At 66.7% G+C, this 56803-nt stretch carries 49 protein-coding genes (2 of these 49 only partly in view); 31 read left to right on the top strand and 18 right to left on the bottom strand.

Features of this window, described 5'->3' with window-relative positions; translation table 11 throughout:
• Positions 1-967: the start of a TonB-dependent siderophore receptor gene (locus U9J39_RS01240; protein ID WP_326346329.1), read on the bottom strand. Its footprint begins 1196 nt before the window's first position; 967 of the gene's 2163 nt are visible here — the first part of the coding sequence; the start codon lies at positions 965-967; its stop codon lies off the left edge, out of view.
• A gap of 369 nt (positions 968-1336) precedes the next feature.
• Between U9J39_RS01240 and U9J39_RS01245 the strand changes: the two genes are divergently transcribed.
• From U9J39_RS01245 to U9J39_RS01260, 4 genes are all read left to right on the top strand, one after another.
• Positions 1337-1891: a cupin gene (locus U9J39_RS01245; RefSeq protein WP_115681974.1), complete on the top strand. Its 555-nt coding sequence runs from the start codon at positions 1337-1339 to the stop codon at positions 1889-1891.
• A 124-nt stretch (positions 1892-2015) separates the two neighbouring features.
• Entirely contained in the window at positions 2016-2936 is a 921-nt protein-coding gene (locus U9J39_RS01250) for a dioxygenase family protein (RefSeq protein WP_116313783.1), read from the top strand.
• Between the two features lie 169 nt (positions 2937-3105).
• Positions 3106-3933 carry an AraC family transcriptional regulator gene (locus U9J39_RS01255; protein WP_115714093.1) on the top strand — a complete coding sequence of 276 codons (828 nt, stop codon included), beginning with the start codon at positions 3106-3108 and terminating at the stop codon, positions 3931-3933.
• 78 nt (positions 3934-4011) lie between these two features.
• Entirely contained in the window at positions 4012-4437 is a 426-nt protein-coding gene (locus tag U9J39_RS01260) for a cupin domain-containing protein (RefSeq protein WP_115714092.1), read from the top strand.
• Positions 4438-4532: 95 nt separating this feature from the next.
• Here U9J39_RS01260 and U9J39_RS01265 read toward each other — a convergent pair whose 3' ends face one another.
• Both U9J39_RS01265 and U9J39_RS01270 read right to left on the bottom strand, forming a co-directional pair.
• On the bottom strand, positions 4533-6209 hold the full coding sequence (locus U9J39_RS01265) for an amidohydrolase (protein WP_116313784.1): 1677 nt from the start codon (positions 6207-6209) through the stop codon (positions 4533-4535).
• Between the two features lie 69 nt (positions 6210-6278).
• The gene (locus U9J39_RS01270) at positions 6279-7811 is read right to left on the bottom strand and encodes an amino acid permease (protein WP_116313785.1); all 1533 of its coding nucleotides are present in this window, start codon (positions 7809-7811) and stop codon (positions 6279-6281) included.
• 471 nt (positions 7812-8282) lie between these two features.
• On the opposite strand from U9J39_RS01270, the gene U9J39_RS01275 reads away from it, so the two are divergent.
• Complete coding sequence (locus U9J39_RS01275) at positions 8283-9959, top strand: phospholipase D family protein (RefSeq protein WP_116313786.1); 1677 nt, start codon at positions 8283-8285, stop codon at positions 9957-9959.
• Between the two features lie 89 nt (positions 9960-10048).
• Positions 10049-11134 (top strand): Zn-dependent alcohol dehydrogenase, encoded by a 1086-nt coding sequence (locus U9J39_RS01280; RefSeq protein WP_326346330.1) that lies wholly within the window; start codon positions 10049-10051, stop codon positions 11132-11134.
• 47 nt (positions 11135-11181) lie between these two features.
• On the opposite strand, the gene U9J39_RS01285 is transcribed toward U9J39_RS01280, so the two are convergent.
• The 5 genes from U9J39_RS01285 to U9J39_RS01305 all read right to left on the bottom strand — a co-directional run bounded on the left by U9J39_RS01285 (position 11182) and on the right by U9J39_RS01305 (position 15566).
• Positions 11182-11688: a DUF6630 family protein gene (locus tag U9J39_RS01285; protein WP_115699220.1), complete on the bottom strand. Its 507-nt coding sequence runs from the start codon at positions 11686-11688 to the stop codon at positions 11182-11184.
• 26 nt (positions 11689-11714) lie between these two features.
• On the bottom strand, positions 11715-12404 hold the full coding sequence (locus U9J39_RS01290; protein WP_326346331.1) for an ArsR/SmtB family transcription factor: 690 nt from the start codon (positions 12402-12404) through the stop codon (positions 11715-11717).
• Between the two features lie 177 nt (positions 12405-12581).
• Positions 12582-13349, bottom strand: a complete 768-nt coding sequence (locus tag U9J39_RS01295) for an enoyl-CoA hydratase/isomerase family protein (RefSeq protein ID WP_326346332.1) — start codon at positions 13347-13349, stop codon at positions 12582-12584.
• A gap of 23 nt (positions 13350-13372) precedes the next feature.
• On the bottom strand, positions 13373-14575 hold the full coding sequence (locus tag U9J39_RS01300) for a CaiB/BaiF CoA transferase family protein (protein ID WP_326346333.1): 1203 nt from the start codon (positions 14573-14575) through the stop codon (positions 13373-13375).
• Positions 14576-14591: 16 nt separating this feature from the next.
• Entirely contained in the window at positions 14592-15566 is a 975-nt protein-coding gene (locus U9J39_RS01305; RefSeq protein ID WP_326346334.1) for a Bug family tripartite tricarboxylate transporter substrate binding protein, read from the bottom strand.
• 113 nt (positions 15567-15679) lie between these two features.
• Here U9J39_RS01305 and U9J39_RS01310 point away from each other — a divergent pair, with 113 nt between their 5' ends.
• Positions 15680-16657: a LysR family transcriptional regulator gene (locus U9J39_RS01310; RefSeq protein WP_326346335.1), complete on the top strand. Its 978-nt coding sequence runs from the start codon at positions 15680-15682 to the stop codon at positions 16655-16657.
• Between the two features lie 88 nt (positions 16658-16745).
• Here the strand turns inward: U9J39_RS01310 and U9J39_RS01315 are convergent, their stop codons facing one another.
• Positions 16746-17213, bottom strand: coding sequence for a hypothetical protein (locus U9J39_RS01315; protein ID WP_326346336.1), 468 nt, complete (start codon positions 17211-17213; stop codon positions 16746-16748).
• Positions 17214-17527: 314 nt separating this feature from the next.
• Here U9J39_RS01315 and U9J39_RS01320 point away from each other — a divergent pair, with 314 nt between their 5' ends.
• Positions 17528-18127 (top strand): 2-hydroxychromene-2-carboxylate isomerase, encoded by a 600-nt coding sequence (locus U9J39_RS01320; protein ID WP_326346337.1) that lies wholly within the window; start codon positions 17528-17530, stop codon positions 18125-18127.
• 306 nt (positions 18128-18433) lie between these two features.
• Here U9J39_RS01320 and U9J39_RS01325 read toward each other — a convergent pair whose 3' ends face one another.
• Positions 18434-19669, bottom strand: coding sequence for a CaiB/BaiF CoA transferase family protein (locus U9J39_RS01325; RefSeq protein ID WP_326346338.1), 1236 nt, complete (start codon positions 19667-19669; stop codon positions 18434-18436).
• A gap of 100 nt (positions 19670-19769) precedes the next feature.
• Complete coding sequence (locus U9J39_RS01330) at positions 19770-20771, bottom strand: LysR substrate-binding domain-containing protein (RefSeq protein ID WP_326346339.1); 1002 nt, start codon at positions 20769-20771, stop codon at positions 19770-19772.
• A gap of 81 nt (positions 20772-20852) precedes the next feature.
• Between U9J39_RS01330 and U9J39_RS01335 the strand changes: the two genes are divergently transcribed.
• The 4 genes from U9J39_RS01335 (at position 20853) to U9J39_RS01350 (ending at position 25238) form a co-directional block, all read left to right on the top strand.
• Positions 20853-21554 carry a glutathione S-transferase N-terminal domain-containing protein gene (locus U9J39_RS01335; RefSeq protein ID WP_326346340.1) on the top strand — a complete coding sequence of 234 codons (702 nt, stop codon included), beginning with the start codon at positions 20853-20855 and terminating at the stop codon, positions 21552-21554.
• Positions 21555-21564: 10 nt separating this feature from the next.
• Positions 21565-22851: a CaiB/BaiF CoA transferase family protein gene (locus U9J39_RS01340; protein ID WP_326346341.1), complete on the top strand. Its 1287-nt coding sequence runs from the start codon at positions 21565-21567 to the stop codon at positions 22849-22851.
• A gap of 16 nt (positions 22852-22867) precedes the next feature.
• Positions 22868-24208, top strand: a complete 1341-nt coding sequence (gene gorA / locus U9J39_RS01345; RefSeq protein ID WP_326346342.1) for a glutathione-disulfide reductase — start codon at positions 22868-22870, stop codon at positions 24206-24208.
• A gap of 64 nt (positions 24209-24272) precedes the next feature.
• Positions 24273-25238, top strand: a complete 966-nt coding sequence (locus U9J39_RS01350; protein WP_326346343.1) for a tripartite tricarboxylate transporter substrate-binding protein — start codon at positions 24273-24275, stop codon at positions 25236-25238.
• 457 nt (positions 25239-25695) lie between these two features.
• On the opposite strand, the gene U9J39_RS01355 is transcribed toward U9J39_RS01350, so the two are convergent.
• Positions 25696-30915 carry a trifunctional serine/threonine-protein kinase/ATP-binding protein/sensor histidine kinase gene (locus U9J39_RS01355; RefSeq protein WP_326346344.1) on the bottom strand — a complete coding sequence of 1740 codons (5220 nt, stop codon included), beginning with the start codon at positions 30913-30915 and terminating at the stop codon, positions 25696-25698.
• A 382-nt stretch (positions 30916-31297) separates the two neighbouring features.
• On the opposite strand from U9J39_RS01355, the gene U9J39_RS01360 reads away from it, so the two are divergent.
• The 5 genes from U9J39_RS01360 to U9J39_RS01380 all read left to right on the top strand — a co-directional run bounded on the left by U9J39_RS01360 (position 31298) and on the right by U9J39_RS01380 (position 35561).
• Complete coding sequence (locus U9J39_RS01360) at positions 31298-32167, top strand: tripartite tricarboxylate transporter substrate binding protein (protein ID WP_326346345.1); 870 nt, start codon at positions 31298-31300, stop codon at positions 32165-32167.
• Positions 32168-32286: 119 nt separating this feature from the next.
• Complete coding sequence (locus U9J39_RS01365) at positions 32287-32961, top strand: alpha/beta hydrolase (protein WP_326346346.1); 675 nt, start codon at positions 32287-32289, stop codon at positions 32959-32961.
• Between the two features lie 52 nt (positions 32962-33013).
• Positions 33014-34636 carry an ATP-binding protein gene (locus U9J39_RS01370; protein WP_326346347.1) on the top strand — a complete coding sequence of 541 codons (1623 nt, stop codon included), beginning with the start codon at positions 33014-33016 and terminating at the stop codon, positions 34634-34636.
• 75 nt (positions 34637-34711) lie between these two features.
• Positions 34712-35305 (top strand): sigma-70 family RNA polymerase sigma factor, encoded by a 594-nt coding sequence (locus U9J39_RS01375; RefSeq protein WP_115681961.1) that lies wholly within the window; start codon positions 34712-34714, stop codon positions 35303-35305.
• A gap of 40 nt (positions 35306-35345) precedes the next feature.
• The gene (locus U9J39_RS01380) at positions 35346-35561 is read left to right on the top strand and encodes a zf-HC2 domain-containing protein (RefSeq protein ID WP_112775749.1); all 216 of its coding nucleotides are present in this window, start codon (positions 35346-35348) and stop codon (positions 35559-35561) included.
• Between the two features lie 64 nt (positions 35562-35625).
• On the opposite strand, the gene U9J39_RS01385 is transcribed toward U9J39_RS01380, so the two are convergent.
• Positions 35626-36006 carry a hypothetical protein gene (locus U9J39_RS01385; protein WP_115714076.1) on the bottom strand — a complete coding sequence of 127 codons (381 nt, stop codon included), beginning with the start codon at positions 36004-36006 and terminating at the stop codon, positions 35626-35628.
• A 275-nt stretch (positions 36007-36281) separates the two neighbouring features.
• Between U9J39_RS01385 and czcI the strand changes: the two genes are divergently transcribed.
• From czcI to U9J39_RS01405, 4 genes are all read left to right on the top strand, one after another.
• Positions 36282-36656 carry a cation efflux protein, CzcI family gene (gene czcI, locus U9J39_RS01390; protein WP_115714075.1) on the top strand — a complete coding sequence of 125 codons (375 nt, stop codon included), beginning with the start codon at positions 36282-36284 and terminating at the stop codon, positions 36654-36656.
• 116 nt (positions 36657-36772) lie between these two features.
• Positions 36773-38038, top strand: a complete 1266-nt coding sequence (locus tag U9J39_RS01395) for a TolC family protein (RefSeq protein ID WP_116313892.1) — start codon at positions 36773-36775, stop codon at positions 38036-38038.
• Positions 38039-38054: 16 nt separating this feature from the next.
• Positions 38055-39362: an efflux RND transporter periplasmic adaptor subunit gene (locus U9J39_RS01400; RefSeq protein ID WP_326346348.1), complete on the top strand. Its 1308-nt coding sequence runs from the start codon at positions 38055-38057 to the stop codon at positions 39360-39362.
• A gap of 13 nt (positions 39363-39375) precedes the next feature.
• Positions 39376-42546: a CusA/CzcA family heavy metal efflux RND transporter gene (locus U9J39_RS01405; RefSeq protein WP_326346349.1), complete on the top strand. Its 3171-nt coding sequence runs from the start codon at positions 39376-39378 to the stop codon at positions 42544-42546.
• Between the two features lie 17 nt (positions 42547-42563).
• Here U9J39_RS01405 and U9J39_RS01410 read toward each other — a convergent pair whose 3' ends face one another.
• Positions 42564-42971, bottom strand: coding sequence for a hypothetical protein (locus tag U9J39_RS01410; RefSeq protein ID WP_115714071.1), 408 nt, complete (start codon positions 42969-42971; stop codon positions 42564-42566).
• Between the two features lie 207 nt (positions 42972-43178).
• Here U9J39_RS01410 and U9J39_RS01415 point away from each other — a divergent pair, with 207 nt between their 5' ends.
• From U9J39_RS01415 to U9J39_RS01425, 3 genes are read left to right on the top strand one after another with little or no spacing between them, the layout of a single operon-like run.
• On the top strand, positions 43179-44333 hold the full coding sequence (locus U9J39_RS01415) for a cytochrome P450 (protein ID WP_326346350.1): 1155 nt from the start codon (positions 43179-43181) through the stop codon (positions 44331-44333).
• Between the two features lie 16 nt (positions 44334-44349).
• Complete coding sequence (locus tag U9J39_RS01420; protein WP_115681952.1) at positions 44350-44706, top strand: antibiotic biosynthesis monooxygenase family protein; 357 nt, start codon at positions 44350-44352, stop codon at positions 44704-44706.
• Positions 44707-44716: 10 nt separating this feature from the next.
• A complete protein-coding gene (locus U9J39_RS01425) occupies positions 44717-45472 on the top strand; it encodes a sulfite exporter TauE/SafE family protein (RefSeq protein ID WP_116313896.1) in 756 nt (251 codons plus the stop codon).
• Between the two features lie 103 nt (positions 45473-45575).
• Here the strand turns inward: U9J39_RS01425 and U9J39_RS01430 are convergent, their stop codons facing one another.
• Positions 45576-46325 (bottom strand): carbonic anhydrase, encoded by a 750-nt coding sequence (locus U9J39_RS01430; RefSeq protein ID WP_326346351.1) that lies wholly within the window; start codon positions 46323-46325, stop codon positions 45576-45578.
• A gap of 288 nt (positions 46326-46613) precedes the next feature.
• Here U9J39_RS01430 and U9J39_RS01435 point away from each other — a divergent pair, with 288 nt between their 5' ends.
• Positions 46614-49127 (top strand): esterase-like activity of phytase family protein, encoded by a 2514-nt coding sequence (locus U9J39_RS01435; RefSeq protein ID WP_326346352.1) that lies wholly within the window; start codon positions 46614-46616, stop codon positions 49125-49127.
• A 53-nt stretch (positions 49128-49180) separates the two neighbouring features.
• On the opposite strand, the gene U9J39_RS01440 is transcribed toward U9J39_RS01435, so the two are convergent.
• Positions 49181-49378, bottom strand: a complete 198-nt coding sequence (locus tag U9J39_RS01440; protein WP_115702313.1) for a DUF3606 domain-containing protein — start codon at positions 49376-49378, stop codon at positions 49181-49183.
• A 132-nt stretch (positions 49379-49510) separates the two neighbouring features.
• Here U9J39_RS01440 and U9J39_RS01445 point away from each other — a divergent pair, with 132 nt between their 5' ends.
• The 3 genes from U9J39_RS01445 (at position 49511) to U9J39_RS01455 (ending at position 51304) form a co-directional block, all read left to right on the top strand.
• Entirely contained in the window at positions 49511-50608 is a 1098-nt protein-coding gene (locus U9J39_RS01445) for an extracellular catalytic domain type 1 short-chain-length polyhydroxyalkanoate depolymerase (protein ID WP_116313899.1), read from the top strand.
• 67 nt (positions 50609-50675) lie between these two features.
• The gene (locus U9J39_RS01450; RefSeq protein ID WP_012356952.1) at positions 50676-50921 is read left to right on the top strand and encodes a type II toxin-antitoxin system Phd/YefM family antitoxin; all 246 of its coding nucleotides are present in this window, start codon (positions 50676-50678) and stop codon (positions 50919-50921) included.
• Positions 50918-51304 carry a type II toxin-antitoxin system VapC family toxin gene (locus U9J39_RS01455; RefSeq protein ID WP_326346353.1) on the top strand — a complete coding sequence of 129 codons (387 nt, stop codon included), beginning with the start codon at positions 50918-50920 and terminating at the stop codon, positions 51302-51304. Before U9J39_RS01450 ends, U9J39_RS01455 begins: the two co-directional genes overlap by 4 nt.
• Positions 51305-51310: 6 nt before the next feature.
• On the opposite strand, the gene U9J39_RS01460 is transcribed toward U9J39_RS01455, so the two are convergent.
• Together U9J39_RS01460 and U9J39_RS01465 are read right to left on the bottom strand one after the other, a co-directional pair.
• Positions 51311-51619, bottom strand: a complete 309-nt coding sequence (locus U9J39_RS01460; RefSeq protein ID WP_326346354.1) for a 2Fe-2S iron-sulfur cluster-binding protein — start codon at positions 51617-51619, stop codon at positions 51311-51313.
• Positions 51612-52229, bottom strand: a complete 618-nt coding sequence (locus U9J39_RS01465) for an IMPACT family protein (RefSeq protein ID WP_115714321.1) — start codon at positions 52227-52229, stop codon at positions 51612-51614. The genes U9J39_RS01460 and U9J39_RS01465 overlap by 8 nt, the downstream gene beginning before the upstream one ends.
• Positions 52230-52491: 262 nt before the next feature.
• Between U9J39_RS01465 and U9J39_RS01470 the strand changes: the two genes are divergently transcribed.
• The 3 genes from U9J39_RS01470 to U9J39_RS01480 form a co-directional block, all read left to right on the top strand.
• On the top strand, positions 52492-54486 hold the full coding sequence (locus U9J39_RS01470) for a PhoX family protein (RefSeq protein WP_116313902.1): 1995 nt from the start codon (positions 52492-52494) through the stop codon (positions 54484-54486).
• A gap of 283 nt (positions 54487-54769) precedes the next feature.
• A complete protein-coding gene (locus U9J39_RS01475) occupies positions 54770-56230 on the top strand; it encodes an alpha/beta hydrolase family protein (protein WP_326346355.1) in 1461 nt (486 codons plus the stop codon).
• Positions 56231-56329: 99 nt separating this feature from the next.
• Positions 56330-56803: the 5' portion of a DUF938 domain-containing protein gene (locus U9J39_RS01480; RefSeq protein WP_115681941.1), read on the top strand. The gene runs 144 nt beyond the window's last position; the window shows 474 of its 618 coding nt (coding positions 1-474); its start codon is at positions 56330-56332; its stop codon lies off the right edge, out of view.

Genomic DNA, 56803 nt, shown 5'->3' on the forward strand with positions numbered 1-56803 from the left:
TCTGGTAGCGCAGGCCGGTGCTGTACAGCTGCAGGTTGGTGTTCAGGTGCTGGTCGGCGCCGGCGAAGTTGCGGATGCGCCCGGACACCGCGCCCGGCAGCGCCGTATCGCCATAGCTCCACAGGCTGAACGACGGCATCTGGCCAGTGGCGCGGCGGTCCTGGTAGATCGAGTCGAAGGTCCAGGTCAGGTCCCTGGTCAGGCGCGCGTCCAGCCCCAGCGACACGCTGTCGCGCCGGATATTGCGCGCGTTGTACGGGGTGCCTTCTTCGTGCGTCGCGTTCAGGCGGTAGCCGAACATATTGTCCGGGCCGGCGCGGCCGCCCAGGTCGATGTGCTCGCTCCAGACATTGGCGGCACGGTAGCCAAGCTCGAACGATGCCGTGAAGGTGTCGGTCGGCTTCTTGGTGACATAGTTGACGATGCCGCCCGGCGTGGCGAAGCCATACATGAAGCCCGGCAGGCCCTTGAGCAACTCCACCTGTTCCATGTGCTCGTACGGCAGCGTGATGCCGTAGGCCACGAACGGCAGGCCGTTGATCTTGAAGCCGTTCTGCCAGTCGATCTGCAGGCCGCGCACGCTCAGGTAGCTGGACCAGCTGTTGTAGCCGTTGCCGTTGTCGCTGACCGATGCGTCCATGGTGAATACATCGCCCAGCTTGGCCACCTGGCGCTCGGCCAGGTCCTCGCCGGTGACGATGGTGGTGGAGTAGGGCGTGTCCAGTTGCGTGCGCGAGCCCAGCGCGCCGGCGCTGGCCTTTTTCTCGAGCTGCAGGCCGGAATCGTCCGCCGCCGAGGCGCTCACGGTCACCGCCGGCAGCGACGCCGCATCGGCCGGCGCCGCGGCCTGCTGCGCCAGCGCGGCCGTCGCCGGAAACCCGGCGAGCACGGCAAGTTGCGCCAGCACGGCGAGATGGCGGGGTTGGGGTGCGCGCGCTCGCGCGGCGCGAAAGACTTGGCGGCTCATGATGGAACAGCAGGAAGACAGGCAGGCCTGTATGTGAATGTCAATACAAATGCGAATAATTCGCATTTCGGAAAAGACCGAATGATGCCCACGCGTGGGCCATGGCGTCAAGGCGGCAGGACCGGGTTTGTGGTGAAAGCAACGACGGACGGCGCGGGTCCGTGGGGCGGTCACTGCGTGCGTAATGCAGCTTGGGTGGGCTGGGTCGCGGCCCGCGCGGACGGTCGCTCGGCGCAAAACCCGATACCGGATTGTTATCGCGGCCTGCGAAAAATGGTGTTGGACGGCCCTGTTGGCGCTTCTTAAAGTTGCATGAACAGAGGCGATCGCCCTCTCGTTCTCTCAACTTCATGACATCGAGGAAGCTACATGGATCCGACCCCGCAGGAAATGGAAGCCACCCGCATCGCGCGCTGGGGCAAGGTCAAGCCTTACGGCGAGACCTTCATCGAAAGCCGCCTGCCCGGGATGAAGAAGAATATCTACAAGATCATGAACCGCGGCGTGCTCGAGAATAAAGGCGTCGAGCCCGCGATCCCCGGCAACCACCGCTTCGGCGTGACCTTCATCGAAATCCCGGTCGGACAAGGCGCCAGCCTGCACGCGCACAAGACCGAGGAAGTGTTCTGCCCGCTCAACGGCCAGATGGAAGTGATCTGGGGCGAAAAGGGCCAGTATTCGCTGATGCTGAACCAGTGGGACGTGATCTCCTGCCCGATCGGCGTGATGCGCGGCTTCCGCAACCCCAACGACCACGCGCTGGTGGTCTACTCCGTGGTGGGCGGCACCGACGAAGAATGCGGCCGCATCGCCTGGCACCCGGACGTGGTCAAGGCGGCCGAGTCCACCGGCCTGGTCTACGGCGACGACGGCTACATCAAGGAAGGCGGAGCGGACCCGGCGCAGCCGCGCACCGAAGGCTGACCACGTTCGCGGCGCGCGGACGCGTGGCCGGCGAGCAGGCGCCTGCGGCATCGAGCGGGGCGTCACAGCGACGCCCCGCTCCGCGCCATATCCATTCCCACTTTCCACAGGAGCTGACCACACCATGACTTCTGCTTCCGCAGGCGGCGCCAGCGCCGTTTCCACGGCGGCCCCGCAATCGATTCCCGCCACCCCCGAGGCGCTGCTGGAAGCCGTGCTCAAGGCCAATGCCGGCACCGCCGACGCGCGTACCCGCACCATACTCGATGCCCTGATCCGGCATGCGCACGCGTTCGCGTCAGAGGTGCAGCTGACTTATGAAGAACTCCACGCCGGCCTGGACTTCATGGTCCGCATCGGCCAGGCCACCGGCCCGAAGAAGCACGAGGGCATCCTGCTCGCGGATATCCTCGGGCTTGCCACGCTGGTGCTGCTGATGGACGCCAAGGCCGTGCTGGCCGCCGGCGGCACCGAGCCCGCGCTGATCGGCCCGTTCTGGCGCGCCAACCAGCCGGTGCGCCCCAACGGCGCGCATATCGCCACGCCTGACACCACTGGCGACCCGCTGACGGTGCGGGGCCGCGTGGTGTCGATCGACGGCACGCCCATCGCCGGCGCGCGTATCGAGACCTGGCAGGCGGCGCCGAGCGGCCTCTACGAAAACCAGGACGAACACCAGGAAGACATGAACCTGCGTGCCGTGTTCGAGACCGATGCCGAAGGGCGTTTCTGGTTCGACAGCGTGCGGCCGTCGGGCTATGGCGTGCCGATCGACGGCCCCTGCGGCGAACTGCTGAAGCTGCAGAACCGTGACCACATGCGTCCCGCGCACCTGCACTTCATTGCCATCGCGCCGGGGCACAAGGTGCTGACCACGCAGATCTTCGATGCGCTGGACCCCTATGCCTTCAGCGACGCCGCCTTTGGCGCGGTCGGTTCGCTGCTGCGCGATTTCGAACCGGATGGAAATGGTGGCTTCCGCCTCGATGTCGAGCTGAAGCTGGAGCCGGGCGAGACGCGCCTGCCCAAGCCGCCGTTGCCGTGAGGGCGGTACTTTCGGACGGGGCAGGACCGCTGACAAGGCGGTGATGGGGAGGGTCATCGAAGTCGCCGGCTTGCCGCATGTGCCGTGCGACAATGCCGCAGGCGCCCCTGCACCGCACCCGATGATCCGTGCCGCAGCTCGGACCCGCAAGCGACCCTCGCCCTACACCATGAACCGACCAGCCTCCCTCTCATGCCCCGACTGGGTGCGGCACGCCAGGCCGACAGAGGGCGTCGAGCGTATCGAAGCGTGGTTCCACGGCAAGGCGTATGCGATGCACCGCCACGACACCTACGCGATTGGCCGCACGCTTGCCGGCGTGCAGCGTTTCAGCTATCGGCGCAGCCAGCGAGACAGCCTGCCCGGCAACACCATGGTGCTGCATCCCGACGAGCCGCACGATGGCCAGGCAGGTACCGACGAAGGATTCCGCTACCGGATGATCTACGTAGAGCCGGTGCTGTTCCAGAACATCCTGGGCGGGCGCGCGCTGCCGTTCCTCGAAGGCGGCGTCACGACGGATCCGCGCCTCGCGGCGGCCACCGAGGCGCTGCTGCAGCATGTCGGCTGCACGCTCGAGCCGCTCGAGCAGAGCGATGCACTGGCCGACCTGGCGCATGCGCTGGCCGCCGTCGCCGGTACGCCCGCGCGGCGGTCCCGGGGCGACTATCTGGCCGCGTGCCGTGCACGCGAGTATCTGCATGCCAACTGCACGCGCGTGGTCACGCTGGACGAGCTCGAGGCGGCGACGGGGCGCGACCGCTGGAGCCTGTCGCATGACTTCCGCACGTTCTACGGCACCAGCCCGTATCGCTATCTGACCATGCGTCGCCTCGATGCGGTGCGCCACCTGCTGCTCGCTGGCAGGTCGCTGGCTGACGCAGCCGCGGCGGCGGGTTTCGCCGACCAGAGCCACATGACGCGGCACTTCGCCAGGACCTTCGGGCTGACGCCGGGGCGCTGGCTGCAAGTTGCGGGGAGTATCCGGGGCGGCTGAGAATCTCCCACGATCGTTCAATACGCCCGCACGGCGCATGCGTATCCTCAACCCGTCAACTTGTGAACGGAGAGAACCATGTCCCCATCCGCTAGCCATCCCCGCGCACCAGCCGGCCGCGGCCAGTGCCAGAGCATTGACCTGGTCGGCAAGATCGCGCAAATCGACGGACACTGGCAACCGCGCGTCGTCGCGGAAATGAACGACTACCAGTTCAAGGTGGTGAAGGTCGAAGGCGAATTCGAGTGGCACCGGCATGCCGACACCGACGAGACCTTCATCGTCCTCGAAGGCGAGTTGCGCATCGATTTCCGGCAGGGGCCCGCGGGCGACGGTTCGATCGTGCTGCGGCCCGGCCAGATGGCGGTGGTGCCGAAGGGCGTCGAGCACAAGCCCAGTGCCAATGCGGAAGTGAAGCTGCTGCTGATCGAGCCGCGCGGCGTGGTGAACACGGGCGACGGTCCGGCGGGAGAGCGTACGGTCGACAACGACCAGTGGATCTGAGACGCGCTTCCAAAAAAAAGCGGCACCCTTGCGGCGCCGCGCTTGTCACCCCCGGCCTGCCCGTACGGGCAGGCCACTGGTGCACTACCGCGTGCTTACCGCTTGCCGTCCTTCGCGTACACGCGCTCGCCGGCGACCCACGTCTGCAGCACCTGCGTCTTCCAGATATCGGCAGGCTTGACCTTGAACAGGTCCTGGTCGACCAGGATAAAGTCCGCCCACTTGCCCGGCTCGAGCGAGCCCAGCGTCTTCTCCTGGTGCTGGGCGTAGGCCGCGTCCAGCGTGAAGGCGCGGAAGGCCTGCGGCAGGGTCATGGCTTCTTCGGCATGCCAGCCCTTGATCGGGCGGCCTTCATGGTCGGTGCGGGTCACCGCCGCGTGCAGGCCGTAGAACGGGTTGGCCGATTCCACCGGGAAGTCCGAGCCGCCCGCGATCACGGTGCCTTGCCTGAGCAGCGTCTGCCAGGCGTAGGCGCCCTTGATGCGGTCCTTGCCGACGCGGTCTTCGGCCATGTTCATGTCGCTGGTGGCGTGGGTGGGCTGCATCGACGCGATCAGGTCCAGCGACTTGAAGCGCGGGATGTCCGGCAGCGCGATCACCTGTGCGTGCTCGACGCGGTTGCGCAGTTCGCGCCCGCCCACGTCCTTGTACGCCGCTTCCATGGCGTCCAGCACCTGGTGGTTGGTGGCGTCGCCGATAGCGTGGATGTTGACCTGGTAGCCGGCCTTGATCGCGGTCTTGACCGCGGCCTGCATCGCGGCATCGCTCATGAACAGCAGGCCGCTGTGCACGTGGTCGTCCGAGTACGGTGCCATCAGCGCGGCGCCGCGGCTGCCGAGCGCGCCGTCGCCGTACAGCTTGACCGCGCGCAGGTAGTAGCGGTCGTTGCCGTAGCCCGACAGCGGCCCCTTGGCCGACAGCGCCTTGAAGTCGTCGCCGGTGTCGCGGATCATGCCGTAGATGCGGGTGGTCAGCTTGCCCTGGTCGGCGAACTCGCGGTAGATGCGGTCTTCGGCGACGGTCACGCCGGCGTCGCCCGCGGCGGTCAGGCCGAGCGCGTTCATGTGCGCCAGCGCGGCGGCCAGCGCGGTGCGGCGGTCGTCGTCGCTGTACGGCGGGATCACGTTGTTGACCAGCGCCATGGCCTTGTCGACCAGCACGCCGGTGGGGTTGCCGCTGGCATCGCGCTCGATGCGCCCGCCGGCAGGGTCCTTGGTATCGCGCGTGATGCCGGCGGCCTGCAGCGCCTTGGTGTTCAGCCACGCGGCGTGGCCGTCGACGCGCACCAGCCGCACCGGGCGGTCCGACACCGCGGCGTCAAGCTCGGCTGCCGTCGGGAAGCGGCCCAGCTTCCAGTTCACCTGGTTCCAGCCATAGCCCAGCAGCCATTTGCGCTGCGGGTTCTTGTCGCCATAGGCGCGGATCATGCCCTGCGCCTCGGCCAGCGTGCGCGTGCCCGACAGCGAGATCTCGGTGGTCTTGAAGCCCAGGCGGAACACGTGGCCGTGGGCATCGATCAGGCCCGGCAGCAGGGTCTTGCCCTGGCCGTCGATGCGCTGCGCGCCCGGATACTGGGCGCGCAGGGCGGCGGCGTCGCCGGTGGCCAGCACCTTGCCCTGGTCGAACACCAGCCCGGTGAAGCGGGTGACCTTGTCCTGCTGCAGGGTATAGCCCTGCACCGATTCCACCAGCGTGGGCGCGCCGTGCGCGGGCAGGCCCAGGGCCATGCCGGCGCCAAGCGCCAGCAGGCTGATACGGATTGCTTTCTTCAAAGCGATGCTCCTTGTTGTTGTGCTTTTTTTGCTTGATGCTGCGGATTGCCAGGCGCCCGGGAACGGCGCCTATTCACCGGCCGCGGGCACGACGGTGCGCGTTACGGCGGCATCGCGGGCCGGCAGCGCGGGGAATTCCATTTCGGCATAGGGCACGAAGCGCGTCTTGCGCGCGATGCGGTAGCCCAGCCAGATCAGCAGGAAGATCGGAATGCCGATATAGGTCGCGGCCACGCTGACCCAGTCGATCTTGCCGCTGGTAAAGGCCTGGTAGTTCTGGCCCAGCGTCACGACCAGGCACAGCCCGAAGGCAAAGATCGGCCCGTAGGGAAAGAACGGCGAGCGATAGGGCAACCGGTCCAGGTCATGCCCCTGGGCGACAAAGCCCTTGCGGAAGCGGTAATGGCTGATGGCGATGCCGAGCCAGGCAATGAACCCGGTCATGCCCGACAGGTTCAGCAGCCACAGGTACACCGACTTGCTTTCGAACAGCGAGGTCAAAAAGCACAGCGCGCCGACCGCGGTGGTGGCCAGCAGCGCCACCAGCGGCACGCCGTTGCGCGTCAGCCGGGCAAACACGCGCGGCGCGCGGCCCTCGGTGGCCAGGTTGTAGAGCATGCGGGTCGAGGCATACATGCCGGAGTTGCCCGCCGACAGCACCGCGGTCAGGATCACCGCGTTCATCACGCCGGCGGCAAAGGCCAGGCCCGCATGGCGGAACACCAGCGTGAACGGGCTTACGCCCACGGTCTGCACGTCGCTCTTGAGCAGGCTGGGGTCGGTGTAGGGAATCAGGATGCCGATGATCAGGATCGCCAGCACATAGAACAGCAGGATGCGCCAGAACACCTGGCGCACGGCGCGCGGGATGTTCCTGGCCGGATCGGCCGATTCGCCGGCGGCAACGCCGATCAGCTCGGTGCCCTGGAACGAGAAGCCGGCGATCATGGCCACGCCGATCAGCGCGGGCAGCCCGCCGACGAAGGGGGCATCGCCGGTGGTCAGGTTGGCCAGGCCGTGGCTGGCCGCCATGTCGCCGCGCAGGATGCCGAAGATCATCAGCGTGCCGATGCCGATAAAGGCCACCACCGTCACCACCTTGACCAGCGCGCACCAGTATTCGGCCTCGCCGAAGCCGCGCACCGAGATCGCATTGAGCGCGAACATCAGGCCCAGGAACAGCGCGCTCCACAGTACGCCGGGCGTGTCCGGGAACCAGTACTGCATCACCAGCTGCGCCGCGGCCAGTTCCACCGCGATGGTCACGGCCCAGTTGTACCAGTAGTTCCAGCCCAGCGCGAAGCCGAAGCCCTCGTCGACATAGCGCGCGCCATAGGTGGCGAACGAGCCCGACACCGGCATGTACGCCGCCAGCTCGCCCAGGCTGGTCATCAGGAAATAGACCATCGCGCCGATCAGGATATAGGCGGCCAGCGCGCCGCCGGGCCCGGCCTGCGCGATGGTGGCGCCCGAGGCCACGAATAGTCCGGTGCCGATCGAGCCGCCGATGGCGATCATGGTGAGATGGCGGGCGCGCAGGGTGCGGCGCAGCGTGGGCGCGGGGGCGCCGGCGGAGGAAGGCTGGGAGGGTTGTGTCGACATCGGAATCCGGTCTGGGCGCGCCGTGCGGTACAAGCCACGAAGGGACGCAAAGGGGCGCGAAGGCGCGCAACTATGCCGGCATCGCCGGGCGGCCGCAAGCTGCGCCAGGCCGCCAGCCGCGCGGGCGGCGACACATGCCGCAGGGCCTCCTCCCGGTGCTACCGGCCGGTATATTGGGCGGCATCATAAGAGAAATCGCTGTGCAGGGAAAGCCGCAGCCGCCTGCCCGGCAAGGGTGCCCGTGGTCAAGTGCCGCACTCGCCGCCGGATGCCGGCCTGCCTGCCGGTCCGCCCTTCGGCCATGTTGCGCTGTAGGACAAACTCCCGGCGCGGACAGGAATGGCACCGCTGCCGGGGCTGGCGCGCGGGGTATATCTTGCGAGGTAGCAGGCGCTGCACGCCGGCCGGTGCTAGGACCCGGCCACCGGCCCATCCCCGTTCCTTCATTCACCGGCGCAGGGAGACTGACGGATGTTCCAGACGCACAGCCATGTTCCGCTCGACGCCCGGCGGCCGATCGCCGCGGCACGTGCCGGCGCCGGCTGGTGCCGGCGCGCGACCCGCCTGGCCGCCTTCGCGCTGGCCGGCCTGATCGGCACCGCGGTGCTGGGCGGCTGCGCCAGCCTGCCGGCACAGGCGGAGCGCACCCCGTCGACCGCCCCGGCCAATACCAGCGACACGCCACTGGGCAAGGTGCTGGCGCCGCGCCTGGCCAAGCGCCCGGGCGAGTCGCTGTTCTACCCGCTGCAGTCCGGACCCGACGCCCTGGCCGCGCGGCTGGCGATGGCGCGCGCGGCGCAGCGCAGCCTGGACCTGCAGACCTATATCTTCGAGCCCACCGGCACCGGCGCGGCCGTGCTGGGCGACATCCTGGACGCGGCCGACCGCGGTGTGCGTGTGCGCATGCTGCTCGACGACCTGCATACCGGCGGGCTGGACAAGGTCCTGTCGGCGATCGATTCGCATCCCAATGTGGAAGTGCGGCTGTTCAACCCGTTTGCCAACCGCAGCGTGCGCTGGCTGGAAATGCTCGTGGGCTTCAACCGCCTCGACCGGCGCATGCACAACAAGTCGATGACGGTGGACAACCAGATCACGCTGCTGGGCGGGCGCAATGTCGGCGATGCGTATTTCTCGGCGCGCACCGACATGGATTTCAGCGACCTCGACGTGCTGGTGGCCGGGCCGGCGGTGCCGCAGGTGTCCGCGGTGTTCGACGAATACTGGAACGACGCGTCTTCCTATCCCGTGGTGGCGCTGATCCCCGCCGGCAAGGAAGCGCCGGTGGAAATGCGCAGCCTGCGCAAGCGCCTTGAGGCGCGCGGCGACCAGGCCGTGGCCAGCCCCTACGTGCAGGAGTTGCTGGATTCGGGCCTGGCCAAGGGGATCGAGAGCGGCCACATGCCCGGCTACTACGGCAAGGCCGTGGTGGTGTCCGACAAGGCCGCCAAGATTACCCACCAGACCCACGACGACCCCGGCCACGCCACCGCCCGGCTGGAGAAGATGATCAGCGGGGCGCAGAAGGAGGTGCTGCTGATCTCGCCTTATTTCGTGCCCGACGATGACGGCGAAGCCTGGCTGATCGCGCTGGCGCGGCGCGGCATCCGCGTGCGCATCCTGACCAACTCGTTCGAAGCCACCGATGTCAGCCCGGTGCACGCCGGCTACGCACCGCACCGCCAGGCGCTGGTTGCCGCCGGCATCGAGCTGTACGAGCTCAAGCCCAGCGCCTATGCCGAACTGGCCAATCGCGGCAAGGCCGCGCGCGGTTCGCGCTCGCGCGCCTGGCTGTCGTCAAGCCGCGCCAGCCTGCACGCCAAGAACTACATCGTCGACCGGCGCCAGGTCTTTATCGGCTCGCTCAACATGGACCCGCGCTCGGCCAAGCTGAATACCGAGATGGGCGTGGTGCTGGACAGTCCGGCGCTTGCCGAGCGCATGATCCGCTCGACCGAAGACGGCCTGCTCGACATGGCTTACCGCATCGGGCTGCAGACCGATGGCGACGGCGGCAATCCGCGCCTGACCTGGACCACGCGCGAGAAGGGCCAGCTGGTGGTCTACGACAGCGAGCCCGGCATGGGCCCGCTGCAACATCTGGGAATCGGCGTGCTGCGCGTGCTCCCGATCAAGGAAGAGCTTTAAAGCGGCTCCGGCGGGCGACCCGCGGCTTTCCTGAACCCAGGTTTGGGGGTATTTTTTCCGGCACCGTAGCTCCCCTCCGGAGGAATTCCATGAAAGCTGCAGTGCTGCATCAACCCAGGACGCCGCTGGCGATCGAAGACGTGGCCATCGGCAAGCCCGGACCGCGCGAAGTGCTGGTGCGTACCGCCGCCGTCGGCGTGTGCCACTCCGACCTGCATTTCGTGGACGGCGCCTACCCGCACCCTGTTCCCACCATCCCTGGCCACGAGGCCGCGGGCGTGGTCGAGCAGGTCGGCGCGCAAGTCCGCACGGTCAAGCCCGGCGACCACGTCATCACCTGCCTGTCGGCCTACTGCGGCCATTGCGAGCATTGCCTGACCGGCCATCTGTCGCTATGCACCGAGCCTGATACCCGACGCCGCGAAGAGGAGGAACCGCGGCTGCGGGCCGCCCATGGCAACGCCATGCACCAGTTCCTGAACCTGTCGGCCTTCGCCGAGCAGATGCTGATCCATGAGCACGCGCTGGTGGCGATCCGGCGCGACATGCCGCTGGACCGCGCCGCGCTGATCGGCTGCGCGGTGACCACCGGCATGGGCGCCGTGATCCATACCGCGAAGGTGCAGCCGGGCGAGACCGTCGCCGTGATCGGCTGCGGCGGCATCGGGCTGGCCACGGTCAACAGCGCCGCCATCGCCGGCGCCGGCCGCATCATCGCCATCGACCGGATGCCCGGCAAGCTGGAACTGGCCCGCAAGTTCGGCGCCACCGACGTGATCGACGCCAGCGAGGGCAATGTGCCGGACGCGGTGCGCACGCTTACCGGCGGCGGCGTGCACCATGCCTTCGAGGCCATCGGCCTGAAGGAGACCACCGAGCAGGCCTTTGCCATGCTGCGCCGCGGCGGCACCGCCACGGTCATCGGCATGATCGCGCCGGGCGTCAAGATCGAGCTGAAGGGCAGCGATTTCCTGGGCGAGAAGCGCATCCAGGGCTCGCTGATGGGCTCCAACCGCTTCCCGGTGGACATGCCGCGCATGGTCGATTTCTACATGGCGGGCCGCCTGCACCTGGACGAGCTGATCGCGCAGCGGCTGCCGCTGGACCGCATCAACGACGCCTTCGACGAACTGCGCCGCGGCGAACTGGCGCGCTCTGTGATCCTGTTCGACTAGGCGCGCAGCGCGGCCGGTGCGGGGCCGGCAAGCGCGCCGGCCGGTGTTCAATAAGGCTGGTCCGCCGGCCGCACCTCGAAGCGCAGGATCTCGGCCAGGTCCAGCATCTCTTCGTCATCCTCGCTGCGCGTGATCCAGCCGGCGTAGGCATCGCCGCCGGTATCCCAGTTCCACAGCGTATAGCCGGCCACGCGCAGCTGGTTGTGCGCCAGCTCCATCAGTTCCGGCACGCTGGTGCTCTCCAGGAAGGCCTCGTCCTCGGGGTCGTCGGTGCCCCAGTCGAGCTCCAGGTCCATGCGCTCGCACAGCTGGGTCAGGCAGCCGATAAAGGACTGCGCGTCCTTCCAGTCGACAAAGAAGCCGGACTGCCAGTCGATGACCTCGCGGATTACCCACAGCAGTTCTGGCCCGTCGGTGTCGTCGTCCTCGGCATCGAGCAGGGCATCCTCGAATATCGCCATCTGGGCCGAGGTCTGGGCGCTGTCGCCAAGGTTGATCAGGGCGAAGAAACGCGCGATCGCGTCCTGCGTGTCGTCGTCCAGCGGTGTGGCCATCTTTTTTCTCCTGTTGCCGCGGCGCGCTAGGCCGCGATGCGGATGATCTCGCGTTGGCCCGCCGGTGTCACGCGCAGCGCGCGCGAGGTGCGCGTGGGCTCGACCCAGCCGCGCGCCAGCAGGCTGCCCAGCAGCGCCGCGCCCAGCGCGCCGCCCAGGTGCGGCTTGCGCTCGCTCCAGTCCGGACAGGTGCAGGCAAACTGCCGCCGCTTGCGGCGCGCCGCATCCACATCCACGCCCAGCCGTGCCAGCGCCTGCGCGCCATCGCCGCTGAGCTCGACGCGCGCCCCCTCCAGCATCAGCCAGCGCGACTGCGTCATGCGCTCGAACAGCCCCACCGCCAGCTCGCCCGCCAGGTGGTCATAGCAGGTGCGCGCCTGGCGCAGCGCCGGCGGCGCCGTGCGCGACACCGGCACCGCGCGCAGCCGCGGCGGCTGGCTCGCCAGCGACGCCGACGCCAGCGCCTCGATCGCCACGCCGATCTCCGGCGCCGCCAGCCGGTAATAGCGATTGCGCCCGCGCGTCTCCGCCACCAGCAGGCCGCCTTCGGACAAGCGCGCCAGGTGCCCGCTGGTGGAAGACGCCGACAGGCCGGCGATCAACGCCAGCTCGCCGGCGGGCCGGGCGCTGCCGTCCATCAGCGCCCATAGCATGGCGGCACGGCCCGGGTCGGCGAGCAGGCTGGCGAGGTGGCTGATGCCGGGGCTGTAATCCATGGTTTGGGTTTGGGTGAAGGGTGTGATGCGGAGTATAGGACGAAGGCGGGGGATGAATGCCCGGTGCAAATTTAGTCCTTACTAGCAAACCATGTTCTTACCAGTAAATTTAAGTTCTGACGTGTTTCTATGCCGCCAGCGTCAAAGGGCCCCCGAAGGCCCTCAGCCGAACCTTCGTTAGCGCCAGTTTGCAGTACGCTTTTCCACGAACGCGGCGATACCTTCGCGCGCATCGTCGGTGCCGGCGACGCGACAGAACGTATCGACCGCGTAGGAAACACCACGACGGTAGTCGCTGTCGATGGCCCGGTGGAATGCGGCTCTGCCCATGCTCATCGCGGATGCTGACTTGGCGGCCAGGCTGGCGGCGAGTGACCGTGCCTCCCCGAGCACCTTGTCCGCCGGGACGACGCGATTCACCAGGTGCAACGCCTGCGCCTCGATCGCGCCGAAGGAGCGCCCGGTGAAGAGCAAATCGAAAGCGACATGACGGCCGACGATGCGCGGCAAGTGAGTAAAGTGGATAGCCGGTAGCATGCCGACGTCAATTTCGGGGTATCCGAAGCTGGCATCCTCGGAAGCCACAATCAGATCACAGGAGATCGCCAGGGTCATGCCGCCCCCCCGCGCCGCACCGCCTACCGCGGCGATCGATGGCTTGCCGAGACGATACTGCGCTTCTGATAGCTGGACGTAGAGTTTGTCCAGGAGCGTGTAAACGGTAGCCGCCGATGCGCCCTGCAAGGCTGCAATATCAAGTCCGGCGCAATATCGCTTGGGTACGGCGCTGGCAACGATGACGGCCCGAACCGCGTCATCAGCGGCCGCGCGCTCCAAGGCGCGAATCAGTGCGTCGACCATCGGAACCGTGAGGGCATTGACAGGAGCGTTATCCAGGCGGATTTCGGCGATGTGCTCGCGGACGGTGTAGGTAACCAGGGACATAGTCTGCTCAGTATGGGGTTGGTCTAGCCGGCCGCCGTCGCAGTAGCCACGGTGCCGGCGCGGTGCATACCTTCAATCTGTTCTCGTGTGAACCCGGCCTCCAGCAAGATTTCGTCGGTGTGTTCACCGAGCAGCGGGGCGGGACGACTTGCCTGGCGTGCTTCTCGGCCGAAGCGCACCGGTAAGCCGACGTTGGAGACAGTGCCCAGCACGGGATGTTCAGTCTCGACGATCAATTGTCGGGCCTGCACCTGTGGGTGTGCCAGCGCTTGGTCCAGCGTCTGAATAGGCGAGCAGGGCACACCGATCTTTTGTAGGGTTTCGAGCCAGTAAGCGAGCGGCTGGATCGAGAGGCGGGATTGCACCAATTCAACCGTTCGGGAGAAGTTCCGTACCCGAGCGGCGTTGGTGGCAAAGTCTGGATGATCGACCCAGTCTTCGAGGCCGGCGACTGAGCAGAAGCGCTTCCATTGGGCGTCATTGCCGACGCCGAGCATCAGCGGCCCATCGGCGGCGTCGAACGCCTGATAGGGCGACATTGACGGATGGGCTGTGCCCATTCGCTGTGGTGCCTTTCCGCTGCGCCAATAGTTCTGCGCCATGTACCCCATGAAGCCAAGGGCAGTCTCCATGAGCGCCACTTCCAGATACGTTCCTTTGCCAGTCGTATGGCGTTCGAGCAGGGCAGCCAGGATGCCACTGAGCGCATGCATGCCGGTGCCGATGTCGACGGGTGAAAAGCTTGCCCGCGCAAACTTCCCGCCGGGGTCTCCCATAGTGCTGATCATGCCGCTGAACGCTTGCAGCATTACGTCATAGCCGGGCTCATTGCCCAAGGGGCCATCGCGCCCGTAGCCGGAGATCTCGCAGTAGATCAAGCGGGGATTCCCGGCGCTCAACGTGGCGTAGTCCACGCCGAGCTTCTTGGCGGTACCGCCACCGAAGCCCTGCAGTACAACGTCAGCGCTGGCTGCCAGTTGCTGCGCGACACGTTGGCCGGCTTGGGTCTTGAGATCCAGCGCGATGCTGCGCTTGTTGTGATTGACGGCCAGGAATACGGCGGACTGGCCCTCATCCTGAGGGAGCCACCCTCGTGTGTCGTCGCCAGAACCCGGGGGTTCGACCTTGATGACATCGGCGCCCAGTTCGCCCAAATATTGGCCGCATAAGGGACCAGCCAAGACCTTGCTCAGGTCCAGAACCCGAATGCCTTTCAATGGTTGCATTTCTAGAACTCCCTATTCATTCGGGCTGAATGCCAAGCCCACGCGCAATGCTCGTCCAGCGCTCGGAGTCCATTCTGACGAAGCTGACGAGCTGGTCGGGACGTGTCGGCATCGGCTCGGCGCCACGATTGCGTAGCGCTGCTACGTATTCCGGGTCGTTGACTGCCTTTGCCGAAGCCGCCCGCAAACGCTCGACAATCGCCTTGGGCGTCTGTGCGGAGGCTTGCAGGGAGAACCAGAATTTCAGGTCCGCTCCTGGATATCCGGCTTCCTTGAGTGTCGGGACGTCCGGCAGCATCGGAGAGCGCTGCGAGGAGGTAATGGCAAGCGGCTTCAGTTTGCCGCCCTGAATCTGGCCAATGCACGTCGTGAACGAGTCGAATACAAAATCGACTTGGCCTGCCATCACGTCCGTGAGAGCCGGAGAGCTACCTTTGTACGGCACCGCTACCGCCTTGAAGTTGGCCTTCTTCTGCAGTAGAGAGCCATAAATGTGCGGCGAGGAGCCAGCGCCAAAGGTCGCGTAGGTCAGGGCGTCAGGCTTTGCCTTTCCTAATTGAACCAGCTCAGCAAGCGTCTTAATCTTGAGTTTGTCGGGATGGACGACCAGGACGTTCGGCATCGAGCCGGTGGTCGCGATGGGCACGAAGTCTCGTTCCGGCAGGAAGCGAGCGTGGGGGTACATCAGCGGGTTCACAGCCTGCATGGCTACGGTGTTGTGCAAGAGTGTGTAGCCATCGTTGCCGCTATCGAGCACATGCTGGGCGCCAATATTGCCGCTCGCGCCGGGCCGGTTATCGATCACCACTGGCTGTCCCAGTTCTTTCGACAGGGCCGTCGCCAGCAGGCGGGCAATGAAGTCGGTGGGCCCGCCGGCAGCAAACGGCACAACAATTCGGACGGGCTTGGTCGGCCAGTCAGCGGCAAGGAGAGGGCCTGCCAATAGGGAGGCGGCAGCCCCCAGCAGCAGTGTTCGTCGTGTCGGATTCATCATCGTCTCCAATGGTTCTGGCCGTAGCATGGCGACCTCCGACATATAAGTCCAAGACAGGTTTGAGATATCCGATATAGGATTCCGCTATAGCCACTTCTGCGGGGCGATTCATGGCGCTCGAACTTCGTACCCTGCGGGGATTTGTCACGGTATGCGCGGCAGGTTCGATTTCTCGCGCTGCGGAGCGCTTGCACATCGCGCAACCGGCGCTAAGCCTGCAGATGAAAAACCTGGAGGAGGAGTTCGGCGCAGCCTTGCTTGAGCGAACACCACGCGGGGTTGTAGCCACAGCCGCAGGCGAGATGTTGCTCGCGCATGCGACCGATATTCTTCGGCGCGTGGAGGTGGCATACGAGGACATTCGGACAGCCATCAAGCAACCGCAAGGCAGGGTGGCCGTCGGGTTGCCGCAGTCCTTGGCAAAGCTATTGACCGTGCCGCTCGTGAAAGAAGTCTGCGCAGAGTGGCCAGGGATTGACCTGCAAATCATCGAACAGAGCACGGGATACATCCCCCAAGGGCTGCTGACCGGGCATCTGGATATCGGCATGACCTTTGGCGGCACGCCAGAGCCGGGATTGCGCGCCGATCGCGTGCTCGAAGAACGGCTATTGCTTGTCGGCCCGCCGGGTAAGTTGTCGGCGCACGGCCGAGACGGTATCGACGCTGCCGTCAGCGTACCGTTCTCCCGCTTGGATAGCTATCCATTGATTCTCCCGGCAGGACTGCATGGCCTGCGCAGCCTCATAGACCGGTTCAGCGCGTCCCAAGAAACTCAGCTTCAGGTCATCGCGGAGGTCAACGCGATCCCGGAACTGATTGCGCTCGCCGCTGCAGGTGCCGGATTCACGATCCTGTCTCACGCGTCAGTGCAGGAAGAATGGCGAGGCGGCATTGTGTCCTGTGCCCGTATTGCCGAAGAAGGATTCACGCGGCAGGTCTACCTTTGCCGTGCCGCGACCCTACCCGCTTCGTTGGCCGTGACGTCGGTATGGCAACGTCTTCTCTCGATTACCGGACGACTGGTAGAGGGCGGTCAGTGGCCGGTTCACCGCTTCAATGCCGGAGGCGAGGGCGCCGGGCCCTAGCGATAGCGGCCGCGCTAGTGCATGCCACTAAAGGCGTTTAAAGTTCGCCACCTCGGTTTTGCGGCAGCAAACGGCTGGGAAGCGTGCCTCAACGAGGAGCCGGGCCGCGAAGGGCCTTCAACCAGGGATCGATGGTAAAGCGCCGGACTCCGTGTCCTGCTTTGCAGCAGCGATGGCGGACCACCCACACGACGCTGCGCAAGGCGCGCTGCTCGGCAGCGTCGACGACTGCGGCGCATTGGTCAAACGTTGGCGCATCCGGAAACATCATCAGTTCGGCGCCGCTCCCCAGAACGATCGCTATATCGAACGGCGATCGAGTCACCATGGCCCGTGCAAGCAGCCAGCCCAGCCGACGCTCGATCTCAAGTGTGGTGTCATGGTGGGAGTTTCCAGTCTCGCGCTGTATTTGCCGAACAGACGCCCGAATGCAATGCAGCAGGTCCGTCGCAGTTGGATAGCGGGATAACCCGATCCGAAGCCGAGCCGGCGGCTTGTCCTGTGAAGGAAGTCGTCGCGACTTCGCGGGCGGGTTGGTGTGCATGATGCCGCTCATAGGGCTTCTGGTGATTCATTGCATGCAAGTTTTGCCGATAGCCGTAGGTGGCGTCTGTTTCTGTGGCCCACGCGATGGTCGCCACATGGCTGCGCGCTCGGTCGTAGCCTCCTGACATCATTCGGCAGGGAAGCTCTCGGTCACGTCCCGATATGGCCGATCCAGTTGGGGGCGACGGTCGGCAATGCGCATGATGCCGAGTTCAGGCAGCGAGTCGCCAATAGTTTTCCGGTATACCCGAATCGCCAAACCGTATTAGCCGGACACTGGCGTCTTCCATAGACTGAACCTGTTTCAAATCAACAGGAGTCGAAATGGACAAGAAGCGAGTTGACCTGTACTGGGATGTCGGCAGCACGAACACCTATTTCGCCATCAAGCTGATCAAGCCGATCCTTGAGCGCCACAATGCAGAACTCGTGCTGCATCCCTACAACCTGGGCTACGTCTTCCGGAACAACGAGTACGAACTGATGAAGGAGCCCAAGTCGAAGCTCCGCTACCGCAAGCGAGACCTGATGCGTTGGGCCGAGAAATACAATCTACCGTTCCAAATTCCCAGGCAGTTTCCGATCAAATCGAGCAGGGTGCTGCGCGGATCGCTGGCGATGCGACGCAAGGGACTGGAGCTGGAATTCGTAGAGCGGGTCATGGAAGCATACTGGGAGCGGGGCGATGCCGGCATCGTCGAGTATGCAGGCGTGCGATCCATCGTGGAGTCCCTCGGGGTGGACTTCGCCTGGTTTGAGGAGATCGCTTCCAGCGACGAAATCGGCGCCGAGCTTGCGCAAAGCACCGACGCGGCCGTCGAGCGCGGCGTGTTTGGCGTGCCCATGATGTATGTGGGAGACGAGATGTTCTGGGGCAAAGATCGTCTCGACTTCATGGAAGAAGAACTGGCGCGCGCCGCGTAGTACAGGCTGCGCGGGGGACTGCCCGGCGCTACGGCTCCGATAGTTGGGCAGCCCGCAATTGAAGTCGACGACTCGCGCGAACGCTGCCGCCGCGCAGCACCCAACGAGCGCCACAGGTCGTCTTCGTGTTGTGCCGACCCCCACTACGGCGCGCGCCTGGCGCGAGCGCCGCCTGTTTCCTGGTTGCGGTTCTCGCATTGCGTTAGCGGGCGGCAACTGCGGCCGATCTTCTTTCCTGCCCAATACTCGGATGGCTCCACCGTTTGGCCAGGCAATCGGCAGGGGCGCTCGCCGCCCCTCTGAAGCTCAAATGATCCGGTGTTCCCGCAGACGTCGGAACTCGACGGCGTCTACGCCGGCCATCTCGCGCAGCACCTCTTCAGTATGTGCGCCGGGCACGGGTGCGGGCGTGTCATAACCAACGTCGGCATGGCCGAAGCGCAATGGGAAAGCGGCGCCTTTGACGTTCATCGCGGCCTTCGCCAAGGGGTTCCAGAGCGAGACCGCCATGTTTCTCGCGACGGTTTGTTCCCACGCGAGAACGTCATCGATGGTGCGTACCGGACTGCAGGGGATCTTCGCGGACCGCATCTGTTGTTCGATTTCCGCGGTGGGAAGCGTTGCCGTCCACGTCGAGACGATCTCGTCGACCACCGCATTGTTCGACAGTCGCCAGGCAACGGACATGACGTCCGGATCGTCCTTGAGGTCCGAGCGTCCCATCAAATCCAGGAGCGTCCCCCAGTCGTCGTTATTGGCGGTTCCGAGGGTAACCCAGCCATCCGCACTTTTGTAGGCATTAAATGGGGAAAAGCGCATGATGCGATTTCCCTGCTGGAAGGAGAGTCCGAGTTCGCGATAGCAGTCCAGCGGCTCGTCGAGGATCAAGGACAGCAGGCAATCCGCCATGGAAACGTCGACCGATTGCCCGTGGCCGGTCCGCTGTCGGTAGTTCAACGCCGCCACGATCCCGAAGGCCGCAAACAGCCCGGCGATGGCATCCGACAGCGGGGTACCCGCCTTAGTCGGCCCCGCGTCAGGGTGGCCGGTGATGCTCATCAAGCCGACGGCCGCCTGCACCATCAGATCATAGGCCTTCAGGTTCCGCGCCGGCCCTGTGGAGCCGTAGCCGGTCAGGGAGCAATAGACGAGGGCCGGATTGATCTCGCGCAACACGTCGTAGCCCACGCCGAGACGATCGGCTACGCCGGCGCTGAAGTTTTCCACGACGACGTCGGCATTTTTCACCATGCGCATGAAGAGTTCCTTGCCCTCGGCGCTCTTCAGGTTCAGGGTGGCGGACTTCTTGGAACGGGCGCGCTTCAGATAGGCGATACCCATGTCATGGGGGGAGCGCTTTTCAAAGGAGACGCCTTGGGGGCCGGCAAAAGGCGGCGAGAACGCAGTGGGGTCACCGACCCACGGGTCATCGACCTTGATGACCTCTGCTCCAAGTCCTGCCAGGAACAAGGTGCATTGAGGGCCGGAAAAGAACCGGGTGAGGTCGAGAACCTTGATGCCTTCGAGAATCCGTTTTGTCATGGGGTGCCGTTTGCCTGTTTAGACGCATGAGCAGTCTAGACAGGCAAACGGCGTACCGGCCAATAGGACTTTGCGGTGGCGGTATTGCGATTCCGTATGGCTACTCAATCCGCGAGGCGCCTGGCCAAGCGCCTTCTGCGATCAACGCCAGCGCAGTTTCGCGGATCAACTCCATGATCCGCCTCGCCGCGGAACTTAGCGGCATGATGTCGAATGTGCACAGCGACAGCCGTCGTTGCAGTGCTGCACCCGCGATGCGCTGGACGGTGAGGCCGGTCGTTCCTCCCGGGATGGAGGGCGAGAGGATGGTCGAGCCGACGCCGCTGGCAACGACTGCTCGGATGGTTGCGAGAGAGTCGAGTTCCGCCCGCACGAGCGGTCGCTCGCCCGCGGCTTCGAATGCTTCGTCGATAATCTGCCGCGTGATGTTGGACTTGCCGGGAAGGATCAGCGGGCGCTTCGCCGCCTCCGCGATGCTGACTTCTTCAGGCAAGGCATCGCCTGGCTGTTCGCATGACAGCAGAATCAAGCTCTCGGTCAGTAGCGGCATCACCTCGAGATGCGTGCCGAGCCTCGTCTCGCGGACCACGCCGGACCCGTCCACGCGCTCAAACAGCAGGCTCATCTCGATGCGGCCGTTTACGACCAGTTCCTGAAGGTGACCGCTGAGGCTCTCGGTAATCTGGAGTTGAATATCCGGATACTGCCTGGCTGCCTCTGCGAACAGCCGCGGTGCAAGAATCGTGGCAGCACTGGTCGGCAGGCCAACGGAAACGACTCCCTGGGGATGCTCTCCGGCATCCTGGACCTCGCTTTTCATGAGCTCTGCTTGCCGCAGCATGGCACGCGCATGTCGATAGAAGACCTCGCCCGCCTCCGTCGCCACGACGCCCCGGGCGCTTCTGGCCAGCAACTTCACCTTCAGTTCGTCTTCCAGCTTGGCGATTTGCTGGCTGAGCGCTGGCTGCGCGGTGTAGAGATCGGCGGCCGCCCGCGAGACGCTCCCTAGCTCAACGATGCGTACGAAGTACTTCAGTTGTCGGAATTCCATGGCGAGTTGTAGCGAGCGAACGATGGCGAGATAGCCATAAGTTTTTGACATGCCCCAAGCGGGACACAGTATTGGCGCAACGATCTTGACATTTCTAAGATGGCTTCACCAGTAACCAGCCACCTTATCGAGATGATCGATCTCTATTTCTGGAGCACCCCGAACGGCTACAAGGTCTCCATCCTCCTTGAAGAACTGGCGATCCCCTACAACGTCATCCCTGTGCATATCGGCAAGGGCCAGCAGTTTGCCCCGGAATTCCTGGCTGTCAGTCCGAACAACAAGATCCCCGCGATTATCGACCACGACGGGCCTGACGGGCAGGCGATCTCGATGTTCGAGTCGGGCGCCATCATGATGTACCTGGCCGAGAAGAGCGGCTACCGATTCATGCCTCAGGATACGCGCCGACGCTATGAGGTCGTGCAGTGGCTGATGTTCCAGATGGGCGGCGTTGGCCCGATGCTCGGGCAGGCCCACCATTTCCGCAAGTACGCGCCAGAGCAGATCGCCTACGCGATTGATCGCTATACGAACGAAGCGCGTCGCCTCTACACCGTGATCGACCGTCGTCTCGCGGACGCGGAATATCTGGCCGGGGAATACTCGATCGCCGATATGGCTACCTATCCCTGGCTGCGTGCCCACAAATGGCAGGGCCAGAACCTTGCGGACTATCCCAACCTTCAGCGCTGGTACTCCGCCGTGCGCGAACGCCCCGCGGTGCAACGTGGCATTGCTGTGCTGGAGGAGAAGGTCGACAAGACCGGCGCGAAGCCCAGCGGTGAACGGTGGGACAACCTGTTTGGCAAGAGCCAGTTCGCCCCGCGATAGGAGAGACAACATGCCGCAAACAAAATCCCCGATGCTGACCGGCTATCGCGTGCTGGACATTACCCAGATCGTGGCCGGACCGACCTGCACCCGCATCCTTGCCGAAATGGGGGCCGATGTCATCAAGCTCGAGCTGGCGCCGTTCGGCGACCGCACCCGAATCGGCGGGCTGCGCAGTCAGAAGCCGGAGTACAAACGCTGCTCCCAGAGCACCTACTTCGTTCAGCACAACCATTCGAAGAAGAGTCTTGCACTCAATCTCAAGCACGACAAGGCCCGCGCGCTGATTCTCAAGATGATTCCGCAGTTCGACGTGCTGGTCGAGAACTTCTCGCCGGGAGTCATGGACCGCTTCGGCCTTGGCTACGACGTGCTGAAGAAGCTCAATCCGCGGCTTGTGATGTGTTCCATTTCCCTGGCTGGACAAAAGGGGGCGCTGGCCAACAAGCCTGGCTACGACTACGTGGCGCAGGCTTACGCCGGGGTGACAGATCTCATCGGCGAGCCGGACGGCAACCCGGCGCTGATCACGATGGCGATTGGCGATGCGTCAACCGGTGTGGCAGCCGCTATGGCTGTAGGCTTCGCGCTGCTGCATCGCGAGCGAACAGGAGAGGGGCAGTACATCGAGACATCGCTGCTGGATACCTACTTCAACATGCATGAGGTGTCTATTCCACGCGTCGGTCTGCGCAAAGGCTATGAGCCTAAGCGCACCGGTTCGCAGCATCCTGATGGTGGGCCTACCGGCATCTTTCGCTGCGGTGACGGGACGTATCTCACGCTGGCCACGCTGCCGCACCAATGGGAGCAATTCGCCACGGCTCTGGGGCGAGCGGACCTGTTGACCGATCCGCGCTTTGCCACCGCCGCGCTGCGCCGCGACAACAACGAGCAGCTCAAGGAAATCCTGGAGGCGTGGCTCTCCGGCTTTCCATCCCGCGACGCCGCGATTGCAGCCCTGGAGCAACAGCGAATTCCATGTGCGCCGGTGCTCAGTCTGCGTGAAGCGATAAACCATCCGCACCTGCAGGAGCGCGGCGTCGTCCGCACTGTCTCCGATCCTTACGTGGGCGAGTTCCAGATCCCTGGGCCGCCGGCCAGGTTTTCGGCCTGGCAGTACGGGTCCGCTCTGAAGGCGGACCTGCTGGGTGAACACAACGAGCAGGTTCTGAAAGACATCGCCGGGCTGAGCGAAGCGGAGATCGACGCCTTGTACGCCGAAGGCGTACTGGTGCGCGACCGGTTGCTGGAACCGGCTGGCGAGGCGGCTGAAGAGGCAGCGATTGCACGGTGATCGGGTGGGAAGACAGATGAAGAACTTCGACTTGTTTGTCGTAGGCGCCGGATCCGGGGGCGTACGCGCCGCCCGCGCCGCCGCCATCCTCGGTGCACGCGTAGCGATTGCAGAGCAGTCGCGGGTTGGTGGTACCTGCGTGATTCGAGGCTGTGTGCCGAAGAAGCTTCTCGTCACGGCAAGCCGCTTTCGTTCGGAAGCAACCGATGCCATTGGCTTTGGATGGGGCGTCGGAAGCATCGACCACAACTGGAGTGCGCTGCGCGACCGGATCAGTGAGGAAGTCGGTCGACTGGAAAGTCTGTACCGCAAGGGTCTGGACGGAAACCGGGTCACCATTTTTGACGAACGGGCCGCCGTGGAAGGCGCAGGGCGCGTTCGTCTTGCCTCCGGCCAGGCGATATCGGCCGCGCACATCATCGTGGCAACTGGCGCGATGCCCACACCGCTGGATATTCCCGGCGCCGGGCATTGCATCACGTCGGACGATGTCTTTGCGTTACCGCATCTGCCGGCCCGCGTCGTGATCATTGGTGGTGGGTATATCGCGCTCGAGTTTGCCGGGATATTCAAGGGGCTTGGCGCGGACGTGACCGTACTGCACCGGGGCGCCTCCGTTCTCAGGGGATTCGATCCGGATATCCAGAGCGGCATTACCGGTGCCTACCTCGCTCAGGGCATTGATATGCGTCTGAACACCAACGTCCACCGCATTGAAGCGTTGCCTGTTGGCTATCGGGTAACAGATCAAGCCGGTACCGCTTATGAAGGAGACGTCGTCCTGAACGCGACCGGCCGTCGGCCCAACACGCAGGCCGCAGCGGGCGCGCTGGCACTCACGCCAAGTGGAGCCATCGACGTGGATGAGCGCTATGCAACGTCCCTGGAAGGGGTCTATGCCATCGGCGACGCGATCGGCCAGTTGAACCTCACCCCCGTTGCAATACGCCAGGGGCAGTGGCTTGCCGAGTCGCTGTTCGGGAGGGCCGAGTGTCGGGCACCGGACTTCGGGTTCACGCCGACGGCCGTGTTTTCCACGCCCGAGATTGCCAGTGTCGGGATGACAGAGCGGGAGGCACGGACGGCGCTTCCCGATATTGCGGTCTATCGGACCAACTTCCGTCCGCTGCGAGCAGCAGTCGCTGACAGCGCGGAGCGCGTCATGATGAAACTCGTCGTCGATAAGCGCAGTGATCGCGTCCTGGGTATGCACATGGTGGGTCGCGATGCTGCTGAAATCATTCAGATGGGTGCCATTTCATTGCAGCGAGGCATCACCAAGCGAGAGTTCGACCGAACCGTTGCGCTGCACCCCAGTGTCGCGGAGGAGTTCGTCACCATGCGAAGCCACGCTTGAGGGTCGTGGGACAAGGAGCATCGGTTACTCATTCGCGCAAAACGACGATGTAAGGAGACAGGCTATGAAGTACGTTGCGGCACTTGCTATCGGCTGGCTGGCATGCAGCCCCTCGTTTGGGCAGTCATTCCCCACGCGCCCGTTGACGCTGGTGGTCCCGTTTTCCCCGGGCGGTCCCACCGACGTTGTCGCGCGCCATCTGGGTGCGGCGATGGGACGTGCCCTGGCACAGACTGTCGTCGTGGAGAATCGCGCGAGCACGGGCGGTATCGTGGGGTCGGAGGCGGTGGTGCGTGCCGAACCGAATGGCTACACCCTCCTGATCCATAACATTGGCATGGCCACTCTGCCGGCATTGAGCAAAACGCTGCGCTTCGATCCAACCAAGGATTTCGAGTATATCGGGCTCGTAGCAGACGTTCCCATGACGCTTGTCGCGCGCCCGAACCTCGCGCCCAATGGCTTTAACGAGTTGCGCGCCTACATCTCGGCAAACCAGAAGAAGATCAACCTCGCGAACGCAGGAATCGGTACGGCGTCGCATCTCTGCGGGCTGATGCTGATGAGTCAGCTTCAATCCGCGATGACAAGCGTTCCTTACAAGGGCGCCGCGCCGGCGATGGTAGATGTTCAGGGTGGTCAGGTCGATCTGCTCTGTGACCAGGTGACGACGACGCTCCAGCCGATCAACACGGGCCGGGTCAAAGCGTATGGGAGCACGACGCCTTCACGGCTCGCGGCATTGCCCAGGCTGCCGACGCTGCGCGAGCAAGGACTGGGAGAGTTCGAGGTAACCGTATGGCATGGCATCTACGCGCCGAAGGGGACACCGCAACCGGTGGTCGCCAGGTTGGTCAAGGCGTTGCAGGACGCAGTGACCGATTCCGCGTTCAGGGAAGGGATGCAGAAGTTGGGGGCCATTCCGGTTTCGAAAGACCGAGCGACGCCGGAAGCGTTGTCCGCCCATCTGCGTAGCGAGATGGCGCGGTGGAGCCCCGTCATCAAGCAAGCAGACGCGTTTATCGACTAGGCCGCCAGAGGAGGGAGATGATGGACACCAGGCCGGCACATGCGGATACGGATGTGCAGTCCGAAGACGCCAGGTGCGTCGCGAAGGAAGCCGCTGCGCTGATGTTGTTCAGAGGTGAGCCGGCCTGCAGGGCCATTGCAGCCGCGGTGGCACGGCATGTTACCGACGCTTGCGCGGGACGTGAGTGCAGAGGCACCTTCGTCGAAGTCGAATCGACGTGGATACCGCCGGGCAGGGAACGCGAGGTTAGCGCTGCTGCCGAGGGGCTTCTTGCGGAGGTGACAGAGCGCCTCCGTGAGTCGATGCGGGACGCTGATTGAATTGGGTTCCGGTTCCTGGCCGATCGCAACAGTGAAGCTGCCGCTGTCCAGGGCAGACAGGAACCCTGGCTTACGGCTGCAAGTCAGTATGTGATCTGGCTCGCTAATACCTCATCTGAAGGCCCGCGCAAAAACAATTACGACGGAGCGTCACAGTTTCCTTCGGGCGCAGTTTCGGCCGCCTGTAATGTGAACTCGAATACGGCGCCCCGTGGCCGGTTCGGCCACGCGTGCAGGCGCCCGCCATGCGCTTCGAGAATGGCGCGACAGATCGACAGGCCCATGCCCAGGCCTTCGGCCTTGGTCGTGTAGAAAGGCTGGAACACCTGCTCCGTATCGGCAGGCAGGCCGACACCGACGTCGTGCACCGTGACCACAACTTCACGCGCTGGGCTGACTGCGGTGCGTACAGTGAGTTCGCGTGAATGCTCGAGGATCTCGCGCATTGCCTCGACGGCATTGATCACCAGATTCAGCAACACTTGCTGGAGCTGGATCTTGTCAGCCCACACCAGGGGTAGCGCGGGCAGCAGTTCCGTTTTCAGGATGACCTGGGTGCGATCCAGTTCGCCGGCAAAGAGCGGCAGCGTGTCGGCGATCATCTGGTTGAGATTGATGCGCTGCGCCTGCGGCCCGGCCTTGCGCAGCATCGCGCGCATGCCCGCGATAACGCTGCCAGCGCGTTCTCCTTGCTCGACAATGGCGTCCAGGGCTGCGACCGCCTGCTCGACGTCCGGTTGCTGGCGCTTGAGCCACCGTAGCGCGGCGCGTGCCTCGATGGTCAATGCCGCGATTGGCTGGCTCACTTCATGGGCGATTGACGCTGTCAGCGCGTTGAGTGTGGTGACGCGGCTTGCGTGCGCCAACTCTGCATGGGCCTGGCGCAGGGATTCATCTGCGCGCCGGCGGTGCTCGGAAAGCCGGCTGTTCTCAATGGCACTGGCCGCCTGGAATGCCAGCAGCTTGATCACCTCGATCCGTGCGGGAACGAACACACCTGGCGCAAGTGCGTTTTCAAGATAAAGCACTCCGGTCAGCCTGCCTTGATTCAGCAGCGGCAGGCACAGCATCGAACGTGCCCGGCGTTGGCGAACAAAGGGGTCGGCGGAAAAGGCCCCGCTGGCGGATCCATCGTTCATGACCACGTGCTCGCGAGAATCCAGCACGTGCTCGACCATCGCCAACGGCATATCGGCTGCATCGAGCGGTCGCACGGACAATGTCACCACGACCGATTCTTCGCGCACGGCAGCTTCGGCTGCAACGTGATGTTCGGCGCCTTCGGGCAAGATGAGCAGCCCCCGCGTCGCGCCGGCCTGCTCGATGGCGGTCCGGATCAGCGTCGCCAGCAGCCGTTCCAGCCCGGTCTCGCCCGAAATCGCCTCTGAGATCGCAATAACCGTGGCCAGGTCCAGATGCTGGAGCGGCGCGCCAATCGTGCCCATCGACGGCGTTGAGGCAAGGGCGGCTCCTGCATCGACCGCCAGCGCGGGATATTGCATATCGAGCTGCCAGACCTTGGCGTCTGCACCCCAGCGCATGTAACCGTGACGCGCCTGGCGCAAGTACACCAGCGCGACGTTATCGAGCCGGCGATCCAGATAAAAGCGCGCCGCCAGTTCGTTTGCCAGCGCCTGAATGTGGATCAGGTCGCTTTCGCGTGCCGAGGCGATAGCCGACTCGTACCCGCGCATCGCGTCGATGTCGCGTCCTTCGAGCCGGGCAATCTCTGCCTGGACCAGCGTGGCCCGGTGCGCAAACGTCGCCGGACAGCGCCGTGCCCATTGCGCCAACTGCCAATGGTGCCCGGCCAGGTCGGGAAGATGCGCTGCGAGTTCGCCCTCGACGGCCGGATTGCAGCACGCCGCGCGTGCCAGCGCCGCGTAAAAATGGTACTCGGCCTGCTCGAAGTAGGCCGGCGAGGTCCACAGAAGCGGGCGTGCCTGCTCGGCCGCATCCAGTGCCTCGGCCGCGGCGCCAGCCAGATAGCGAGCCTGAAGCTTGCGGATCCAGTACCAGCATGACACAAGCAGCAGGCCCACGTCACCGCGCAAGCGGGCTTCGAACGAGGCTTCGCTGAAATCCTTGGCGTCGAAGCGCCCGAACACCGGCGTGACCCCGCGCAGCGTACGTACGAGCTGGCGCTGAGGCGCAAGGCGGTCCGCCACCAACGTGAAGCGCGGCCCCCAGGCAAACACGCTGCCCGAGTCGGCATCGCGTTGCACGCTGGCGAGCGGATCACCGATCGCCAGCGCATGCGTCATCAGGTTGCTGCGGATGTAGGCGGCATAGGTGAGGTCGCCGATCTGCTGCGTCAATGTCAGCGCCTGGCGCAGCAGGCCGCGCGCGACGCGCAGCGGCTTGGACCAGTGCAGCAGATTCCCGCCGACGACTTGATATGCGCGTGCGCGTATCCGATCGATGCCCCGCCGTTCCGCAACCTCTATCGACAGCCGCTCGAATGCGACGCCGGCCGGTTCATCGGTGGAGGCGGCCACGTGCAGCATGGCCATCCATGCATAGGCCAGGGCCGATTCGTCGCTGTTGCCATGCGACAGGCTCAGGTTGACCATGCGTAGCAGCACAAGCCTGCGCAGCTGATCGTCGGTGTACCAGGCCGGCTGCACCAGCGCAATCAGCACGCGCATCGTCGCGAGCGCACCGGGGTCCGTCATCGGGGGCAGCGCAGCCAGTTCGGCGATCTCGCGCTCGCCGAGGTGGCGGGCGAACAGCGCCTCTTCGTGCGCCAATGCCGTTGCAGTCGGATGCGAGGCCCATTCGACTCCGGCACGCTGCAGGTAGGCAAGCCCAACCGTGACCGCTTCGGCCCGGCGCCCGCCGGTCATCAGCAGGCCCAGCTGGAGTTGCGTGAGGACTGCCAGCGCGGTGAGCGACGAGGTGCGCGCGGCCAGTGACTCCAGCCGATGCTCGGCGCGCGCCGAATCTCCCGTGAGAAACTCGCATTCGGCCATGTGCAGCGTCAAGTCGAAGGCGAGGGCCTGGTGCCGCGCGAAGCCGTGATCGCCCAGCAGCGCGAGCCCGATCGACAGATAGTGCAGCGCCGCGGTGTTGGCGCATGCGGACTTGGCGCGCAGCGCGGCAGCCAGGTTGAGTTCCGCGAGCCTGTCGCGCTCTTCCTGTACCTCGATGTTCTCGGTCGCGCGGTTCAGCTGTCCGACGATGGTAAAGACGCTCGCCTCGATCTCGTCGGACGGCGTGCGCTCGAGCAGCAGCCGGCCGACTCGCAAATGGAACGCCTGCCGCGTTGGCTCGGCGATGCGCGAATAGGCCGCTTCGAGGACTCGGTCGTGGGAGAAGCGCAGCACGTTCTCCCTGCACGAGACCAGCCCCGCGTGCACGGCTTCCCGGATCGCGGGCTCCAGTTCGCGGGCGTCGCCGGTCCAGCCGCGCGCCAGCGTGTCGACCGTGGTGTCGTTGCCAAGGCAGGCAAGCAGGGCCAGTGCCGATCGCGTACTGGCCGCCAGCCGGTCGATCCGTCCCACCATCAGCGCTACCACGTTGTCAGTCAGCGCCTTGGCTGCGAGCTGGTCGAGGTCCCAGGTCCAGCGTGCCGCACCGTGATCGAAGTGCAGCAGCCCCTCGTGGAACAGCTCGCTGATGAACTGCGTGGCGAAGAACGCATTGCCTGCCGTCTTCTCCATCACCAGTCGCGCAAGCGGCGCACTCGTGTCGGTATTGCAATGGAGCGCGTCGGCGACGAGCTGCCGCAGGTCGGATTCGCCGAGACAACCCAGCTCGACATGGACCACGGCGGCGCCGTCCGCGCGTAACGCATCGACACCGTGGATCGCGCTCTGGTCGTCTGTGACTTCGTGGCTGCGACAGGTGCAGACCACCAGCAGGTCTGCCGTGCCCGGATCAGTCAGCATCTGGTGCAGCAGCGTGACACTTTCGTCGTCGAGCCACTGGAAGTCGTCGAGGCACAGCGTCAGCGGCCGCGCGCTTCGCGCGAGAGCGGCCACGAGGTTGCGCAGCGCAAGCCGCACTTGCGGCCCGGTTTCGCGCGACGGCGTTTCCCGCATCCACGGTACCGGACCGAGCAGCGTCTTCAGTTCGGGCAGCAAGGGCACAAGCGCACCGGCGTTCGGCCCCAGCGCCTGCGCGATGACGGTGCGCCACGGAGCCATGTCGGCCGCGTGATCTGCCAGTCCATTGCGCAACAGGCCGCTGAGCGCTCGCGCGAGCGTTGCATAGGGCAGCCGTACGCCCGTATCGATGGGCGCCTCGGCCGCCAAGTCAGCCGGCGCGTCGGCCTTGCCGGCGGCATGGATCCCGCCGCGCCCGGCAACCGCGCGCGCAAACGACCGCATGAGCGACGTCTTGCCTACGCCAGAATGGCCGGAAACCATCACGATTTCGCTGCGCCCGGTGGAGGCCACGCGCTCGTACGCTTCCACCAGCGTCGCCATGGCCTGGTCGCGACCATAGAGGTGGTCGGGGATGGCCCAGGCCTCCGAAAGGTCGCGCTGCCCCAGTTCGAACGCTGCAATCTGCCCCTGCGCCGACAACGCCCGCCGGCAGTGCTGCAGGTCGCGCACCAGGCCTGCGGCCGTCTGGTAGCGCTCCTCGGGAGCCTTCGCCAGGAGCTTCATGACAAGCGCCGAAAGCATTGCAGGCACGGCTGGGTTGCGCTCGGCCGGCGGCCACGGCGAGCGCGCCAGGTGTGCATGGACCCAGTCCAGGGGTTCACTGGCGACGAAGGGCAGCACACCGGTGAGCATCTGGTAGAAGGTAACACCTAAGGCATACAGGTCGCTGCGTGCGTCGATCGCGCGATTCATCCGGCCCGTCTGTTCTGGCGACATATAGGGCAACGTACCGGAGATGTCACTGATGTCCGCACGTGCCTGGGCGCCGCGCGGTCCTCGCGACGCGATGCCGAAGCCCGTCAACCAGACCTGGCGCCGGTCCGGCGCCACCAAAACATGGGCGGGCTTCAAATCCTTGTGGATCAGGCCGCGCTGATGGAGATGGCTGACAGCCATGGTTACCGCCACGGCAATGTCGAGAAACATCGCCGGGTCCATCGGCCCACCCACCAGGTGGGCGAGTGGCTCGCCGCCCGGATCGTCGAGCAGCAGCATTGCCGTATCGCGCTCGCGCAGCAGCCTTAGCGGGCGGGCGGCCCAGGTCGCATCGATGGCGTCACGAAGCGCATATTCGTGACCGAGCCGGTCAAGCGCGGCCGGGGCGGAGGGATCATTGGCAGGCCAGACACCGAGCACGGACACCTTGCAACCATCGTCCTGCATCAGCCAGCCGCGGCCGAACAGCCGGTCGCCTGCCTCCCATGTGGAATCAAAGCGTAAGCGTACTCCCGCCTGCGGGAAAAACATGGAAAGCACCGTTATCGGGACCAATGTGCAAAAAAAACGGCTAGCTTGCAGGCGCAGCCGGGAGGCCGCATCTTACCAAATCGCCCATGTCGACACATAATCAACAGCCGCTGATGCGCCTGCGGTGTTGGACTGATCGCGTGTCAGCGTGCCGTGATCAGCTCAGTAAATCCTTAAATACTTGCCGGCCCCGCTAGCCTTGCGACAATGGCTTGATTTTTCACCTTTTTCGATTGTGCAAAGACTCGCAGCAATAATGCGATCCGGCGGATGGTTGGTGGTGGGAGGAGCGATCGCCTCGGTTCAGCCGGCGTGGGCCGGCTACCCGGATCAACCCATCACCATGGTCGTGCCTTATCCTCCGGGAGGGCCCGCGGATCTTATGGCGCGCCCGCTCGGCGAGGGACTGCAGACCGCGCTGGGAGTGCCTGTGGTGCTTCAATACAAGCCAGGCGCGGGCGGACAGATCGCCTTGCGCCACGTTCAACGCGCCAGCAACGATGGCTATACCCTCGTGCTCGCCCTGGCGGCCTACGCGATCGGGCCACTCGTGAGTCGGTCGGCCGGCTACGACCCAGTCAGTGATTTCCAGCCGGTCTCTCTGCTGGCAAAGCAACCATTGGTGCTCTATGTGGGCGCCACTTCGAAAATCACTTCTGTATCCGAACTGATCGTGCGCGCAAGGTCCCATCCGGTGACCGTGGCATCGTCCGGATACGGCAATACCAGCCATCTCGCCATCGAGTTGCTCTCGCAATCCGCCTCGATTCGAGTGACCCATGTGCCGTACCACGGCGGCGTCCAGGCGGTCACGGCCGCGATCAGTGGTGACGTGGACGCGGTGTTCGCGGGGGCCGATAGTCTCAGGTACGTCAAATCCGGGAAGTTGCGTGCTCTGGCGATTGCGAACGACACTCGCCTGCCGATCGCGCCTGAGACGCCCACCTTTGCGGAGGCCGGCTTGCAGAACATGTATGTCACCGGGTGGTATGGCGTTCTGGCCCCCAAGGGGACTGCGCGGGAACGAATCGAGAAACTCGATCGGGCGGTGAAGCATGTCCTGTCTGATTTGTCGAAGAACGAGGTGCTTTCAGGTTACGGTTTCAAGGTCGTGCACGCGGGCCCTGCGGACTTCCAGGCATTTATTCGACAGGAGCTGGCACGTTGGAGCAGGCTGGTCGCTGACCGCAACGTGGTTGCGGATGAGACCGAGAGTGGAAAAGCGGGAGTCGCCGGCAAGGATCGACGGTAAAAATCGGATTGCCGCCGACTTAGGCGCCATGGGGATCGGCTAGCGTCGAGTGGCGTTTGTATGTAATATACAAAATATCACCATATCGGTGCGGCCACGAGCCGCCCGCCGGAGACGCCATGCTCGACCCGTCCTTGTTCGGCCGCATGTCCTTTGCCGCCGCGGCCCCGGATGCAAGTCCGCTGCCCGCGGGTCGGCACCGGCTCGGCGTAGCCGAGGAACGCGATGCCGTGCTGTTCGTCCCGGAAGGGCTTGCACCCCATGAGCCGGTGCCGCTGATGGTCATGTTCCACGGCGCCGGCGGCTTCCCCGAAAAAGTCCTGCCGCATCTCGAAGCCCAGGCGCAGCGGCATCGCTTCCTGGTGCTGGCGCCGCATTCGCTCTATCCCACCTGGGACATCGTCATCGGCGGCAACGGGCCGGACCTGCAGCGGCTGCACCAGGCGCTGGCCGCGGTGACGTCGCGCTACCGGATCGATCCGCAGCGGCTGGCCTTTGCCGGGTTCTCTGACGGCGCCAGCTATGCGCTGTCGCTGGGCATTACCAACGGCGATATCGCCAGCCATGTGATCGCGTTCTCCGGCGGCTTCATGTCGGTGTTCATGCAGACCGGCATTCCCAAGGTGTTCGTCGCACACGGGCTGGCCGATGAGCAATTGCCGATTGCCAGCGCGCGCGCGCATGCGGCCAGGCTGCGCGCCGCGGGCTATGACGTGGAATACGTCGAGTTCGACGGGCCCCATGTCATCCATGCGCCGGTGGTCGAGCGCGCAATCGACTTCTTCCTGCAGTAAAACCCTGGCCGCTGGCCGGGCGCGGCCACACCATTGAACGGGAGCGCGGTACATGGATTTCGAGATTCCGGAGGCGCTGATCCATCCCCTGCTGGCGATGATCGAAACCGGTTCGCCGCTGGCCCGGCAGTTGCAGCAGCATGGTGTGTGCCACGGCAATATGCTGGTGTCGAGCAAGCTGTTCGACGCGCATGCGCTCAGTTCGCTCTATACGCTCAGCAAGACCCAGAACGAGCGCGCGCTGATGTTCCAGATGCTGGCGCTGGACAACATCTACAACGCGCCGCAGGCGCGCGTGATTCCGGGGCTGGACCAGCTGGTGGCGGGGCTGGCCGCGTACCTGTCGCGCGATGCCATCGACGGCTGGCTGTACCAGCGCAACCGCGACGGCGTGCTGCTGCCCTGGCTGGTACGCCGAATGCGTTATGTCTTGCCCGAGCAAGGCATGGCGTACGTAGTGGTGGACCTGCTCGCCAATACCATGCAGTCGGCCAACTCCGCGCTGACCGACCACCACCTGCGGCGCTCGGGCATGACTACGTCGATGGTGATCACGCGCGACGATATTGCCAACCGCACCATCCCGGAGTTGCTGGCCGAATTCGGCTTCTACAAGGAGTGCGCGGAATTCCGCCAGGAGTATGAACAGCACGCGCAGCGCTTCGTGCGCTGCCAGCGCGGCTTCGGCGCGCAGTTCGTGGCGACGCGCGCGGCGTTCGCGGTCGATGGCAAGGGCGCGGCCGAGCTGATCCCGATCGCCGATGCCGCGGGCGCGCGCTGCGTGAACGACGAGGAGCGGCTGGAGCGCCGATTCGAGATGACCTGCGACCCGTCGTTCTGGCGCGAGGCGGGCATCATGGAAGGCTTCGAGCGGGTGCCGCTGCATGGCTACGTGCACCTGTTCCACCTGGAGTGGCACCGCAATATCTGGGTCCACGTGCAGCACCTGGCCGACTACCGCTACCAGCCCGCGCTGCGCGACAAGCTGGTGCTCCCCGCGCACCACCGCGACCTGATCGACATCCTGACCTCGCACATGGACATGCTGGCGCCGGACTTCGTGCCCGGCAAGTCCGGCGGCACCACCATCCTGTGCCAGGGTGCGCCCGGCCTGGGCAAGACGCTGACCGCAGAGGTCTATGCCGAGGTGGTGGGCAAGCCGCTGTACCGCGTGCACTCCGGGCAGCTGGGCACCACCGCGGCGTCGGTGGGGGCCACGCTGATGACCATCCTGCGCCGCGCCATGCGCTGGAACGCAATCCTGCTGCTGGACGAGGCCGACGTCTATATCCGCCGCCGCGACAACGACCTCGAACACAATGCCATCGTCGCCGAGTTCCTGCGCACGCTGGAGTACTTCAGCGGCCTGCTGTTCATGACCACCAACCGCATCGGCGACGTCGACGATGCCATCCTGTCGCGCTGCATCGCCACCATCCACTACACCACGCCGTGCCGCGAGGATGCCGTGCGGCTGTGGCGGTTGCAGGCGGCGCAGTTCGGCGCGGAACTGGACGATGCGCTGATCGATGCGCTGGCCGACGCCTACCCCGCGGCGAGCGGGCGCGACATCAAGGAACTGCTGAAGCTGGCAACGCGCTACGGCAAGGCCAAGGAGATTCCGCTGTCGATGGACGTGTTCCGCCTGTGCGGGCAGTTCCGCGGGATCGGCTGACCACTGCGGCATACCGGCAAGGTCGAGGGCGCGGGTATGATGGCGCATCTGTCCAGGCAACCGCCCCAACCCCCGATGAGCCTCGACCCCGCCGAACTCCAGGCGCTACGCCCCTACCTGTTGCGCTTCGCGCGCCTGCAGCTGCGCGACGAGGCGGTGGCCGAGGATGCCGTCTCGGAAACGCTGCTGGCCGCGCTCGAGCATCCGGAGCGCTTTGCCGGCCAGTCGGCGCTGCGCACCTACCTGGTCGGCATCCTCAAACACAAGATCATCGACGCGCTGCGCAGCGGCAGGCGCGAGGTCAGGCTGGCGCTGGCTACCGACGGCGATGGACAGCCGCAGTCCGACGATGACGCCTTCGACGCCCTGTTCACGCGCAACGGCCACTACCAGGATCCACCCTCCGACTGGGGCGATCCGGAGCGCGCGTTCGAGCGCCGCGAGTTTTTCGAGATCCTGCAGCTATGTGTGGACCGCCTGCCGGCGCGCACCGGCCGTATCTTCATGATGCGGGAATGGCTGGAGCTGGACACCGAAGAAATCTGTCAGCATTTGCAGATCAGCGCGACCAATGCCTGGGCGATGCTCTACCGCGCCCGCATGCGCCTGCGCGAATGCCTCGAACTGCACTGGTTCGGGCAGCGTGGCCGGCCCGGCAAGGCCGGCTGAGCCTGCCTCCGCCCACGCCAGCGAACCGTCACGGACAAAGATGCCGGAAACCCCACCCTCCCGCCCGCCGCGCCGGCTGCTGCCGGATTGCGAAGAGGTCCACCACCTGACCATGAAGAGCCTGGACCTGCCGCTGTCGTGGGCGGAGCGGCTGCGCGTGCGCTCGCACCTGGCCATCTGCGATGCCTGCACCCGCTTCAGCGCGCAGATGCGCACGCTGCGCGAAGCCATGCACCGGCTGGGGCGCGACGAATGACAAAAGGCCAGCGCTGGCGCTGGCCTCTCTGCAGGATTTGTCGCCGGCGTGCGGCGTGGCCCGCTCAGGCGCGGGCGCCTTCGCCGTAGGGGTCGAACTTGCCGGTGCGGCTGCCTTCGGTAAAGGTGTCGAAGCCGCGGGCAGGCGATGCCGACACGCCGCTGCGGTCCAGGCCGGCCACGGTGCGGGCCCCGTCGGTGAAGGGGTCGGCCTTGCCGGTGCGGGCTCCGTCGGTAAAGGGGTCGGCCTTGCCGGCGCGGGCGCCGTCGGTGAAGGCGTCATGGCTGCGGAATTCATAACCATACTTGTCACCCGGCACGGTGCTGCGGAAGCTGTAGCCGTACTTGTCGCCGGGCAGCACGTCGGCGGCGGTGGCGGCTTGGGCGGCGCCCAGCGCGGCCAGGGTCAGGAGCAGGGCGGAAGCGAGGCGGGTGGTCTTGGTCATGATGGTTTCTCCATTAGCTTGTTGAATTTGTCAGAAGGCGTTGCTTTGTGTGCGTGCCGTTCATGTACGGAACTATAGGAGTCCAAGAGCAGCGTAAGCGGGCGCTTTGCCGGATGAGTTATTCAAAAATATTGAATTGTTGCGAACGGCCGCTCGCGCCGCCGCCATGACGCAAATGTAATGACCCCGTTGCCTGAATGACCGCGGTGCCTCGGTTAAACTTGCCGCTCGCTGGCCGGCCACCATCGGTGTCCGCAGCGCCGCCCTCACCATTCATGCAACGCCTGATCCTCGTTCTCCTCGCGCTCGTCCTGCCGCTCCAGTTCGCCTGGGCGGGAGCCGCCGCGTATTGCGGGCACGAGGTCGCCGCGGCCGCCAAGGCCCATTTCGGGCACCATGAGCACCGGCACCAGGCCGGCAGCGGCATGCCGGAGCAGCCCGCCGATCCCGCGCAGGACAAGGCCAAGCTGAACCTGGCTGATCCGGACTGCGGCGTCTGCCATATCGCCTCGCTGCCCTTCGCGCCGGCCGATGCGCAGGACGTACCCGCGCTGCGCCGGGTGGAGCTGGCGCCGCCAGTGCCCCAACCCCGCTTCTCCTCGCACAGCGCGCGGGCGCCCGACCGCCCGCAGTGGCTGCGTCTCGCTTAGCCGGCGAGACGACGCTTCCCCGCTATCCCGATCCATTCCGATCGCCTCCTGGCGTCATGACCGCATGACGCCGGGCGTCTCGCCGAATTCCCCCGGTTTTCTTCTGGTGCAATTCGATGCGAAGACTTTTGCTGCCGCTCGGGCTGGCGGCCGTGTTATCCAGCCCATTCCCCGGCGTCGCGCAGACGCCGCCCGCCGCCGTGGCGCTGCCACCGGCTGCCGCGCCGGCCGGCGCACTGGCCCCTATCCTGACCCTCGATGCCGCACTGGCGCTGGCTGAAGCCGGCAGCTTCACGCTGTCCGCCGCCGGCAAGGAGCTCGACGCCACCGAAGGCGACCTGATCCAGTCGCGCGTAATCCCCAATCCGGAACTGGCGGTGTCGATGGAAGACACGCGCAAGGCCTCGCGCTCGACCACCGGGCAGGTCAACCTGCCGATCGAACTTGGCGGCAAGCGCGCCGCGCGCATCGGCCTGGCCGAGCGCGGGCGCGAGCTGGCGCAGGCCGAGCTGGGCAGCACCCGCGCCGGGCTGCGCGCCACGGTGATCGCGGGCTTCTTCGGCGTGCTGGTGGCGCAGGAGCGCGTCCGCCTGGCCGAAGGTTCGGTCGGCATCGCCAGCCAGGCCGCCGACGCCGCGGGCCGGCGCGTGGCCGCGGGCAAGGTGGCACCGCTGGAAGCCACGCGCGCCCGGGTGGAGCAGGCCAATGCCGAGCTGGAGCTGGCCGAGGCCACCGGCGCGCTGCAGTCAGCGCGGCAGTCGCTGGCGGCGCTGTGGGGTGACAGCGTGCCGCGCTTCGACAAGGCACAGGGCGATCTCGATGCGCTGCCGTCGCGGCCAGCGCCGGCCGCGTTGCAGGCGGCGCTGGAAGATTCGCCGCTGCTCGAAGCCAGCCGCCTGGCGGCGGAGCGCAGCCGTGCCGAAGTGGCGGTGCAGCGCAGCCGCCAGTATCCCGACGTGACCGTGAGCCTGGGCGCCAAGCGCGACAACGAGGCCAACCGCAACATGGCGGTGCTGGGCGTGGCGATTCCGCTGCCGCTGTTCGACCGCAACCAGGGCAACCTGTACGCGGCGCTGCGCCGTGCCGACGGCGCGCAGGATGCGCACGCCGCCACGCGCGTGCGCCTGCAGGGCGAACTGCAGCAGGCCTCGACGCAGCTGTCGGTGTCGCGCGCCGCGGCGCAGACGCTGCAGGCCTCGGTGCTGCCGGCGGCCGAACAGGCCTACGCTGCCGCCTCGCGCGGGTTCGAGGCCGGCAAGTTCAATTTCCTCGACGTGCTGGATGCCCAGCGCACGCTGTTCCAGGCGCGCATCCGCTACCTGGACGTGCTGGCCCGCACCTATGACGCGGCCGCCAGCATCGATCGCATCCTCGGACACTGATACGGAAGCTGCAGACATGGCAATGAGCAAGCAACAACGGGCCGCGGTGGTGGCCATCCTGGTCGCGGGGCTTTTGGGCGGCGCGGCGATCCTGTTCACCGGCAAGGGCGGCCACACCAGCGGCGAGGCCGCGCACGGGCATGCCGAGCATGGCGACGAGCACGGGCACGAGCACGGCAAGGAGGGCGACAAGGCGGGCGACAAGGCGGAGGCCAAGGCAGGGGACAAGTCCGATTCACATGCCGGCGCGAGCGCGGCCCCGGCGCAGCCGCAGGCGGAAGGCAAGCCGCACGAGATCGCGCTGACGCCCGCGCAGATCGAGCGGGCCGGCATCGGCATGGCTACCGCCGCGGCCGCGGCGCTGCGCAGCAGCGTCGATTTCCCCGGCGAGATCCGCTTCAACGATGACCGCACCGCGCACGTGGTGCCGCGCGTCGCGGGCGTGGCGCAGGCGGTGCCGGCCAACCTGGGCCAGGCGGTGCGCAAGGGCGAGGTGCTGGCGCTGATCGCCAGCACCACGGTGGCGGAGCAGCGCAGCGAACTGCTGGCCGCGCAGAAGCGCGAGGCGCTGGCGCGGGCCACTTATGCGCGCGAGAAGACGCTGTGGCAGGAAAAGATCTCCGCCGAGCAGGACTACCAGCAGGCGCGCACGGCGCTGGAAGAGGCGCAGATCGCGGTGCAGAACGCGCGCCAGAAGCTCACCGCGATCGGCGCCGCCGAGCGCGGCGGGGCCGGCGGCGCGCTGAACCAGTTCGCGCTGCGCGCGCCGTTCGACGGCATCGTGGTCGAGAAGCACCTGTCGCTGGGTGAAGCGGTCAAGGAAGACGCCAGCGTCTTCACGATCTCGGACCTGAGTTCGGTCTGGGCCGAGTTCGTGGTGTCCGCGCGCGACCTGGACCGGGTGCGCGTGGGCGAGGCGGTCACGGTGCGCTCCAGCGCCTCCGCCACGCAGGCCGAAGGCAAGGTGTCCTACGTCGGCGCCTTGCTGGGCGAGCAGACCCGCACCGCCAAGGCGCGCGTGACCCTGGCCAATCCGGGCACGGCATGGCGCCCGGGGCTGTTCGTCACGGTCAGCGTGCTGGGCGCGCCGGTGCAGGTGCCGGTGACGGTCGCGGCGGATGCAGTGCAGCAGGTTGATGGCCAGAGCGTGGTGTTCGTCGCGGTGCCGGACGGGTTTGCGGTGCAGCCGGTCAGGACCGGGCGCACCGACGGCAAGCTGGTCGAGGTGACCCAGGGCCTGCAGGCCGGCGCGCGCTACGCCGCGGCCAACAGCTTCATCCTCAAGTCCGAGCTGGGCAAAGCCAGCGCCGGGCATGAGCACTGAGCGGGAGGCGCGCATGTTCGAACGCCTGATCCGCTTTGCCATTGCGCAACGCTGGCTGGTGCTGCTGGCGGTGCTGGGCATGGCCGCGCTGGGCCTGTACAGCTACACCCGGCTGCCGATCGACGCGGTGCCTGACATCACCAACGTGCAGGTGCAGATCAACACCGCCGCGCCGGGCTATTCGCCGCTGGAGACCGAGCAGCGCATCACCTACCCCGTCGAGACCGTGATGGCGGGGCTGCCCGGCCTGGAGCAGACCCGCTCGCTGTCGCGCTACGGGCTGTCGCAGGTAACGGTGATCTTCCGCGACGGCACCGACATCCACTTTGCGCGCCAGCTGGTCAACCAGCGCATCCAGGAGGCGCGCGACCAGCTGCCGCCCGGCATCACGCCCGCGATGGGGCCGATCTCGACCGGGCTGGGCGAGATCTACCTGTGGACGGTCGAAGCCGACCCCGGCGCGCGCAAGCCCGATGGCACCGCCTACACGCTGTCGGACCTGCGCGAAATCCAGGACTGGGTGATCCGGCCGCAGCTGCGCAACGTGCCGGGCGTGACCGAGGTCAACGCCATCGGCGGCCATGCGCGCGCCTACGTGGTGGCGCCCGAGCTGGCACGCATGGCCTCGTACGGGCTGTCGCTGGCCGATGTGGTGGGCGCGCTGGAGAAGAACAACGACAACGTTGGCGCCGGCTATATCGAGCGCCGCGGCGAGCAGTACCTGGTGCGCGTGCCGGGCCAGGTGCGCTCGCTCGACGAGATCGGCGACGTCATCGTCGGCAGCGCGCAGGGCCAGCCGATCCGCGTGCGCGACGTGGCCACGGTGCAGACCGGCGGCGAGCTGCGCACCGGCGCGGCCACCGAGAACGGCCGCGAGGTGGTGCTGGGCACGGTGTTCATGCTGATCGGCGAGAACAGCCGCGCGGTGTCGCAGGCGGTCGACCGCAAGATGGCCGAGATCAACCGCACGCTGCCGGCGGGGGTGAAGGCCGTCACCGTGTACGACCGCACCACGCTGGTCGACAAGGCCATCGCCACGGTCAAGAAGAACCTGCTGGAAGGCGCGGTGCTGGTGATCGCCATCCTGTTCCTGTTCCTCGGCAACCTGCGCGCGGCGCTGATCACCGCGCTGGTGATCCCGCTGTCGATGCTGTTCACCTTCACCGGCATGGTCCACTACCGCATCAGCGCCAACCTGATGAGCCTGGGCGCGCTGGACTTCGGCATCATCGTCGACGGCGCGGTGGTGATCGTCGAGAACTGCGTGCGCCGGCTGGCGCATGCGCAGGCCGCCCAGGGACGCGTGCTGACGCGCGACGAACGCCTGCAGGAAGTCTTTGCCGCCGCGCGCGAGGCGCGCCGGCCGCTGCTGTACGGCCAGCTGATCATCATGGTGGTGTACCTGCCGATCTTCGCGCTCACCGGGGTCGAGGGCAAGATGTTCCATCCGATGGCCTTTACCGTGGTGCTGGCGCTGCTGGGAGCGATGGTGCTGTCGGTGACCTTCGTGCCCGCGGCGGTGGCGCTGTTTATCGGCAACCGCGTGGCCGAGCGCGACAACCGGCTGATGGCGTGGGCGCGCCGCCGCTACGCGGTGCTGCTGGAGCGCGTGCTGGCGTCGACGCCGGTGGTGCTGGCCGGCGCCGGCGTGGCCGTGGTGTTGTGCCTGGCCATTGCCACGCGCCTGGGCAGCGAATTCGTGCCCAGCCTCAACGAAGGCGACCTCGCGGTGCAGGCGCTGCGCATTCCCGGCACCAGCCTGACGCAATCGGTGGCGATGCAGCAGCAGGTGGAGACCGCGCTCAAGGCCAAGTTCCCGGAGATCGAGCGCATCTTTGCCCGCACCGGCACCGCGGAGATTGCCTCGGACCCGATGCCACCGAATATCTCCGACGGCTACATCATGCTCAAGCCCGAATCGCAGTGGCCCGAGCCGCGCCGCACGCGCGACGCGCTGATCGCCGCGATCCGCGCCGAGGTGGGCAAGCTGCCGGGCAACAACTATGAGTTCTCGCAGCCGATCCAGCTGCGCTTCAACGAGCTGATCTCGGGCGTGCGCTCGGACGTGGCGGTCAAGGTGTTCGGCGACGACAACGCCGTGCTGGAGCAAACCGCCAACCGCATCGCCGCGGTGCTGCAGGACATTCCCGGCGCGGCCGAGGTCAAGGTCGAGCAGACCACCGGGCTGCCGATGCTGACGGTGCAGATCGACCGCAACCAGGCCGCGCGCTACGGGCTGAACCTGAGCGATATCCAGGACGCGGTGTCGATCGGCATCGGCGGCAAGGTGTCCGGCACTTTCTTCAGCGGCGACCGGCGCTTCGATATCGTGGTGCGCCTGCCCGAGGCCGTGCGCGCGGACATCGACGCGCTGCGGCGACTGCCGGTGGCGCTTCCGAAGGATGCCGGTGCGCGCACCAGCTACATCCCGCTGAGCGAAGTCGCCAGCGTGGAGATGGCGCCGGGCCCCAATCAGGTCTCGCGCGAGAACGGCAAGCGCCGCATCGTCGTCAGCGCCAATGTGCGCGGGCGCGATATCGGCAGCTTCGTGCCCGAGGCCGAGGCCGCCATCCGCGCGCGCGTGGCGATTCCCGCCGGCTACTGGACCAGCTGGGGCGGCACCTTCGAGCAGTTGCAATCCGCCACCGCGCGGCTGCGCGTGGTGGTGCCGCTGGCGCTGGGGCTGGTGTTCGTGCTGCTGTTCGCCATGTTCGGCAACGTCAAGGACGGGCTGCTGGTCTTCACCGGCATTCCGTTCGCGCTGACCGGCGGCATCCTGGCGCTGTGGCTGCGCGGTATCCCGTTGTCGATCTCGGCGGCGGTGGGCTTTATCGCGCTGTGCGGCGTGGCGGTGCTCAACGGACTGGTGATGCTGTCGTTCATCCGCTCGCTGCGCGAGGCCGGCCACGGTCTGGACCACGCCATCCGCGCAGGCGCGCTGACGCGCCTGCGCCCGGTGCTGATGACGGCGCTGGTGGCCTCGCTCGGCTTCGTGCCGATGGCGCTGGCCACCGGCACCGGTGCCGAGGTGCAGCGGCCGCTGGCGACGGTGGTGATCGGCGGCATCCTGTCGTCGACGGCGCTGACGCTGCTGGTGCTGCCGGTGCTGTACCGGCTGGCGCATCGCAACGATGCGCCGGCGGCGGTGCGCGCCGATGGGCAGGTGGCGCCGATGGAGAGGTGACAAGCGCGCCCGGCGGCCTATTGCGGCGTGCCGGGCGGCGTGCCGGGCAGCGCCCCGGGCGTCAGCACGCTCATTCCCGAGACCCCGCTCGAGGTGGTGCGGCGCTGGCTCATCAGGACACCGTTCTGGTCGAATTCGAACAGCACCGTCGAAGTGCGGATCGCGCCGCCGGCAAACAATGGCCCGATGAAGGGGATGAAGCTCTCGGGGTGGGGCTGCGAGGCAGCGAACGAGTAGACCAGGATGGTCGAGCCGTCGCGCAGTGTCGCTTTCGAGGAGGGCGGGCCGAGCTGCGCAGTGACCTCGTCGAGCGTGGAAAAACCGGGCAGGAAGTTCGACAAGTGCTCGGGCTTCACGTCGACGCCGGTGGAAACGCATGCCGCCAACATGAGGCTGGCCACAACCAGTGCGTGAACATGCTTCATGTCGTCACCGCCGTACTTGGTATGGCGTGGCCGCGCGAGGCGCCCGGCACGCCGTGCTCAAAGCATACAACCAATCGACGGGCCGCAGCGCCACTGCATTCGACGCTTCACGACACCGTGAAGCTTCCGGCCCGGCCGCGGCGGCATGATGCCGAGGTGCGCCCGAGCTTGCGGCGCAATCAGCCAATACATGCGATTCGCGCCGCCATGCCAGAGACCATCACAGCCACCGTTACCGGGATCGATCCGCTCAGCGCCGTCATGCATCCCGACCCCTATCCCTACTACCGTGAACTGGCCGCCACCCGGCCCTTCTTCCGCGAGCAACGCCTGGGGCTGTGGATTGCCGCCGGGCCGAGCGAAGTGGCAGCCGTGCTGGCCCATCCCGACTGCCGCGTGCGCCCCGCCACGCAGCCGGTGCCGCCCGCGCTGGCCGGCACCGCGGCCGGCGACCTGTTCGGCCGGCTGGTCCGCATGAACGATGGCGCCGCGCATGCGCCGCTGAAGGCGCTGCTGATGCCGATGCTGGCGGCCGTGGATCCGGGCGTCGCGGCGCAACACGCCGCCGCGATGGCGCAAATGATGGATCCGGGCGAGCACGCGCACGCTGCCATGACGGCCGCGTCGGTCAACCGCTGGCTCTTCGCCCTGCCGGTCGTCACGGTGGCAGCCGTGCTCGGCCTGCCGGTGACGCGCGACCGCGGCACGGCGGTTGAGGTCGCGCAGCAAGTTGCCGCGTTCGCCGCGGCCCAGTCGCCGCTGGCGGACGCGGACACCGTGCGCGGCGGCGTCGAGGCGGCGCGGTGGCTGGGCACGTGGCTGGACGCCTCGCTCGCCATCAGCGTAGCAGCTGACGGCCCGCTGCCGGTGCTGCAACGCGCGGCACTGGCTGCCGGCATCGAGGCGCAGGCGGTCGCCGCCAATATCATCGGCCTGCTGGTCCAGGCCTGCGAAGCGACTGCCGGGCTCGCCGGCAATACGCTGCTGCGGCTGGGCCGCAATCCATCGGCCGGCGGTATGCCGTTGCAGGGCGTGGTGGCGCGCGTCGCGCAGGACGACCCGCCGGTGCAGAATACGCGCCGATTTCTTGCTGCGGACACCGGGCTTTGCGGCCACGCCGTCAAGGCCGGCGACACGGTGCTGGTGCTGCTGGCCGCGGCGTCGACCAGCGGCCTTGCCGACGATGCGCGCGCGTGGACCTTTGGCCATGGCCGCCATGCTTGCCCCGGGGACCGGCTGGCGCAAGCGCTGGCTGTGGCGACGGTGTCGGCGCTGTGCGCGCGCGGCGCCGAGCCGGCTGCGCTGGCGCGCGCATTCCGCTATCGTCCGTCGCTGAACGCGCGCATTCCGCATTTCCTTTGATCTCATGGAGACCAACATGATCGCCGTCATCTTCGAAGTCGAGCCCGCGCCGGGCCGGCAGGACGCCTACCTCGACATCGCCGCGCACCTGCGCCCGCAGCTCGAGGCCATCGACGGCTTTATCTCGGTGGAGCGCTTCCAGAGCCTGACCAACCCCGGCAAGCTGCTGTCGCTGTCGTTCTTCCGCGACGAGGCCGCGGTGATCGCGTGGCGCAATACGCTGGCGCATCGCCAGGCGCAGGCCGCCGGACGCGGCGGCGTGTTTGCCGGCTACCGGCTGCGCGTGGCGCAGGTGCTGCGCGACTACGGGCTCGATGCGCGCGAGCAGGCGCCGGCGGACAGCCGCGCGGTGCACGACCGCGATGCGGGCTGAAGGTGTGGCGATGACGATGGAATCGATCGGCGCGCAGGCCGCCTTTATCGGCCTGACATTCCTGCTGGCGGGCTTCGTCAAGGGCGTGGTGGGGCTGGGCCTGCCCACGGTCGCGGTGGGCATGCTGGGGCTGGTGATGCCGCCGGCGCAGGCCGCGGCGCTGCTGGTGGCGCCGTCGATGGTGACCAACGTGGTGCAGCTGTTCAGCGGCCCGCGCTTCGGCCTGCTGGTGCGGCGCCTGTGGCCGATGCTGGCGGCGATCTGCGCCGGCACCTGGCTGTGCGCGGCACTGGTGCCGGCCGGCATGATGACGCACGCGACGTCCGCGCTGGGCGTGGCGCTGGTGCTGTACGCGGTGGTGGGGCTGGCGGCGGTAAAGCTGACGGTGCCGGCCGGCGCGGAACGCTGGCTCGGGCCGCTGGTCGGGCTGGTCACCGGCGGCATCACCGCGGTCACGGGCGTGTTCGTGATTCCGGCCGTGCCCTACCTGCAAGGGCTGGGGCTGGACAAGGAGAGCCTGGTGCAGGCGCTGGGCCTGTCGTTCACGGTGTCGACCGTGGCGCTGGCGGTCAGCCTGGCGCTGGGCGGAGCGCTGCTGCATATGCCGGTGCTTGGGGCGTCAGCGCTGGCGCTGGTGCCTGCGCTGGGCGGGATGTTCCTGGGGCAGTGGCTGCGCCACCGGATCAGTGCGGAGCGCTTTCGCAAGCTGTTTTTCTGCGGGTTGCTGGTGTTGGGTGGGGAACTGGCGATGCGGGGGTTGGGGTGAGGGGCGTTGAGCTCTTTCGCTTGCGGTCGGTTGCTCCCCTCTCCCGCAAGCGGGAGAGGGAGTACCCAACCGGTGTTGGTCGTTTCCCTGCCTTGGAAATATCTCAGCGGCTCGCCTGCACCGTCCTGCCATTCAGCGGCTGCACCGGCCGCGCGTTCATCGGATAGAGCTTCCGGAACGCTGCCAATTGCGCCGGCGACACTTCCACCGGAGTCTTCAGCACCTGCCAGCGCACGTCCTCGCTGCATGGCGGCGTCGTCAGCGAACCGGTGAAGGACCAATAGGCCTGTTGAGTCGGCAGCAGCGCCGCAACGTCCAGCGGCGCAGCCAGTTCACGTGATTCGCCGCCCTTGGCCGGCAGGCTGGCGAACACCGGCTTGAGCGCTGCGTTCTCGCGGCCCGACTTGAACAGCACGGCCACCACCGCCAGCTTGCCTTCGGCGTTCTGATGCACCAGGTGCGCCACCAGCGGATAGGTCTTGCCGTTGACCTTCTCTTCGCTCGGCGTGTGGAAGTGGAACTGCAACAGCTTGTACGGCACGCCGTCCAGTTCGATCTGTCCCGCCGCCGGCAGGTTGACCTGCACGGTGTGGCCGTTGTTGACCACGGTGCCGGGCGCCGCGGCGTAGCCGAAGCTGATCGGCTTCAGGTTGGCGGGCCTGGCCTTGCCGGTGCGGATGTCGATGGGTGACTGGTGCTTGCCCAGCGCGCAGGTCTGGTAGGCCTGGTCCAGCTCGGCCCAGTGGCTGGTGCCGGTGGGGCCGGTGTAGCTCCAGTGCGGTTCGTTGCCGGCCCATGCGGCCGGTGCGAGCAAGGCGGCGCAGAGGGTGAAAAGCGGCAGCTTGGTGTTCATGTGTCGATGCGTCCTCGTGTTGGTAAACCCCTTGTTTTCCGACGTGGTGTTATCGATCTGTCCCAGTCTTGAGTGCCGGGTCCGGGCCCGGGCCGGAAATCATGCAGCAAAACTGCCGGCAGGCGAATAAGGCATTGCTGAATTCCGGTCTGCACTGCGCTTAACGCGGGTAAGGGCTGCATGTCTCTGCGCGATTGATGCGTGTCGCTCATGCTGTCACGCAAGCGACATCAAGCCGACATATCGGCCCACCACCATGGCGCATTGCCCAACTCCAGGAACCCTGCAATGCGCCTGAGCGTCTTCCCTTCGCGCCGGACCCGAGCGGCACTGGCTACTGCCGCGGTGGCGGCATCGCTGCTGGCGGCATGCGGCGGCGACGATAACGACAGCGGCAACGGCACGCCCGCGGTCACCGCCCCTACGCTGGTGGGCCGCGCCGTGCTGCCCGCCGCCACCTTTGCCAGCGGGCCGCAGTCGGGGCGCTATGTCACCGGCGACCTCAACGGGCAGAGCGCGCCGTTTGCTTCACAGCCGGTGCAGGGTTTCTCGGCGGTGCTGCGCAACCCGGACGGCAGCTTCATGGTGATGGCCGACAACGGCTACGGTTCGCTGGAAAACTCGGCCGACTTCAACCTGCGCGTCTACACGGTGGCGCCCACGTTCAAGACTGCGGCTGGCGGCGCGGGCAGCGTGGCGGTGCGCAGCTTTATCGAGCTGAAGGACCCGAACCGGCATGTCAAGTTCGCCATCGCGAACCAGTTCACCACCGAGCGCGTGCTGACCGGCGCCGACTTCGATATCGAGAGCATGCAGCGCGCCAGCGACGGCACGCTGTGGTTCGGCGATGAGTTTGGCCCGTTCCTGCTGCATACCGACGCCAACGGCGTGCTGCTGGAAGCCCCGATCCCGCTGCCGGATTTCGAGAACGCCGGCAAGGAGATCCGCTCGCCGCAGAACCCGTTCAACGAAGAGGCCACGCCGGTGCGCATCATGAACGCGGTGCGTGCGCATGCCTTCGCGCATGGCGGCACGCGCGCGCCGGTGTTTGCGCCGTATTACGTGCAGCTCAAGTACGACGTCAACGGCGTCAAGTCGAGCCCCGACGCGCACTACGCGCGCGGCGGCAACCCGCAGCCGGGGCTGGTGCCGGCAGTGTCCGACACGCTCGACGTGGCCTCGCTCAAGGCCGCCGGCTACAGCGTGGTGACCTGGACCGTCAACGACAGCGCCAAGATGACCGAGCTGCTGAAGGCTGGCGTCAACGGCATCATCTCGGACCGGCCTGACCTGCTGTACGCGGCCGTCGCCGCCTACGATGCCAACGGCGACGGCAAGGCCGGCGACTACCTGAGCGCCGACGGCCTGATCGACGCCGCCAGGTTCGATGCGCAGGGCCACCGTGGCGCGCGCGACCTGCGCCCGGAGAACACCCTGCCGGCGATGGAGGCCGCGCTGGACAACCTGATGACCACGCTGGAGACCGATGTCGGCATCACCGCCGATGGCGTCGCGGTGCTCAAGCACGATCCCTATATCGAATCGGTCAAGTGCCGTCGCGCCGATGGCGCGCCCTACGGCACCGCCGACGAAGTGCTGATCAGGAACCTGACCGCGGCGCAGATACAGTCCACCTATATCTGCGACAAGCTGTTCCGAGGCCCGAGCCAGCGCAACGATGTGGCGCTGTCACCGGTGTCGGCGGCGGTGGCGGCCGGCAAGGGCTACGCCAGCCCGTACGTGGTACCGCGCGCGCAGGACGTATTCGACCTGGTCAGCGCCTATGTCGCGTACTACGGCACCGGCGCCGGCCAGGGTCATCCGCAGGCGGCGCAGCGGGTGAAGAACGCGCAGGCGGTGCGCTTCAATCTCGAGACCAAGCTCAACCCGCGCAGCGACAAGGACGGCAAGGGCAATGTCTACAAGGACCGCACCGTCGGCGCCGAGCAGATGGCCGACACGCTGGCGGGCGTGATCAATGCCGCCGGCATGGCCCAGCGCGCCGATATCCAGAGCTTCGACTTCCGCACGCTGCTGCGCGTGCAGGAGAAGTTCCCGGCGATCCGCACGGTGTATCTGTTCGGCGACTTCCCGATCTATGGCGACGCGGCCAACAGCGACGACGGCACCAACATGCAGGACGAGGCCGGCGCCAACACGCCATGGATGGCGGGCCTGTACTGGCCGTACCGCGCCACCGTGACGTCGAACCCCATGCGCGCCAAGCGCTCGGGCGGCTTCGAGGGCATGGCGATCAGCCCGGACGGCAGCAAGCTCTATCCGCTGCTGGAACTGCCGCTGGCCGGCCACGACGGCAAGACGCTGCTGATCTCGGAGTTCGATATCGCCACGCGCCGGTACACCGGGGTGCAATACAAGTACCGGCTCGACGACAAGGGCACCAATATCGGCGATTTCATCCTGTTCAACGCCAGCGAGGGCATTGTCATCGAGCGCGACGGCTCGCAGGGCGACCTGAACGGCTTCAAGAAGCTGTTCCAGGTGACGCTGGGCAAGCCGGGCGACTATGTCGTCAAGTCCGAACTGGCCAACCTGATGGCGCTGCGCGACCCGTCCGGCATCAGCACCGGCGGTGCCCCGGGCGACGTGGCGCTGGGCGATCCGTTCGGCATGCCGTTCAACACCATCGAAGACGTGCTGGTGCTGGACCCGACCACGCTGCTGGTGATCGACGACAACAACTTCCCGTTCAGCGTGGGGCGGCATGTCGGCAGCAAGATGCCGGATGACAGCGAGTTCATCCAGATCCGGCTGCCCAAGGCGCTCAACGTGGGGGGCTAGGACGCCAGCTGGGCGCGACGCGGCGCGCTGGCATCCCGCCAGGGTGGGGGATGTCAGCCGGAGCGCGCGCCCGCGTGCTGCTGTTCCAGCTGCGCGCGCACCGCCGAGATATGATCGCCGGCGTGGTCGACGGCGTTTTCCAGGTCACTGGTGCTGCAGCCGAGCTCCCTGCACCAGTACTGCACTTCGAGCGGATCCATCAGGTTGATGCGGCCCGGATCCAGGGGCCTGAACTCGCTTACATCGCTCATGCTTGCCTCCGGTTCGTGTCTGGGGGCGACACGGTCCTTGCATTGTAGGCAGACATCAGGCGCGCGTTGCATGCAAGTTGCGCCGGCCGCAGCGCATATCATGTGGCGGTGATCCCTTGCACAGGAAGCCGCATGCCCCGCTCACCCGGCGCGAAACTCTGGTCCACGCTGAACAAGGCCGCGTCCCGCCATGCGCGCCAGATGCAGCGCGCCGTCAACAAGAACCTCACCAAGCCGATGACCGAGGCCATCGTGCGCAACGCGGTGAAGCAATCCGCTGCAGTCACGGCGGCCACGCAGCGCGCCTTGTCGGGCGTGGTGTCGCCGGTGGCGGCGCCGCAGAGCCGTGGCAGCGGGCGCTGGGAAGAGGGCGCATGGGGCGCGCCGCTGGCGCCGCGTCGCTACCGCATTTTCGTCCCGGCCGGCGCCACCGCGTCGCGCCGTGCGCCGATGCTGGTGCTGCTGCACGGCTGCGGCCAGGACGCCGCCAGCTTTGCCGCGGTCACACGCGCCGCCGCGGTGGCGCGCGAATCCGGCTGGGTGGTGCTGCTGCCCGAGCAGAGTTCGCAGGCCAATGGGCAGCGTTGCTGGAACTGGTTCCGGCCCGCCGCGCAGGGCGCCGCGGAAGCCGGGCTGCTGATGACGCTGATCGACCAGGCCTGCCGCCGCCATCCGGTGGCGGCGGACCGCGTCAGCGTGCTGGGCCTGTCCGCCGGCGGGGCGATGGCACTGATGCTGGGGCTGCGCTATCCGTCACGCTTTGCCGCGGTGGGCTCGCACTCGGGCGCGGTGCCGTGGAGCGCGACCAATGCCGCACAGGCCACGCGCGCCATGCGCGGGCAGCGCGGGCCCGATGCCAAGACCATGCAGGCGCTGCGCTTCGGCCTGGCGGGACGCCGCCCGCCGCCGCTGCTGCTGCTGCATGGCGATGCCGACCACATGGTCGACTTCAGCAACGCCACCGCCGCCGCCGGCATGTGGATGCACCTGCAGCCCGAAGGCACGCCGCCGCTGGCCGGCGTGCCGGCCCGGCGCATCCAGCGCGGCATGCGCCGCGCCGTCGATGTGTTCGACTGGTACGAGGGCAGCTCGCCCTACCTGCGCCTGGTGCGCGTGGAAGGCCTGGGCCACGCGTGGAGCGGCGGCGCCGGCGGGCACGCGTTCTCGGACCCGGCCGGGCCGGACGGGTTGAAGCTGGCGTTGCGGTTTTTTCTGGCGGTTGGGGCTTAGAGGAACGGCGATTGCCGCAGGAGATGAATGGACTAAACTAAGTGGACTTAGTTTAGTGAGGCGCGTCATGCAAACCATCAACATCCACGAGGCCAAGACCCATCTCTCGCGGCTGGTCGATCAGGCGGCCAACGGCGAGCCTTTTGTGATCGCCAAGGCAGGCAAGCCCCTTGTGAAAGTCGTGGCGCTGCATGTGCCGGAGAAAGCGCAGGTCAAGCGGTTGGGATTCATGGCCGGACAGGGGCAGGTGCCCGATGATTTCGATCGCATGGGCCAGCGCGAGATTGAAGCCATGTTTGGCGGCGAGTCATGAAACTCCTGCTGGATACGCACCTGCTGCTGTGGATGGCTCTGACGCCTGAGCGCATCTCGCCAGACGCGCATGCGCTATTGAATGCCGACGACACGGTGCTGGTTTTCAGCGCCGCCAGCCTGTGGGAGATCGGCATCAAGCAAGGGCTTAGCCGTGCGGACTTCCAGATCAACGCCCGGGTCTTTCGCAGAGGCTTGCTTGATAACGGCTACAGTGAGCTGCCGATCCGCAGTGATCATGCGGTGGCGATTGATTGCCTTCCGCCGATTCACAAGGACCCCTTTGACCGGCTTCTCGTCGCCCAGGCAACCGTGGAAGGCCTGACGCTGCTGACCTCGGACCCGCTTGTTGGCCAATACCCTGGGCCCATTCGGCTGGTCTGATCGCAGCTAGCCGAGACTGACCGGCTCAAACACCACATCACTCTCCGGACAAGCCACGCAGGGCAATATCAGGCCCTCGTCCTTCTCGTCCGGACTCAGCCCCGGCCACTCGATCCGGTAGCGGATCGTCCCCGCGTGCAGCCGGCTGGCGCAGGCGCGGCAGGTGCCGTTGCGGCACGAGTTGGGCAGCGCCACGCCTTCGAGCAAGGCCGCCTCAAGCAGGCTGAGCGCCGCCGGCGCGGGGAAGCGCGCAGGGCCCGGCAGCACCTGAGCGGTGAATTCAGCGCTGTCGTCCGAAGGCTCGATCTCAGCCATGGCTGTCGTCCTCTGTCTGCGGAAACTGCGCGCGGCCGTGGGTGGCATCCCGCAACGCTTCGCGCGCGGCGTCGAGCTGGGTCGCGGGCATGCGCAGCACCAGCGTGGCGAGTGCGCCATAGCTGGTCTCGGCAAGCGTGCAGCCCGCGGGCGCCTCGTAGTCCAGCCAGCGGCGCACGCGCGGCTCGTCGGCATAGTCGACCGCGATCGCCAGCGTGCCGTAGGCGATGCGCTCGACCCGTTCGGCGGATTTCAGGGCTGCGGCGATCGCATCGGTGTAAGCGCGCACCAACCCGCCTGCCCCCAGCTTGACGCCACCGTAGTAGCGCACCACCGCCGCCAGCACGCCGTCGAGATCGTGGTGGCGCAGCACTTCCAGGATCGGCCGGCCGGCGGTGCCGGAGGGCTCGCCATCGTCGGACATGCCCGAGGCCCCGCCGGCCAGCAGCGCCCAGCACACGTGGGTGGCGGTGGGATGCTCCGCGCGCAGCGCCTGCAGCACGGCCATGGCGGCGTCGCGGTCGGCAACCGGCAGCGCCAGCGCCAGGAAGCGGCTCTTGCGGATCTCGATCTCGGCGTGGACGGGGTTGGCTAGCGTGTAGGTGGGCACGGGCAACGGAACTGGTACGGAAATCCGCGCCGGCCGGGCCGCGGAAGCAAGGCGGCAGTGTACCGCAGCGGACCCGGCCGGCCCGAAGCCCGCCGCGCTTTGTGTTGCATCGTCAACTTGGTGTCACAAACGGCGCCTACGATCCGCCCCGGACGTGCGCGATGACGCCCGCCGCCGCCTGTGCAACAGGTGCCTGGTCCCGCCCCCGGGACTGGCGCAAACATGCAGTGAACCATCCCTTTCCTTTCCCCGGATCGAAAACATGCTTGAACAACCCAATGCTGGCCGTCGCAAGGCCCTGAAGCTATTGGCCGGCGCGCCCATGCTGCCGCTCGGCTTCGCCTCCACCAGCCTGCTGGCAGGCTGCGGTGGCGGCGATGACGCCGCCGCCGTGCCGGCCCCGGCTCCCGCGCCCGGCCCGGCCGCCACCTTCACCACCGCCGAATTCGTGCCGATGAGCGCGCCGACGCTGGCCACGCCCGAGGCCATGGCGACCACCACGGTCGGCTCCAGCCTCAAGGTCTCCTTCAGCGACGGCAGCAGCCAGGCCTACAAGCTGGCCTACCAGCCCTTCTTCGTCACCGGCGACACCCTGCCCGACGGCAAGGGCGGCACCATCGTGGCGGGCGGGTACTACGACATCAACAACCAGCCGATCATCGATACCTCGGTCGCCGGCAAGGAGCGCCAGTTCTTCTCGGATGCGCCGGACGGCAGCTCGCTGCTGACGCTGGCCAACCCGACCGTGCCGGGCGTCAGGGGCAACACGGTGTTCGCGGTGGTGCAGTTCGAATACACCACGCGCAACCAGGGCAATGCCAGCATGTACGGTCTGCTGCCGTCGCCGATCGCGGTGCTGACGCTGGACCAGGACCCGGCCACCGGCAAGCTGACCCCGGTCAGGTACCACAACGTCGACACCTCGGGCGTCAACGGCCTGTGGATCACCTGTGGCGCCAGCCTGTCGCCGTGGAACACGCACCTGTCGAGCGAGGAGTACGAGACCGACCTGATGGACGCCAACGCGGTCACGCAGCTGCAGGGCTACAGCCGCAACCTGTACGGCGACCCGGCCCGCGCCAATGCCTACAACTACGGCCACCTGCCGGAGGTCACGGTGCACCCGGACGGTACCGGCACCATCAAGAAGCACTACTGCCTGGGCCGCATCTCGCACGAGCTGGTGCAGGTCATGCCGGACGAGCGCACCGTGCTGATGGGCGACGATGCCACCAACGGCGGCCTGTTCCTGTTTATCGCCGACCAGGCGCGCGACCTGTCCGCCGGCACGCTGTACGTGGCCAAGTGGCACCAGACCTCGGGCACGGGCCCGGGCAGCGCCACGCTGTCGTGGATCCGCCTGGGCCACGCCACCAGCGCCGAGATCCGCGCGCTGGTCGACGGCGGCATCCGGCTGGCCGACATCATGGACGTCAAGACCGCCGACCCGGCCGATGCCAGCTACACCCGCATCCTTTACAACGGCAAGCCCAACTGGGTGAAGCTGATGTCGGGCATGGAAAAGGCCGCGGCCTTCCTGGAAACCCACCGCTATGCCGCGCTGGTCGGCGGCAGCCTGGGCTTTACCAAGATGGAAGGCACCACCGTCAACATCAAGGACAAGAAGGCCTATTCGGCGATGTCGCGCATCGAGTCGAGCATGCTCGCGGGCAACGCCGCCAATGCCGGCGACATCCAGGTGGAAGGCCCGTACTCCGGCGCGGTCTATGAGCTCAACCTGAAGGGCGGCCAGGCCGACAAGAGCGGCACGGCGATGGCGAGCGAATGGGTGCCGGTCGACATGGCCGCGGTGCCGGCGCTGATCAGCGAAGACCTGGGCGGCGGCAAGATGAAGCAGCAGGATGCGCTGGGCAACTTTGCCAATCCCGACAAGGTCGCCACGCCGGACAACCTGAAGTTCTCGGAAAAGCTGCGCACGCTGTTCGTCGGCGAGGACAGCAACACCCACGTCAACAACTTCCTGTGGGCGTACAACGTCGACACCAGGGTGCTCAGCCGGGTGCTGTCGTGCCCGGCCGGCGCCGAGTCCACCGGCCTGCATGCGGTGGACGAGATCAACGGCTGGACTTACGTGATGAGCAACTTCCAGCATGTCGGCGACTGGGAGTCCCCGCTGCACGACAAGGTCAAGGCGCAGCTCGACCCGCTGGTGCGCGCCAACTACAAGGACCGTTACGGCGCGGCGGTCGGCTACCTGACCGGCGACCCGACCGGCGTCAGGCTGGCCAAGGCCTGACGCGCGGGGACGTGCGGCCATGACAGAGCGGCGGGCTTCGGCCCGCCGTTTTGCATTGGGGCGCGGTCGTCGCTCATCCGCCCCTGGTCCGCTAACACGCGGCACCGGTTCAGGCGAGCCGGGGCTAACCCGCATCCGTTGCAACGGCCCTAGCGTGTCGAGGATGGCCTCCATGCGGCTTGCGCCACCGTGTCCTACAGTGGTGGGGGCGCCGGCCACCGCACTTCGCTGCCGGCGCGCTATCCGCCAGGACAACAAGAACTGCATAACAAGGAGACCAGGCATGAAACGAGTTGTCGGGAAAGCCGCGATGCTGTGCCTCGCCGCCACGCTGCTGTATGGCTGCGGCGGCGATGACGACGAGCCGGCGCAGAACCCGCCGCCGCAGGCCGAGGAAAAGCGCCCGCAGGACGACCGCACCTTCACCATGGATGCCGCCACGCTGCCGTTCGCGGCGCTGGCCGGCGCGCCCGAGGCCGACCGCTGGTGGGGCGTGCAGGATGGCGCCGGCTACCGCATCGAGGTGCCGAAGAACTGGAACGGCCGGCTGGTGATGTATGCCCACGGCTACGCGGGCACCGGCGCGGCGCTGTCGGTGACCCCTCCCAGGATCCGCCGGCACCTGCTGGCCAGCGGCTACGCCTGGGCCGCGTCCAGTTACGCCAAAAACTACTATGACGTGCGCGCCGGCCTTGAGGACACCAATGCCCTGGCGCTGGCCTTCACGCGCATTGCCGCGCAGAACGGGCGCACGCTGGCGGCGCCGGCGCGCCTCTACATCGTCGGCCATTCGATGGGCGGCCATATCTCGGCGGCGGCGGTCGATGAAGAGAACATCCAGGCGGCCAACCACAAGGTGCGCTACCACGGCGCGGTGCCGATGTGCGGGGTGCTGGGCGATACCGAGCTGTTCAACTACTTCGGCGCCTACCAGACCGCGGCGCAGCAGCTGGCCGGCTATCCGGTGACGGCGTGGCCGGCGGCCAACTGGGCGCAGATCGCGCCGGCGGTGCGCGCGGCGCTGTTCACCACCTACCCCGGCCAGACCACGGCGCAGGGCGATACCCTCAAGGCGATCGTGCGCAACCTGACCGGCGGGCAGCGGCCGCTGTTCGACTGGGGCTTCGGCGGCCCGGGCGCGCAGGGGCTGCAGGACGCGGTGTGGAGCACTTTCGGCCAGGACGGCTCGGTCAACGGCATCCTGACGCAGAACGTGGTCAACACCACCGGCATCACCTTCCAGTTCGACAACGACCCGGCGCAGTCGGCGGCGGAGCAGTCGTTCAATGCGGGCATCTTCCGCGTTAGCGGCAGCGCCGAGGCCAATCGCGCGCGCAGCGACGGCCTGCGCTGGATTCCCAGGACCAATGCGCGCATCGGCGTGCCGGTGGTGACGCTGCATACGCTGGGCGACATGTACGTGCCGTTCAGCATGGAGCAGATCTACAAGCGCCGCGCCGATGCCAACGGCACCGCGCAATGGCTGGTGCAGCGCGCCATCCGCGGCGTCAGCCATTGCGACTTCACCGTGGCGGAAGAGGCCAGGGCCTTCGACGACATGGTCAACTGGGAACAGAACGGCGTGAAGCCGGCCGGCGACGAGGTGCTGGACGCCGCCACCGTAGCCAGCCCGGCCTATGGCTGCAAGTTCACCGACAACACGCTGGCAAGCGGCGAGGAAAACCCGACCACGGCGGCGCTGCGGCCGTCGGTGGCGCAGGCGTTCCCGTGCGCGCCGGGTTGAGCGGCGGGTTGGCAGAGCAGGGCCCTGGCGCGCGGCTGGCCCGCGCGCCAATTCTGCTACGCTAGGCGCATTCCCCAGCTACCGCCTGCGCATGCCATCATGACCGGCCCGACCCACGACCCCGACGCGCGCCGCATGGCGCCCGCCACCGAGCGCAATCGCGAGCCCATCCTCGCCGTGCTGCGCCAGGTACTGCCTGCCAGCGGCACTGTGCTGGAAATTGCCAGCGGCACCGGGCAGCACGCGGTGCACTTTGCCGCGGCGCTGCCGGGGATCACCTGGCAGCCCAGCGATCCGGACGCTGCCGCGCGCGCATCGATCGCGGCCTGGACCGCGCACGCGGGCCTGGCCAATGTGCGCGCGCCACTGGCGCTGGACGTCTGCCAGCAGCCGTGGGGCATCGACGCCGCGGCTGCGGTGGTCTGCATCAACATGATCCATATCGCCCCGTGGGCCGCGGCCGAGGCGCTGTTCGCGGGCGCCGGCAAGCTGCTGGGGCCGGGGGGCGTGCTGTTCCTGTATGGCCCTTACCGTCGCGGCGGCGCGCACACCGCGCCCAGCAACGCCGCCTTC

This window comes from Cupriavidus sp. SS-3, from assembly GCF_035818815.1.
Lineage (GTDB): Bacteria > Pseudomonadota > Gammaproteobacteria > Burkholderiales > Burkholderiaceae > Cupriavidus > Cupriavidus taiwanensis_C.

Coding starts and splice junctions, on each gene's coding strand:
- U9J39_RS01280 (WP_326346330.1), top strand. CDS start 10,049: ATGAAAGCTGCAGTGCTGCATCAACCCAGGACGCCGCTGGCGATCGAA.
- U9J39_RS01360 (WP_326346345.1), top strand. CDS start 31,298: ATGGCGCGCCCGCTCGGCGAGGGACTGCAGACCGCGCTGGGAGTGCCT.
- U9J39_RS01380 (WP_112775749.1), top strand. CDS start 35,346: ATGCCGGAAACCCCACCCTCCCGCCCGCCGCGCCGGCTGCTGCCGGAT.
- U9J39_RS01420 (WP_115681952.1), top strand. CDS start 44,350: ATGATCGCCGTCATCTTCGAAGTCGAGCCCGCGCCGGGCCGGCAGGAC.
- U9J39_RS01335 (WP_326346340.1), top strand. CDS start 20,853: ATGATCGATCTCTATTTCTGGAGCACCCCGAACGGCTACAAGGTCTCC.
- U9J39_RS01395 (WP_116313892.1), top strand. CDS start 36,773: ATGCGAAGACTTTTGCTGCCGCTCGGGCTGGCGGCCGTGTTATCCAGC.
- U9J39_RS01470 (WP_116313902.1), top strand. CDS start 52,492: ATGCTTGAACAACCCAATGCTGGCCGTCGCAAGGCCCTGAAGCTATTG.
- U9J39_RS01405 (WP_326346349.1), top strand. CDS start 39,376: ATGTTCGAACGCCTGATCCGCTTTGCCATTGCGCAACGCTGGCTGGTG.
- U9J39_RS01325 (WP_326346338.1), bottom strand. CDS start 19,669: ATGACAAAACGGATTCTCGAAGGCATCAAGGTTCTCGACCTCACCCGG.
- U9J39_RS01245 (WP_115681974.1), top strand. CDS start 1,337: ATGGATCCGACCCCGCAGGAAATGGAAGCCACCCGCATCGCGCGCTGG.
- U9J39_RS01315 (WP_326346336.1), bottom strand. CDS start 17,213: ATGAGCGGCATCATGCACACCAACCCGCCCGCGAAGTCGCGACGACTT.
- U9J39_RS01455 (WP_326346353.1), top strand. CDS start 50,918: ATGAAACTCCTGCTGGATACGCACCTGCTGCTGTGGATGGCTCTGACG.
- U9J39_RS01365 (WP_326346346.1), top strand. CDS start 32,287: ATGCTCGACCCGTCCTTGTTCGGCCGCATGTCCTTTGCCGCCGCGGCC.
- gorA (WP_326346342.1), top strand. CDS start 22,868: ATGAAGAACTTCGACTTGTTTGTCGTAGGCGCCGGATCCGGGGGCGTA.
- U9J39_RS01285 (WP_115699220.1), bottom strand. CDS start 11,688: ATGGCCACACCGCTGGACGACGACACGCAGGACGCGATCGCGCGTTTC.
- U9J39_RS01355 (WP_326346344.1), bottom strand. CDS start 30,915: ATGTTTTTCCCGCAGGCGGGAGTACGCTTACGCTTTGATTCCACATGG.
- U9J39_RS01375 (WP_115681961.1), top strand. CDS start 34,712: ATGAGCCTCGACCCCGCCGAACTCCAGGCGCTACGCCCCTACCTGTTG.
- U9J39_RS01370 (WP_326346347.1), top strand. CDS start 33,014: ATGGATTTCGAGATTCCGGAGGCGCTGATCCATCCCCTGCTGGCGATG.
- U9J39_RS01295 (WP_326346332.1), bottom strand. CDS start 13,349: ATGTCCCTGGTTACCTACACCGTCCGCGAGCACATCGCCGAAATCCGC.
- U9J39_RS01330 (WP_326346339.1), bottom strand. CDS start 20,771: ATGTCAAAAACTTATGGCTATCTCGCCATCGTTCGCTCGCTACAACTC.
- U9J39_RS01270 (WP_116313785.1), bottom strand. CDS start 7,811: ATGTCGACACAACCCTCCCAGCCTTCCTCCGCCGGCGCCCCCGCGCCC.
- U9J39_RS01255 (WP_115714093.1), top strand. CDS start 3,106: ATGAACCGACCAGCCTCCCTCTCATGCCCCGACTGGGTGCGGCACGCC.
- U9J39_RS01445 (WP_116313899.1), top strand. CDS start 49,511: ATGCCCCGCTCACCCGGCGCGAAACTCTGGTCCACGCTGAACAAGGCC.
- U9J39_RS01340 (WP_326346341.1), top strand. CDS start 21,565: ATGCCGCAAACAAAATCCCCGATGCTGACCGGCTATCGCGTGCTGGAC.
- U9J39_RS01435 (WP_326346352.1), top strand. CDS start 46,614: ATGCGCCTGAGCGTCTTCCCTTCGCGCCGGACCCGAGCGGCACTGGCT.
- U9J39_RS01305 (WP_326346334.1), bottom strand. CDS start 15,566: ATGAATCCGACACGACGAACACTGCTGCTGGGGGCTGCCGCCTCCCTA.
- U9J39_RS01400 (WP_326346348.1), top strand. CDS start 38,055: ATGGCAATGAGCAAGCAACAACGGGCCGCGGTGGTGGCCATCCTGGTC.
- U9J39_RS01475 (WP_326346355.1), top strand. CDS start 54,770: ATGAAACGAGTTGTCGGGAAAGCCGCGATGCTGTGCCTCGCCGCCACG.
- U9J39_RS01450 (WP_012356952.1), top strand. CDS start 50,676: ATGCAAACCATCAACATCCACGAGGCCAAGACCCATCTCTCGCGGCTG.
- U9J39_RS01275 (WP_116313786.1), top strand. CDS start 8,283: ATGTTCCAGACGCACAGCCATGTTCCGCTCGACGCCCGGCGGCCGATC.
- U9J39_RS01460 (WP_326346354.1), bottom strand. CDS start 51,619: ATGGCTGAGATCGAGCCTTCGGACGACAGCGCTGAATTCACCGCTCAG.
- U9J39_RS01385 (WP_115714076.1), bottom strand. CDS start 36,006: ATGACCAAGACCACCCGCCTCGCTTCCGCCCTGCTCCTGACCCTGGCC.
- U9J39_RS01260 (WP_115714092.1), top strand. CDS start 4,012: ATGTCCCCATCCGCTAGCCATCCCCGCGCACCAGCCGGCCGCGGCCAG.
- U9J39_RS01415 (WP_326346350.1), top strand. CDS start 43,179: ATGCCAGAGACCATCACAGCCACCGTTACCGGGATCGATCCGCTCAGC.
- czcI (WP_115714075.1), top strand. CDS start 36,282: ATGCAACGCCTGATCCTCGTTCTCCTCGCGCTCGTCCTGCCGCTCCAG.
- U9J39_RS01430 (WP_326346351.1), bottom strand. CDS start 46,325: ATGAACACCAAGCTGCCGCTTTTCACCCTCTGCGCCGCCTTGCTCGCA.
- U9J39_RS01300 (WP_326346333.1), bottom strand. CDS start 14,575: ATGCAACCATTGAAAGGCATTCGGGTTCTGGACCTGAGCAAGGTCTTG.
- U9J39_RS01350 (WP_326346343.1), top strand. CDS start 24,273: ATGAAGTACGTTGCGGCACTTGCTATCGGCTGGCTGGCATGCAGCCCC.
- U9J39_RS01425 (WP_116313896.1), top strand. CDS start 44,717: ATGACGATGGAATCGATCGGCGCGCAGGCCGCCTTTATCGGCCTGACA.
- U9J39_RS01290 (WP_326346331.1), bottom strand. CDS start 12,404: ATGGATTACAGCCCCGGCATCAGCCACCTCGCCAGCCTGCTCGCCGAC.
- U9J39_RS01320 (WP_326346337.1), top strand. CDS start 17,528: ATGGACAAGAAGCGAGTTGACCTGTACTGGGATGTCGGCAGCACGAAC.
- U9J39_RS01410 (WP_115714071.1), bottom strand. CDS start 42,971: ATGAAGCATGTTCACGCACTGGTTGTGGCCAGCCTCATGTTGGCGGCA.
- U9J39_RS01440 (WP_115702313.1), bottom strand. CDS start 49,378: ATGAGCGATGTAAGCGAGTTCAGGCCCCTGGATCCGGGCCGCATCAAC.
- U9J39_RS01310 (WP_326346335.1), top strand. CDS start 15,680: ATGGCGCTCGAACTTCGTACCCTGCGGGGATTTGTCACGGTATGCGCG.
- U9J39_RS01250 (WP_116313783.1), top strand. CDS start 2,016: ATGACTTCTGCTTCCGCAGGCGGCGCCAGCGCCGTTTCCACGGCGGCC.